The 57,671-nt window shown below is 37.9% G+C and carries 45 protein-coding genes and 1 tRNA gene (2 of these 46 cut by a window edge); 16 read left to right on the top strand and 30 right to left on the bottom strand.

Annotated elements, in window-relative coordinates:
* The 8 genes from ESZ48_RS10425 to ESZ48_RS10390 form a co-directional block, all read right to left on the bottom strand.
* Positions 1-481, bottom strand: the 5' portion of a protein-coding gene (locus tag ESZ48_RS10425; RefSeq protein ID WP_129017391.1) for a purine-nucleoside phosphorylase. 332 nt of this gene lie to the left of the window's left edge; 481 of the gene's 813 nt are visible here — the first part of the coding sequence; the start codon lies at positions 479-481; the stop codon falls past the left edge of the window.
* Positions 478-1,152 carry a TIGR04282 family arsenosugar biosynthesis glycosyltransferase gene (locus ESZ48_RS10420; protein ID WP_129017389.1) on the bottom strand — a complete coding sequence of 225 codons (675 nt, stop codon included), beginning with the start codon at positions 1,150-1,152 and terminating at the stop codon, positions 478-480. Before ESZ48_RS10420 ends, ESZ48_RS10425 begins: the two co-directional genes overlap by 4 nt.
* A gap of 293 nt (positions 1,153-1,445) precedes the next feature.
* On the bottom strand, positions 1,446-2,498 hold the full coding sequence (gene arsS / locus ESZ48_RS10415) for an arsenosugar biosynthesis radical SAM (seleno)protein ArsS (protein WP_129017387.1): 1,053 nt from the start codon (positions 2,496-2,498) through the stop codon (positions 1,446-1,448).
* 142 nt (positions 2,499-2,640) lie between these two features.
* Positions 2,641-2,976, bottom strand: coding sequence for an arsenosugar biosynthesis-associated peroxidase-like protein (locus tag ESZ48_RS10410; RefSeq protein WP_129017385.1), 336 nt, complete (start codon positions 2,974-2,976; stop codon positions 2,641-2,643).
* 116 nt (positions 2,977-3,092) lie between these two features.
* Positions 3,093-3,572 (bottom strand): nucleoside deaminase, encoded by a 480-nt coding sequence (locus tag ESZ48_RS10405; RefSeq protein ID WP_129017383.1) that lies wholly within the window; start codon positions 3,570-3,572, stop codon positions 3,093-3,095.
* Entirely contained in the window at positions 3,573-3,722 is a 150-nt protein-coding gene (locus tag ESZ48_RS19790) for a hypothetical protein (RefSeq protein WP_394345725.1), read from the bottom strand.
* Positions 3,723-3,879: 157 nt separating this feature from the next.
* Positions 3,880-6,162 carry a translocation and assembly module lipoprotein TamL gene (tamL, locus tag ESZ48_RS10395; RefSeq protein ID WP_129017381.1) on the bottom strand — a complete coding sequence of 761 codons (2,283 nt, stop codon included), beginning with the start codon at positions 6,160-6,162 and terminating at the stop codon, positions 3,880-3,882.
* A 59-nt stretch (positions 6,163-6,221) separates the two neighbouring features.
* Positions 6,222-11,222, bottom strand: a complete 5,001-nt coding sequence (locus ESZ48_RS10390; RefSeq protein WP_223266418.1) for a translocation/assembly module TamB domain-containing protein — start codon at positions 11,220-11,222, stop codon at positions 6,222-6,224.
* 295 nt (positions 11,223-11,517) lie between these two features.
* Between ESZ48_RS10390 and ESZ48_RS10385 the strand changes: the two genes are divergently transcribed.
* Positions 11,518-12,168 (top strand): fasciclin domain-containing protein, encoded by a 651-nt coding sequence (locus tag ESZ48_RS10385; RefSeq protein WP_129017377.1) that lies wholly within the window; start codon positions 11,518-11,520, stop codon positions 12,166-12,168.
* Positions 12,169-12,241: 73 nt separating this feature from the next.
* On the opposite strand, the gene ESZ48_RS10380 is transcribed toward ESZ48_RS10385, so the two are convergent.
* The 10 genes from ESZ48_RS10380 to ESZ48_RS10335 all read right to left on the bottom strand — a co-directional run bounded on the left by ESZ48_RS10380 (position 12,242) and on the right by ESZ48_RS10335 (position 24,907).
* A complete protein-coding gene (locus ESZ48_RS10380; protein ID WP_129017375.1) occupies positions 12,242-12,466 on the bottom strand; it encodes a hypothetical protein in 225 nt (74 codons plus the stop codon).
* Between the two features lie 138 nt (positions 12,467-12,604).
* A complete protein-coding gene (locus ESZ48_RS10375) occupies positions 12,605-13,594 on the bottom strand; it encodes a bile acid:sodium symporter family protein (protein ID WP_129017373.1) in 990 nt (329 codons plus the stop codon).
* 124 nt (positions 13,595-13,718) lie between these two features.
* Positions 13,719-14,207 carry a YqiA/YcfP family alpha/beta fold hydrolase gene (locus ESZ48_RS10370; protein ID WP_129017372.1) on the bottom strand — a complete coding sequence of 163 codons (489 nt, stop codon included), beginning with the start codon at positions 14,205-14,207 and terminating at the stop codon, positions 13,719-13,721.
* A 564-nt stretch (positions 14,208-14,771) separates the two neighbouring features.
* On the bottom strand, positions 14,772-15,971 hold the full coding sequence (locus ESZ48_RS10365; RefSeq protein ID WP_129017370.1) for a S28 family serine protease: 1,200 nt from the start codon (positions 15,969-15,971) through the stop codon (positions 14,772-14,774).
* 347 nt (positions 15,972-16,318) lie between these two features.
* Positions 16,319-19,468, bottom strand: a complete 3,150-nt coding sequence (locus ESZ48_RS10360) for an efflux RND transporter permease subunit (RefSeq protein ID WP_129017368.1) — start codon at positions 19,466-19,468, stop codon at positions 16,319-16,321.
* A gap of 60 nt (positions 19,469-19,528) precedes the next feature.
* Entirely contained in the window at positions 19,529-19,828 is a 300-nt protein-coding gene (locus ESZ48_RS10355) for a DUF190 domain-containing protein (protein ID WP_129017367.1), read from the bottom strand.
* A 157-nt stretch (positions 19,829-19,985) separates the two neighbouring features.
* Complete coding sequence (locus tag ESZ48_RS10350; protein ID WP_129017365.1) at positions 19,986-20,990, bottom strand: efflux RND transporter periplasmic adaptor subunit; 1,005 nt, start codon at positions 20,988-20,990, stop codon at positions 19,986-19,988.
* The gene (locus ESZ48_RS10345) at positions 20,990-22,249 is read right to left on the bottom strand and encodes a TolC family protein (protein WP_129017363.1); all 1,260 of its coding nucleotides are present in this window, start codon (positions 22,247-22,249) and stop codon (positions 20,990-20,992) included. The genes ESZ48_RS10350 and ESZ48_RS10345 overlap by 1 nt, the downstream gene beginning before the upstream one ends.
* Positions 22,250-22,639: 390 nt before the next feature.
* Complete coding sequence (locus ESZ48_RS10340; RefSeq protein ID WP_129017362.1) at positions 22,640-24,007, bottom strand: HAMP domain-containing sensor histidine kinase; 1,368 nt, start codon at positions 24,005-24,007, stop codon at positions 22,640-22,642.
* A gap of 213 nt (positions 24,008-24,220) precedes the next feature.
* Positions 24,221-24,907 carry a response regulator transcription factor gene (locus ESZ48_RS10335; RefSeq protein ID WP_129017360.1) on the bottom strand — a complete coding sequence of 229 codons (687 nt, stop codon included), beginning with the start codon at positions 24,905-24,907 and terminating at the stop codon, positions 24,221-24,223.
* 181 nt (positions 24,908-25,088) lie between these two features.
* On the opposite strand from ESZ48_RS10335, the gene ESZ48_RS10330 reads away from it, so the two are divergent.
* Positions 25,089-26,408: an MATE family efflux transporter gene (locus tag ESZ48_RS10330; RefSeq protein ID WP_129017359.1), complete on the top strand. Its 1,320-nt coding sequence runs from the start codon at positions 25,089-25,091 to the stop codon at positions 26,406-26,408.
* A gap of 271 nt (positions 26,409-26,679) precedes the next feature.
* On the opposite strand, the gene ESZ48_RS10325 is transcribed toward ESZ48_RS10330, so the two are convergent.
* A complete protein-coding gene (locus ESZ48_RS10325; RefSeq protein WP_129017357.1) occupies positions 26,680-27,636 on the bottom strand; it encodes a glycosyltransferase family protein in 957 nt (318 codons plus the stop codon).
* Positions 27,637-28,052: 416 nt separating this feature from the next.
* Positions 28,053-28,128 (bottom strand) — tRNA-Phe (locus ESZ48_RS10320).
* Between the two features lie 102 nt (positions 28,129-28,230).
* Between ESZ48_RS10320 and ESZ48_RS10315 the strand changes: the two genes are divergently transcribed.
* From ESZ48_RS10315 to ESZ48_RS10285, 7 genes are all read left to right on the top strand, one after another.
* On the top strand, positions 28,231-28,959 hold the full coding sequence (locus tag ESZ48_RS10315; RefSeq protein WP_129017355.1) for a type III pantothenate kinase: 729 nt from the start codon (positions 28,231-28,233) through the stop codon (positions 28,957-28,959).
* On the top strand, positions 28,959-30,266 hold the full coding sequence (locus ESZ48_RS10310) for a hypothetical protein (RefSeq protein ID WP_129017353.1): 1,308 nt from the start codon (positions 28,959-28,961) through the stop codon (positions 30,264-30,266). The genes ESZ48_RS10315 and ESZ48_RS10310 overlap by 1 nt, the downstream gene beginning before the upstream one ends.
* An 18-nt stretch (positions 30,267-30,284) precedes the next feature.
* Complete coding sequence (locus tag ESZ48_RS10305; protein ID WP_129017351.1) at positions 30,285-31,667, top strand: tetratricopeptide repeat protein; 1,383 nt, start codon at positions 30,285-30,287, stop codon at positions 31,665-31,667.
* A complete protein-coding gene (lptC, locus tag ESZ48_RS10300) occupies positions 31,668-32,234 on the top strand; it encodes an LPS export ABC transporter periplasmic protein LptC (RefSeq protein WP_129017350.1) in 567 nt (188 codons plus the stop codon).
* Positions 32,235-32,378: 144 nt separating this feature from the next.
* A complete protein-coding gene (locus ESZ48_RS10295) occupies positions 32,379-32,567 on the top strand; it encodes a hypothetical protein (protein WP_129017348.1) in 189 nt (62 codons plus the stop codon).
* 3 nt (positions 32,568-32,570) lie between these two features.
* Positions 32,571-33,860, top strand: a complete 1,290-nt coding sequence (locus ESZ48_RS10290) for a hemolysin family protein (RefSeq protein ID WP_129017346.1) — start codon at positions 32,571-32,573, stop codon at positions 33,858-33,860.
* Positions 33,861-34,447: 587 nt separating this feature from the next.
* Positions 34,448-36,595: a peptidylprolyl isomerase gene (locus ESZ48_RS10285; RefSeq protein ID WP_129017344.1), complete on the top strand. Its 2,148-nt coding sequence runs from the start codon at positions 34,448-34,450 to the stop codon at positions 36,593-36,595.
* Positions 36,596-37,303: 708 nt separating this feature from the next.
* Here the strand turns inward: ESZ48_RS10285 and ESZ48_RS10280 are convergent.
* Together ESZ48_RS10280 and ESZ48_RS10275 are read right to left on the bottom strand one after the other, a co-directional pair.
* Complete coding sequence (locus tag ESZ48_RS10280; protein ID WP_129017342.1) at positions 37,304-38,218, bottom strand: GYDIA family GHMP kinase; 915 nt, start codon at positions 38,216-38,218, stop codon at positions 37,304-37,306.
* 42 nt (positions 38,219-38,260) lie between these two features.
* Complete coding sequence (locus ESZ48_RS10275) at positions 38,261-39,589, bottom strand: hydroxymethylglutaryl-CoA reductase, degradative (protein ID WP_129017340.1); 1,329 nt, start codon at positions 39,587-39,589, stop codon at positions 38,261-38,263.
* Between the two features lie 147 nt (positions 39,590-39,736).
* On the opposite strand from ESZ48_RS10275, the gene ESZ48_RS10270 reads away from it, so the two are divergent.
* The 6 genes from ESZ48_RS10270 (at position 39,737) to ESZ48_RS10245 (ending at position 47,935) form a co-directional block, all read left to right on the top strand.
* Positions 39,737-41,905 carry a S9 family peptidase gene (locus tag ESZ48_RS10270; RefSeq protein WP_129017338.1) on the top strand — a complete coding sequence of 723 codons (2,169 nt, stop codon included), beginning with the start codon at positions 39,737-39,739 and terminating at the stop codon, positions 41,903-41,905.
* Positions 41,906-41,917: 12 nt separating this feature from the next.
* Positions 41,918-43,498, top strand: a complete 1,581-nt coding sequence (locus tag ESZ48_RS10265; protein WP_129017336.1) for a peptide MFS transporter — start codon at positions 41,918-41,920, stop codon at positions 43,496-43,498.
* Between the two features lie 44 nt (positions 43,499-43,542).
* Positions 43,543-45,072 (top strand): peptide MFS transporter, encoded by a 1,530-nt coding sequence (locus tag ESZ48_RS10260; RefSeq protein WP_129017334.1) that lies wholly within the window; start codon positions 43,543-43,545, stop codon positions 45,070-45,072.
* Positions 45,073-45,125: 53 nt separating this feature from the next.
* Complete coding sequence (locus ESZ48_RS10255; RefSeq protein WP_129017332.1) at positions 45,126-46,931, top strand: peptide MFS transporter; 1,806 nt, start codon at positions 45,126-45,128, stop codon at positions 46,929-46,931.
* Positions 46,932-47,019: 88 nt separating this feature from the next.
* Positions 47,020-47,568 carry a thioredoxin family protein gene (locus tag ESZ48_RS10250; RefSeq protein ID WP_190246235.1) on the top strand — a complete coding sequence of 183 codons (549 nt, stop codon included), beginning with the start codon at positions 47,020-47,022 and terminating at the stop codon, positions 47,566-47,568.
* 31 nt (positions 47,569-47,599) lie between these two features.
* A complete protein-coding gene (locus tag ESZ48_RS10245; protein WP_129017329.1) occupies positions 47,600-47,935 on the top strand; it encodes a hypothetical protein in 336 nt (111 codons plus the stop codon).
* Positions 47,936-48,085: 150 nt separating this feature from the next.
* On the opposite strand, the gene ESZ48_RS10240 is transcribed toward ESZ48_RS10245, so the two are convergent.
* From ESZ48_RS10240 to surE, 6 genes are all read right to left on the bottom strand, one after another.
* A complete protein-coding gene (locus tag ESZ48_RS10240) occupies positions 48,086-50,128 on the bottom strand; it encodes a ComEC/Rec2 family competence protein (protein WP_129017327.1) in 2,043 nt (680 codons plus the stop codon).
* 25 nt (positions 50,129-50,153) lie between these two features.
* A complete protein-coding gene (locus ESZ48_RS10235) occupies positions 50,154-50,666 on the bottom strand; it encodes a C40 family peptidase (protein WP_129017325.1) in 513 nt (170 codons plus the stop codon).
* Between the two features lie 81 nt (positions 50,667-50,747).
* The gene (locus ESZ48_RS10230; protein WP_129017323.1) at positions 50,748-51,359 is read right to left on the bottom strand and encodes a C40 family peptidase; all 612 of its coding nucleotides are present in this window, start codon (positions 51,357-51,359) and stop codon (positions 50,748-50,750) included.
* Positions 51,360-51,472: 113 nt separating this feature from the next.
* The gene (gene lpxB / locus ESZ48_RS10225) at positions 51,473-52,600 is read right to left on the bottom strand and encodes a lipid-A-disaccharide synthase (protein ID WP_129017322.1); all 1,128 of its coding nucleotides are present in this window, start codon (positions 52,598-52,600) and stop codon (positions 51,473-51,475) included.
* Positions 52,601-52,655: 55 nt separating this feature from the next.
* Positions 52,656-52,940 (bottom strand): hypothetical protein, encoded by a 285-nt coding sequence (locus ESZ48_RS10220; protein ID WP_129017321.1) that lies wholly within the window; start codon positions 52,938-52,940, stop codon positions 52,656-52,658.
* On the bottom strand, positions 52,933-53,709 hold the full coding sequence (gene surE, locus ESZ48_RS10215) for a 5'/3'-nucleotidase SurE (protein ID WP_129017320.1): 777 nt from the start codon (positions 53,707-53,709) through the stop codon (positions 52,933-52,935). The genes ESZ48_RS10220 and surE overlap by 8 nt, the downstream gene beginning before the upstream one ends.
* 189 nt (positions 53,710-53,898) lie before the next feature.
* Between surE and ESZ48_RS10210 the strand changes: the two genes are divergently transcribed.
* The gene (locus ESZ48_RS10210; protein WP_129017550.1) at positions 53,899-56,118 is read left to right on the top strand and encodes a carboxy terminal-processing peptidase; all 2,220 of its coding nucleotides are present in this window, start codon (positions 53,899-53,901) and stop codon (positions 56,116-56,118) included.
* Positions 56,119-56,202: 84 nt separating this feature from the next.
* Here ESZ48_RS10210 and yihA read toward each other — a convergent pair whose 3' ends face one another.
* Together yihA and ESZ48_RS10200 are read right to left on the bottom strand one after the other, a co-directional pair.
* Positions 56,203-56,814 (bottom strand): ribosome biogenesis GTP-binding protein YihA/YsxC, encoded by a 612-nt coding sequence (gene yihA / locus ESZ48_RS10205; protein WP_129017549.1) that lies wholly within the window; start codon positions 56,812-56,814, stop codon positions 56,203-56,205.
* 225 nt (positions 56,815-57,039) lie between these two features.
* A protein-coding gene (locus tag ESZ48_RS10200) for an alpha/beta fold hydrolase (RefSeq protein ID WP_129017319.1) crosses the window boundary here: on the bottom strand, positions 57,040-57,671 show its 3' portion. 133 nt of this gene lie beyond the right edge of the window; 632 of the gene's 765 nt are visible here — the last part of the coding sequence; its start codon lies beyond the right edge, outside the window; it ends in the stop codon at positions 57,040-57,042.

The following is a 57,671-nucleotide window of genomic DNA, read 5'->3' as shown; positions in this document are numbered from 1 at the left end:
CCGCATCGTAAGGTGCGCTCATATCCGTAAAACGCTCGCCCAAATGTTCCACACCTTTAAATGCCAACGGTGAACTGCCTTGAAGATTGATATGATCTTCAATGAGCATCAATTCTCCTTTCTTGAAATTGAGATTGATCGCTCCTGATGCATTGGAAACCAAAAGCGTATGAATGCCCAGTTTTTCCATAATCCGAACAGGGTAGGTTACATCTTGTAGCGAGTAGCCTTCGTATATATGAAAACGTCCTTGCATGATAATGGCTTTTTTACCTTCTATAATTCCGTAAATCAATTTTCCCTTATGAAATTCGACCGTTGCCGTCGGGAAATTGGGAATGTGGTTGTAGCTGACTTCATGAAGGATTTCTACGGCATCGATCAATTGACCCAATCCCGTACCGAGGATAATGCCGATTTCCGGATTTTCAAAGCCCTTCTTTTGTAAGTACTCTATAGTTTCGTTGATATATTTCATCATCTTATATTGTGAAATTTTTTAAGTGGTTCATAATGTCTCATGTCTTCAAAGGTATCGATATCATTCAATTCTTTCAACAAATAGACCGTGCTATTTTGGAGGTCCTTCAAACTGGATTGCAATACCGATGCACTGCCCCACACTTTATTTTTGAATACATTGGGATATAGATTTTTCATTCCCAATAAATAATATCCGCCGTCTAAAGCTGGTCCAATCACTACATCATTAAAATCGAGTTGTGCAAATGCAGTATTGACAATTTCGGCATCCAAATCCAAAAGATCACTACCGATAATAGAGACTTTTTCATAACCCATTTCCAATAATTCTACAAATGCATTTTGCATCCGTTGGCCTAAGTCGTCACCTTTTTGCAGTTTTTTTCGAAAAGTTCCAATGTCCCAAAGATCGTCTTTTAGTATGTTTTCAGAATAGAAGACATAGCGATCAGCTTTAACCTCTTTTGCAATTGAAGCGGTGTGATTTAAAAGGAATTTATAGACTTCCAATGCATTTTCATCTCCAATCGTTTTTGCCAATCGCGTTTTACATTTACCCAATTCTGGATTGCGAGTGAAAATGATCAGTGCTTTTTTGGAGGTTGGAAAATGGAAATCGGTGGCCATTTCATTATCGCCATCCGTTTGTTTTTTGGAAAGTATACCCATTCGTGGAGATTCAAAGTTTAATATTCAAAGTTCGGGAAAAATGATTGGAATGTGAAGAGATTCAAGTGGATACTTCGACAAGCTCAGTGACCTAGTTGAAATTGCTTGTCCGACCAAACCATTTGCGAAGGCGGAAAACTGGAAACTTAATGAGAAAGGTGATTATTTCAACGGAATGGTCGCAAAGTTTACCGCCAGGAGCGGTAGGAACACAGAGAAATCCAACTTAAAAATGAAATTCAGGTCGAATAATTGAAGTTACAGCATTTTTCAAACTTCAACTTCAACTTCATCTAAGCCACACTCCCTTGACAACTACTTCCTGCGCCAGCTGTGCAACCATAACAATGTTGCGAAATCATAATCGTTCGTCCTTCCAAAAGCTCTTCGTTATAGTCTGATATATGTTTGACTTTACTGTTTACTGGCAAATTCAGCATTTGATTAAAATCGCAATCATACAAATAGCCATCCCAGGAAACTGAGAGGGTATTGGTACACATCACATTTTTTACGGTTTGCGGATTGTAGGCTTCCACCAAGGCGTACATATAATCTTCGTAATTTTCAGAAGCAATCAAATAATCCAAAAATCGGCTGATTGGTAAATTGGTAATGGTGAATAAATTATGAAAATTAATGCCGAAATCGTCCATCAAGGCTTTTTTGAAGTCTTTTTCCATACTGGCTTGATTTCCTGGTAAAAATGCCCCCGACGGATTGTAAACTAAATCCAGTCTCAGGTTACTGTCCGGCATTCCATAACCAACCGCATTGAGTTCCTGTAAGGCTTTTATGGATTTGTCAAAAACGCCATTGCCGCGTTGTTTATCTGTCTTTCCTTTAGTCCAGTGTGGCATGGAAGACATGATATGGACGTTATGTTTTTTGAAAAACTCTGGTAAATCGTAGTATTTTTTATTGGCCCTGATGATGGTCAAATTAGAACGGACAATAAAATCCTTAACGCCAATTTTTAAAGCTTCTTCCACAAACCATCTAAAATCGGGATTCATTTCAGGAGCGCCTCCGGTCAAATCTAAGGTATGGGCTCCCGTGTTTTTGATGACTTCGAGACATTGTTGCATGGTTTCTCTGGTCATGATTTCCTTACGGTCTGGACCGGCATCGACGTGGCAATGCTCACAAACTTGGTTACACATATAACCAACGTTGATTTGTAGAATTTCAAGTTTTTTTGCTTTTAAAGGAAATTGTCCGGTCTCAGCGATTTTATCCTTAAATTTTGGCAACTCTCCACTTTGAAAAATGCCATTCGATAAGATTTCGAGCTGTCTTTGACTGTTTGCTAATTCGCTATTTCTTTTATGTAGGGATTTGATCATTTGTAAGTTCTAGATTCTAAGTTTAAAGTTCAAGATTCAGAGTTTGTCCAAAGTTAATAATTCAAGATGCATTTTTCAAGGTGTTAAAATTTGAAGTTAAACGGCTGTCTTCTGTCAACTGTCATCCGTCTTGGTTCTCTGCTCACATCTCTAATTTATTGACTTTATTCATCATCTGTACACCATGAACCAAGGTTGCACCACCTTTAATAGCGGCACCAACGTGTAAGGCCTCCATCATTTCTTCTTTTGTAATGCCACGTTGCAAACCATCTTGGGTATAGGCATCAATACAATAAGGACATTGTTCGGTGTGGGCAACTGCTAGAGCAATCAATGATTTTTCACGAGCAGAAAGTTTTCCTTCTTCGAAAACCTTAGCATAATAATCGAAAAACTTGTTGCCAAGTTCTTCACTCCATTCTGTAATTTTTCCAAATTTCTTTAAATCAGCTGGGTCGTAATAGGTTTTTTGCATGTGTTTAGTTGTTAGTTGAACTTACAAAATTGAATAAGTTACCGTTTTTAAGTCGAAGAAAATCACTGAAGATTACACCTTCAAGGTATACTATTTAAAATTGGAATTTTTTTGAATTAATAGACGGTCTTATCGTCTTTGTTGCTCCATTTTTGAAAAGGTTCCAAGGCAATATCTCTTGCAATTTGCTCAAAAGGAATGCTTCGTTTGTCATAAGGTAATTCAATTTCTTTATAGATAAAGGCGTCATCAAAATCAATATCTGCTGCATCTTGATGACTACACCCGTAATAAACTTTGTCTGGTCTTGCCCAGTAAATAGCGCCAAAACACATGGGACAAGGTTCGCAAGAGGTGTAAATTTCACAACCTTCCAATTGAAAAGAATTGAGGTTTTTGCAGGCATCACGGATGGCTATAATCTCGGCATGTGCGGTGGGATCGTTATGGGAAGTAACTTTATTGTTGCCGCGCCCTACAATTTTTCCATCTTTTACAATGACACATCCAAAAGGACCGCCTTCATTATTGTCCATGCCTTTAAGTGCTGCAGTAACAGCTTCAAGCATGAATTTATTTTTGTTTTCTTTGTTCATTTATATGGTTTTAAAAAGTTCATCCTTAAAAACAGAATCCATCAATAATTTGTCGTCGCCTTGTGCATTCATCTTTTTAAATGCTTTCTCCCATCCCTTTCGCGGTTCATCAATAGGAATTAGAATGATTTGATCGTCTTCAAAAATCAATTGTATTTTATCTTAAATCTTATATTTTTCTAAAATGATTTGACTCAGAAGAAGACCCTTGGAGTTTCCGATTTTTATCATTGCTGCTTCCATGGATATAACCTGTATCTACAAGGTTATTACATTTTGATTCAGAAAACAACACATTCAGAAGATTTTAAAACGGATACCCAATCGCAAAGTTCAAGATAGGATTGCTGACGTCAAAGTTATAGCGTTTACCCTTTTTCTGTGAAGGATCGTGGAATGGGGCTGCCAAATCAAAACGGATGACAAAGCTTTGAATGTCCACACGAAGCCCAACACCAGCTCCCATACCGAGTTCACTTATAAAATCTTTAGAGAATTTATCTTTACCATCAAAAACAGGATTTTCTTTCGAGTTCCAGATATTACCTGCATCGGCAAAAACGGCACCTTTTAAGAAGGACACAATCGGGAATCTGTATTCTAGGTTGGCTTCCATCCGGATATTACCTGTTTTGTCAAAATAACTATCGCTGGTATTATTGGTGTCTTCCTCTACATTATAGGTGCCTGGACCCAAAGAGCGGATTCTAAAAGCCCGAACGCTATAAGGACCACCGGCATAGTATTGTTTTACAAAAGGGACCACATCAGAGTTGCCATAAGCCAATCCATAACCCGCAAAAATACGGGCTGCGATGGTTTGTTCTTTGCCAAAATTATAGTGGTAACTTAAATCTACATCGGCCTTGGCGTATTGCGCATATTCCATGCCCAGGAATGTTTTTGGAACATCAGGACCTTGATTCTTTCCAAATAAACTGATCGAGTTTCCGGCCACATCTAAGGTGAAATTGAGATATTTTTGATGTGTTTTTTGTTTATCGACCATTTCATTATAGGTGAAAGAATAAGTTAGGCCAGAAATAAACTGCTGTTCAAAACTTCGTTTCAAAAAAGGATTTTCATCTAAGATGTCATCAAATTCTGGCGTCGTTTTCATCAGATCCGTATAACTAACGGAGATTGGGTTGATTTGATGCGTTACATACCTGTTGGCATCCCAGACGTAACCAAATAATGCCGTTCCTGAAATCAAAGTGTATAATTTTCTTCGATCTTGGAAATCAAGGCTCACCGAGGTTTTTGTTTTTGGGATGGAATATTTGAAAAAATCATCATTGATCTTGACTGGGAAAATGACTCTCGGAAAAATTAATTCATTCTTCAAACCTAGTTCCATACTGCTGTCTCCTGATTGTTGCCCTCCACCCAACTGCGCTTCATATCCAATTTTTAAGGTCGTATTATAAGTCTCGCCACCTCCAAAGACATTCCTGTTGCTATAGGTCAATGCCAATGCTGGACCTGTAAAACTGTTGGATTTGGTCACTACTTGTAACTCTGCAGAAAAGGCACGTTTGTTTAATGGCGATAAATAAATATTGGCTTCCAAAAGTCCTAAATCGTCCGTTGCCAAGGTGTCAACTTCTTTGTATTGGATATTGACGTACTTGTAGGCACCAATGGTTGAAAGGCGTCTGGCGGTATTACGCGAGGTTTCGGGATTGTAAAGCTGACCCTCTTCCAATTTTATGAAAGGATCTAAATGTTTTGGTTTGAAAAACACTTCTTTCTGAATGAAATTTTTGTCGTTATAACGAATGATTTCGGTTTGGATGGAATCGGAAGTTTCGTAATTTGGGTACACATTGACCTTAGAAATTCTATAAGGAACGATGGATTTTTGAGGTACTGCCTTTTTCAATTTGAGGAATAAATCGAAACTTTTATTGTTATAGCGATTTGTGTCGGCTTCGAAAATTAAAAAACTTTCGTTGAAATTGTAATACCCAATTTTCTTAAGATTTGCATCGATGCGAAGGCGTTCCAATTTCATCTTATTTAAATCAAAGCGCATCCCTTTTCTGAGGGGTGACTCCTTGACCAAAGAATCAATTTCTTTGTGGATTGGAGCAGGTAGAGAGTCTAATTGATACGTTTCCATCCGATAAGGTTTAGGCACTTTAACCGTGTAAACAACAGCTGCTCTTTTCTCAGATTCCTCAAATTCCGAAGAAGCAGCACTGTAAAAGAATCCTCTATTTTCAAGTCGATTGAGCAATAGATCTTGAACTTCAAATGTTTCTACATCCGATTGATACACCGGTTTTTCTCCCAATTTCTTATATAACCATCGGTTAATGAATCCCGGATTCTCTTTTTGGTTTTTGTAATAATAATAGAGTCCAGGATACATGCCCAAAAATTTTGAGTTGGGCTCAGGAAGCATCACCGATTCCAGTTCCGTTCTTAAACCAGATTCGTTGTTTATAACAGAGTCAGAGACAATGGTCAGTTCTGCACCGGTGTATAAGCGTTCGTTTTCAGGAATGTATTTGGCAATACTGCAGGAATAAAAACTTCCGAATATGAAGAGGAAAAAAAGCAGGTATTTTAAATAGAATTTCAAGGTGTTCTTTGTTTATAGTTTTTCAGTTCTAGATTATTATCATATCAGAACTGGTATTTTTAATTTTTCTTCTTTTCGATACTTTCATCAACAGTTTCTTCTTTGGCATCTTGAGCTTCCTTAGCGGCCTTTAATTTGGCTTTTTCTTCTTTTTCTGCTTTTGTGGATGACTTTACCAAAGCATCCCAAAGCTCCGTAAATCTATTGAATTCTTGGGTGAATATTATTGCTATGCCGCTTACAATAACTTGTCCATCAATGACATTTTCAAACTCATTTCTATGGAAGCCTTTCAATCTATAACGGCCATTTTCCGTTAAGATATATTCAATGGTGACATTGCCAATAATTGGCGTTTCTTCACCAGTAGGGCTACCGCCTTCCACGTCCACTTCGCTACCAACGCTCACGATCAATCGGTCGTTGAACATTTTTTTCTGGGCTGCAATGTCCAGTTGTGTACGATCGGTAGGTGTACTGCCCTGATAATCTGTAAAACTATCGATACCAAAATTAAGTTCAAAACCAGAATTGCCCAATAACTTATCAGAGAACATATTGAGTTGATCAGAAACAGCATCATTTAAATTATCTCGTGCAATGGACGCCATACCACCAGTACTACCATCACTGCCCGGATCAGGATAGAAGCGGTTCAATACCAATAATGAAAACACCTGTCTGTTCAACTCATCTTCCTGTTGGTTGAGTTGCTGCACGCGTCCATATACCTGTCCGCCAATAGCGCCCTGCTCATCTTTAGGCATGTCGAGGTTGAAGTCTATTTTAGGTTCCATCAATTGGCCGTCAATATTAAGGTACACATAAAAAGGAAGTACCTGACGGAATTTACCTTTAGCAGAAGCATCCAAGTTAGACGTTGTTGGTGCCATCAAGGCCGCTGCTGAGGTTTTGACCTCATAGAGCGCGCTCACGTCCAGTTTGGCATCAAACGGGTCGCCAGACCAAGTGACACGACTTCCTGGAACAATATTAAATTTGCGGTTAACAAGATTATATAGATTCAATTCATAATGACCGCTCTGAACTTCATAAAGACCAGAAAGCGTGATGTTTCCGTTTGGTTTCATGGTAAAGTTTAAATCTCCCTCTCCGGACACTTTAAAATTATCTCCAGTGGACTCATCAATAACGATAGTGACCGCGGCATCTTTTCCAATTTTCAACAAAGCGTTCAGGTCGAGTCCAGTAATGGTGGCTGTTTTTTCTTCCGTTCTGGTCAGGATGGCATCCGGGTTCTCACGATTTACAAAAACTACCACACCATCACGTTGCTCAACATTTACAGTTGCGGATGGCAATACATAAGTCATATCGGTATCTGAGCCGACCGTGGCTTTTAGATCGATTATCGGAATCTGTAAATCGCCTGTGATTTTTGCATCGGCATCAAAAGTGACTTTTCCGTAAATAAAATTGTTGTCTTCTTTGGTGGCGTTGAGTACTTGAAAATTATCTGCGATGATCTGTAAATCAAAGGTAGGATTGATAAAAGATTCTGTTCCAATTTTACCGGAAGCCACCAAAGTGTTTTCATTTTCATCCCTAATAGTGAAATTGTCTAAAGAAAGTGCGTCGTTATTGATCTTTAATGTTTCCTTGGCAAGTGTGAATGCTGAATTGAAAGCCTTAATCTTGAAATCGGCGTCATTGAAAGTCAAACTGCCTTCATATTTGGGTTTGACCGAGGTGCCGCTCAATTTGAATTTTCCAGAGAAACTTCCATCGGTTTCTGTGATTGCGCCTTGGGACAATCCGGTCAACCCTTTCATGTTAAATTGATTGATATTCAAATCCAAATCGATGTTGGCGCCACCTGGAAATGCAACATAATCACCTTTTAGATCCAAGTCAATCTCACCGCCGTTCATCACCACATTAAAGTCATAACTGTCGCTTCCAAGAGATTTGGCATCAAGACTTAGATTGCCCATATCTACTTGCATAAAACTCAATTCCGAAATGTCCAAATTGGCAATAATGCCAGTGTTTGAAAAGGGTTCCACCAATACAAAATCGCCGTTTAGGTTACCCGTTGCCAATTCCTCATCAGGATTTAGATAGTTTAGGAATTCACTCAATTTAAAATTCTTGAAATCAACGGCGATATGGGTCTTGGAAACCGACGGAAGGTCGTCAGTAATCTCAAATGATTGGTTCTCATGACTGAAAACAAACTCATTAAATTCCATTTTTTTGTTGCTGATCAGAATTTCGTTATTCTCAGGAGTATTCCAAGGGGTCTTGTTTAAAATCAGATCTTCCGGATTGACATGAAAACGCAAGAGTTTTCTATCACCTGTGATCTTACTGGTAATCTGGGTTAATATATCCTCTTTATGATAAGCAGTGAACGCCAAAGCCATTTCCCTATTGGTTTGATCGCCACTAATTCTTGTTTTCTGGATGTTGAGTGGACCAGCTTTAATCCTGTTGAATCCTAGGTCAAAAATAAATTTGTCTCGATCCGTATCCATTGAAAACACGAGACTGTCCAACTCATTCCCACTATAATTGATATCTGGCGCTGTAATCCTAGCGGTTAATTGCCGCTCTTTTTCTACATAGTCAACGTCAAATTTGACGGTATCCAGCTTTTTTACATTCACTAAAAAGACGTCGTTTAAAATAGGCGCCTCAATAATCTTTCCTCGCAATTTCAAATTGACGGGATTGGTAATGCTGTCAGGAACTTCTTCATCATGGTAGAAATAACTTAACACATGACGTCTTATGGATTTGCTGAAGGTTTCGGGATCTGTGTTGGATTGCAGTAAAACATCCACCAATTTATTTTTAATAGACACTGAAGTTGTGTCTTTTCTCACGTGGGCAAGGGCATTCAGGTCGCCCAGCAAATAGGTTTTGTTGTCGTACACTACAACGCCTTGGTCTACAATGGCTGCAACATCATAATTGATGGCATTACCTTTGAAATCGGCATAAATTTTCATGCCCGTTTTGATCTCACGTTGCATGATGCCTAAAGCTTTTAGGTCAGCACCAATAATATTCAATTCTACGTTGGCTTCAGGCGACACAGAATCCAATACCACAGTGGCGTATAAGTCCATGTCAAGGTTATAGTCCTTATATTTTGAAGTTACTTTTCCGCGACCATTTTTGATATCTCCAATAAGTTTTAAGTCGTTGATATCATAATTATTGTATTTAAAACTGGATACGATTGCTTCCACATGGGCGTCGAGATCATTGATGTTTTTTCCTTTTCCATTGGCTTTTACTAAAAGACTTAAGCTGCCCAATTGTTCGTTTTGGAGCAATTCGTTCAGTTTATAGTCTTCGATGGAAAGGTCTGCATCAAATTCTAAAGTGGTTCCGTTTTTAAAGTGGCCATCTAAAGATGCGATACCTTGTGTGGTGGTCAACGTTGCATTTGCGTAAATATCTTTAGGATTTCCTTTAATATTTCCTACTAATTTGACCTCATCAGGCAAACTTACACCCAACTCTTTTTCATCCACAAATTGTACAATATCGGAACGGGTTGAAATGGCTGAAAAGTTTGGAATGTTAAATTGAATGTTGTTAGGATCTGTGATGTTTTTAATTTTTCCGTTTGCCGAAATGTGCGTATGTGCCCAATTGGCATTCAAACGGCTGATGTTGATATCAGACATAAAGCCATTTGCTTTGGTGTTTCCGGTCAATAAATGTTGACTTAGAGTATTCAGATATGGGTTCTTTTTCAGTTCCGGTTGAATGAGGAAAACATCCTTTAACGAAATTCGAAATGTAGGAATATCGATAGCAATCTTAGATTTTTCAGGAGATTCAATCAGTGCCGATAATTTAGGATAATCGAGACGCAAATTGGCTTGTAAGCTGTTATTATTGAGTGCAGTCCTTAAATTGGAAACCTCTAAATTATTGTCATCAGCGCTAAATTTCAGGCTCAATTCTTTTAAATTGAATCCTGAAATCTCATTGAACGTGGAGTTCTCAAGATGAAGTTCGGCTTTCTTATCTTTTAAATTAATGGTATTGGCTTGAAGATTCAACGCTTCCAGAACAATGGCATTCGGATTGAAACTACCTGTTTTGGCTTCGGCGGAAGCGACAAAATAACTGAATTTATTATTTTCTAAATCAATAGAACCTACGGCTAGTCTTAATTCTGGCCATTCAAAAGCCTGAATATCCTTTTTGATGTCTTGAGTAACTTCGACCACTTTTTGGGTAACGACGTTGGTTTCGGTCTCAGTACGTAGTACGATGGCGGAGTTTTTTAGACGAAAGGTATCTACTTCAAAATCGCTGTTGGCCAAATCCACCTTTGGGATTTTAGCGAACAATTCTTCGATGTCAACTTCTGCTGCAATACGATCGCCATAAGATTGGTAATCGGCATATACATTTGACAATGTTAAGTTCTCTACCGATAAGGAAGGCAAGGGTGCGGGATCCTCTTCAGGAATAATCGGCACCGGCGTCTGGATGAATTTGATGCGAGCGTCAGCTAATTTAAGTTCCGAGGCTTCAAATATCATATGCTCCAAATCGGTGGTTTTCATAGTGGCATTGAGCCTCCCGATTTTGAATCGGCTGTCAATTCCAGCAACGGCATCGTCAAAAACAATATCAAAATCCCTGAAATTGAGTTTTCCTATAACAATATTCAGAGCTGTGGCGGTGGTATCTGTAGCTACCGGTGCTGTATTTTCGGTAGCAAATGCATCAATCAGAAATTGAAAATTATAACCTTCAATAGAATCTTTACGGATGATATTCGCGCGAAGACCTTTCCAATCTAATGCATCTACGCCAATGCCTTCGCCACGAATCATGGCCCAAAGAGGCACGTTGGCTTCCAAGGATTTTGAATAGACCAAAGTATCGCCTTTAGTATCTTCCAAAAACAAACCGTCAATTTGAAGGTTGCCATCAAAGGTGAGGAACAGGCGTTCAATTTCAACTTTGGTGTTTGTTTTATTGGAGACGTAAGATGTGGCTTTGTCAACGATAATGCCTTGTCCCCAAGGACTTCTAATAAATAATACTAAGAGAATTAAAAACACGAGAACGCCTAGAATTATTCTTCCGAATATTCTGAGGATCCTATATTTTTTCTTTGTAGGCTTTTTTTTATCGCTGTTGCTCTCTTCCAATGAGTCTGCTCTAGGGTTACAAATTTATCATATTAGACCTTGTAATACGTCGCTTAAAGCGATTATTAATAACTCAAAACTTAATATTGGGTAAAATTAACAAGTTTTGCTCATTTGGAAGGTTTTATGTTAAAGTTGTATTAAATATACTACATAAGCTCATTTCGAACGTATATATAAACATAAACCAATAAATAATTGAATTATGATTATTAAAAAATCGAGTATATTGTTTGCCGCTGCCTTGACAGCATTCGTTTTTATGTCGTCTTGTGAAGATGGCAAAAAGAAAGAAGAACAATTGAAAATTGAAACCGAACGCGTGGAAATGGAGGCTGCAGAGAACGCTAAAATGGAAATGGAAGCCAAAGAAGCGAAAGAAGCTAAAATTAAAGAAGAAGCGCGAGCCAACAGTATTGCTGGACAAGCCATGATGAACAAAGATTTGTCAACTTTGGCGGGTGCCTTGCAAGCTGCAGATTTATCAGCCATGTTGTCTGAGCCGGGTGAATACACTGTTTTTGCACCATCAAATCAGGCCTTTGAGAAACTGCCACAAAAAAAGCGTGACGAATTAATGCTACCAGAGAATAAAGAGATGTTGGCCAATGTGTTGACTTATCATGTTGTTCCAGGAGTAATTACTTCAGATAAATTTGCAGCAGCTATTAAAGGTGCCAACGGATCTTATACATTTAAAACTGTAAAAGGTGAGGATTTGACGGCCTCGATGAGTGGAGATCAATTTGTTATCAAAGATGGTTCTGGTAAGAAAGCACAGGTTATTTTAGGTAATGTACCAGCTTCAAACGGGATTATTTATATTATTGATACGGTATTGATGGCTAAGAAATAATAAGAGTTTCTAGGAAAAAATAAAAAAGAGGTCGTCAAGTCAAGACGACCTTTTTTCTATTTTAAGCGATAGGTTATTTTTTACCTTTATTGAGACTGTAAATACCTCCCGCAAAAAGAGCAACAGCCAATCCTAAATAGATAAAGCCTTGTTGTCTTCCAGATTCGTTTGAAGCGTCAATCTTTATTCCTAAAAATTTTACTTCAGCGGTATTATCTGCAACTTTATTAAAACCAATATATCCAAAACCTATACTGATAAGGATTAAGATGGCACCAACAATTTTTGTCAAATTCATAAGATGATTTTTTAAGTGTTCTCTAAGGTAATTAATATATCCGTCTTTTAGGAATCTTAAAATATAAAGGAAATTTATATATTCTGAATCTTGAATATTGAAACGTGCACTGTGTATTCTGCTTCTTTCACACTGAACTCACAACTTAGCCTCACGTTCCATTTGTTCCCTCCCCTTATTCGTCGCAATCACACTAATAATCAAAATCTGAAGGGCATGATAAAACATCAACGGCAATAACATAATGCCCACAATACTCGTTTGTCCAAATAAAGCTTCTGAAAAAACTGTACCATGGACCAGCGATTTTTTGGTGCCACAAAACTGATTGGTGATTTGGTCGGCATGATTGAATTTTAATAGCTTCCCAATCCAGCCCGTTAGAGAATAGACCAAGAAAAATAAAATCAGGACCAGAACTACCATTGCTGCCATTTCAAGAAGGCTGACACTGCTGAAAATCTCATCTTCAAAAGACTTCACGAAACTTTTATAAATGATGAGTAAAATAATGAACTTGTCAAACTTGTTAAGCGTCTTTTTGTTTTTTAATGCCCATGCACCGAGAAATCGTCTGAGTAATAATCCTAGTATTAATGGAATGACAATCTCGGTGATCAGTTGGAAATAAATTGCAGAAAAGTCGAAAGCAACATCCGATTGTTTCACAAAGGGCAACATCCAAAGAGGCGTCAGGATAATACCTATAATCCCAGAGATACTGGCATTAAAGATGGCACCAGGTAAGTTTCCTTTGGCCATAGAGACCATCACCACCGAGGAAGATACGGTAGAGGGTAAGGCCGCCATAAATAAGAAGGCCAACCAAAGCAATTCATAAGAGGTGTCTTTCACCAAAGGGAAAAATGGCAAAATTAGCAATGGAAATAACACAAAAGTTGAGGCCTGCACGGAGACATGGAGTTTCCAGTTTTTAAGTCCGTTTCTAATCGCTTCTGAGCTTAGGCTCAAACCGTAGAAAAAGAAGATAAAAGAGATGCCCAGGCTGCTGATAAAATTCATCGGCACGGGACTATCCGAAGCCCCAAGTTGAGGGAAGAAATAAGCAATGACGATGCTAATGACGATAGCGATGACAAATGTGTCTATTGGTGATTTTTTGAGCATTTAAGACATTGAGTTTTGTGCAAATATAAAGAGCATAGGCGTTATAGTCGGAAAAACTGAAGATTCAGAAGGTTTGTGAACGTTATTTTAGCAATAGGATAACTTGTTAAAGTTAAAAACTTTTTTACAAGCCTCCCATAAACCTCACCACCTCTTCCTCAAAAACATCCAAAGGAATGCGATGTTCCAAATCATGTCTGATCCTGATATTATAATCCTGTTCTTGCAATAATAAATCGCCCAAAAAGTGTAGTGTATCTATAGGATTGACCACTGGATCCTTCGAGCCTAAAACGATATGGATGTGGCTGTTATTGGTTTCCGGGGTGTCAGGGAGATTTTGAACGACGCTTCTCTCAGCCAACGCAGGATTGAATACCAGCGCTGGTAATTGAAGTAGCTTAGATAGATGATATCCCGCGAATCCGCCCATGCTGCTGCCCATGACTACATCTATTTTGGCGTCTTTATATTGGTCGTTCAGCCATAAAATGCTGTCTGGATTGTTTTCATAATCTATGGATGGCGCTTCAACTGAGCCATAGCGTTCTAAAACTTCTCGTTTTTCGGGGACCAAACTACCGTTGAGGCCGTGAATGTACAGGATCTTCATTTTATTTGATATTTGAATTCAAACTAAGGAAATATTATGGTTTTTTTGTAAATTCTTACAAGTTTTTACGTTTTCGGACTATTTAATAAGTAATGCGTGTTTCCCATTTAGCTATCTTTGAAGTAAAGCCATCTATCATGACAAATCCTCACAGATTTAGGTTTCCGAAAACAGTGGTGTTTGTAATCACCGCACTCTATGTAATTATAATGTTAGCGACTTATTTTTTGTACTTCAAAGAACCTTATATTGGTTGTGCCCAGCGGTTGTTGGCTGCCCAATTTATCGCCCTGATTTTTCAATTAGTGCTCAATTATGTGAATTTCCGTTCACAAAGAAAAATCGTGATTCTTGCTACGCTTTTTGTGAGTGCCACACTTTTTTCAGGAGTGCTTTCAACCTTTTTTAATTTAGAGTTCATGTGCCGCTATTATAGGTTTTGACATTTCATGTTTTTTTGCTGAATCTTTATAGCTCCCGTTTTCTTGCATTTATTACCACTGCTGCCTAAATAAACTTTATTGGCACGAAATAAACACCAAATTCACTTTTAGATAAAGAATTTTAACTTCCTATTTTAATTGAAAGCCAACGTTCTAAAGCTCTTTTTAGCTTTTCTCTCTCACTTGGTGTCATCTCAGTGATATTTGCATTGCCATGGTGCTTTCCTTTCATAAAAAACCATAACGCATCGACTTGATCAGATGGTGGAACAGCAGAGGCAGACCAAGTATCTAAAGTTCCATAAATGTGAATAATTTTATTACCATGCTTTGGAAGCCAAGTATTTATAACTTTCAAAGATTTAGCGTTAAATGGCACTTTCATATGATTAGGTGTAAAAGCGGCATGCGGATTTTTGTCCGTAGGCAACTCGTCCAAAAGACCTTTGAATTTACTGGTATCATAACCGTAATAGCCAAATTCGTTGGCTGATTGATAATAGTGGGATGCATAATCCGTCATTGTCTGATCACTAAAAAACGTGATATCCGACACTTGGGTTAAGTATAAAAATGAATCATAGGAAGAAGCGGTTTCATCAGGAATTGAGTTACAGTCTGAGCCGTATTGCCAAAATGAAAATGGATATTCCATAACTGAAAACTCGAAGGCTTTTTCAATGTTTTGATAGGTAAAGCTCGCTTTAGCACCTACGCTGTATGCTTTCATGAGCGGTAGAATCTCATCTTTGTTTTCTAAAACGTGTCTTTGGAATTTTTCAATTTTCTTGCGACATTCTGCGGTTCCTACAGTATCTAAGAACTTATAAACACGTTGCTCTTCAAACGACGTATTGATCGGTCCCACATAATTTACACTAACATCAACATCTTCAGGATAAAAATAGCGATAAAATAAGGTCGTGGCACCGCCTTTGCTACGCCCTGTTGATACCCATTTGGTGGGATATAAATTTCGGAATAAGGTGTTGATATGATGTAAATCGGCAGCAACTTGCTCTAAGGTCAGATATTGATAATCGATTTCGGCAGGATTGCTTTTTCCAAAATAGCGATGCTCAATTCTAATTTGATTGGCATCAATGTAATGAGTCAACTCGTCAACTCTGTTACTATTAGCAGTGTAACCTTCCGTGATCATCACTGTGGGTAGCTTAAAATCTTTATGGGACAGATAAGCTCTTTGATAAAAATGGCCTTTGGAAGGATTTTTATGGTCTAAAGGTTGTTTGATTTTTAGTTCATAAGCCGCTTCGTAATTATCGGGAGTTTCAATTTTTGTAAAAATAACATCAGGCAATTCTTAAAGGAGTTGCTCAAGTGTTTCCGATTGCGCATTTAAAAAAGGAGTTAATCCGCAGATTAAAAGCAAGGTGCATATTGATATTCTCATAATTGATTTGTAAATGGGTAGTGGACGTGTTTTGGTAAAATTAAGAACTACTCCGAATAAAACAAGGTCAAAAATTGAATTAGGTTTAAAACATCATGCTCTTGTTGGGGTTTTTCACCAACAATACTTCAGAATAACAGCGCTTTCACCTAACGAAATCAACCAAAACCATTTTAAAAATTGGAATCTCGAATCCGTAGAATTCGCGAGTAAGACCTTTCAGGTTTCTAAAATCTGAAAGGTCTTTAAAATTATTACGCTTCAATTTCATTTTCAAGTTCAACTTCATCGTCATTTTCCTTCGGCTTATTCACCCACCAATACAATGGCGGAATTAAAAGTGGCGCAAACAGTAACGTACTCGTCAATCCGCCGATAATAACAGTTGCCAAAGGTCTTTGAACATCCGAACCGATCCCGCTTGAAGTGGCTGCAGGCACCAATCCGAAGATAGCCAAAACAAGAATGGTTAATACCGCTCGCAATTGCTCTTTTGAGGTTGCCGTAATCATGGTTTTGCTCAGCGGTTTATTTGCGGAAGCTCTGTTCAATGCGGAGACCAATAATACGGCTGCCATCACAGAAATCCCCAAAATAGAAACAAAGCCAACCCCCGCAGAGACGTTAAAATAATAGCCTCTAAGCAACAAAGCGATCACACCTCCACCCAAGGCAAAAAGAATACTACTGGCGGTAATTAAAGTATGTTTGAAGTTTCTGTACAACATAAATAGGAAGGCAATCACCAGAACTAAGGTCACCGGAATTGTCAACGCCAACTGCTTTCCTGCACGTTCCAAGTTTTCATATTGTCCGCCATAAACAATTTCATAACCTTTCGGGATTTCTATTTGTGCATCAATTTTATCCTGTAATTCCCGCACATAACCGCCTTGATCCCTGCCTTGGATATTGGCACGTACCGTCACCATACGCTTGTTGTTAAGTCGGTAAATATTCGTTTGTCCTTCCACGTAACCAATATCTGCCAATTGATCCATAGGCACCAGTGCACCGGTAGCCGAAGGAATCAGCAGGGTTTTTAGGTCATTGATATTTTCTCTAAATTCCGGGAGGTAGCGCACCACAATATCATAGCGTTTGGCACCGTCATACAAAACTGAGATTTCTTTACCACCAATTGCGGCTTCAATCATATCTTGAATATCCGCAACATTAATCCCATAACGTGCTGCCTGCTCTCGATTGATGTTGATGGTTAATTGGTCTTGAACATTCTCTTGTTCAATATCGACACCTTCACTGCCCTCCATTTCCTGCATGATGCCCGAAATAAGTTCGGCTTTTTCACGCATCATAATCAAATCATCACCAACTATGGAGACGGCTAAATCGGCGGCACTGCCCGTTACAATTTCCATCACTTGGTCAATAATAGGTTGACCGGAAGCAAAGGCAACTCCTGGGAATTCATGCTCCAGATCGCTGCGCATTTTGTGCACCAATTGTTTTTTTGAAAGGGTATCACTCCACGTAGAATAATCCTTTAATCCGACTAAAATCTCGTTTCTATTGGCAGGAAACGGATCCGTGCCATCATCGTTACGTCCGGTTTGAGTAATGACATAAGACACTTGCGGGAATTTGGAAATCACCTCTCTTATTTTAGGCGCGTATTTCGCATTTTCAGTAATGGTGATTCCTGCTGGGAAGTTGGCTTGTAAGAAAATCGACCCTTCATCTAATTCCGGTAAAAATTCCGAACCTAATTTCGTTCCAAAAGAAATTAAAATAAGTACGATGGCGAATCCAATCACCACGGTTTTTTTGTAATGGGTTGTAAAGACGTTCAAAACCTTGACATACTGTTTCTCTAAAAACGTCAAAATAAAGTTTTTAGGTTCTTTGAATTTCTTGTCGGGTTGCGACATGGTTTTGCTATACACATACGAAATGACTACTGGAATAAAAGTCAGTGCCGCCAACATGGATCCCAAAACGGCAAACGATAGCGTTAATGCCATTGGTGAAAACAGTTTACCTTCTACACGTGTCATCAACAAAATAGGTAGATAAGCCAAAATGATAATCGTTACTGAGAAAAAGATTTCACGACCAACTTCTTGGGCAGACAATAGGGTAATTCTAACAATGCCACTTTTGCGTTCTTCTGGGGTTGAGGTGCGATATTTCCGAATGAGATGTTCCGTCATGACCACGGCGCCATCCACAATAATTCCGAAATCAATGGCGCCCAACGAGAGGAGGTTGGCTGGAATGCCTGTAAATCGCATGATAATAAACGCGAATAACATCGAAAACGGAATGGTCAAAGCTACTACCAAAGCACTTCGGACACTCCCTAAAAAGAAAATTAGGATGATGACCACAATACTCACGCCTTCAAACAAGGTCCATCCCACAGTATTTAAAGAATGGTCAATTAAAAACCCGCGATCATAAAGCGTTCGGATGGTCACATCTTGCGGAAGTTCGTTGGCTTGTAAGTCGGCAATGCGCTGTTTAAGTTCTACCAGAACTTCACTCGGGTTTTCAAATTTCCGAAGTAAAATAATACCTTCTACACCGTTATTGACCTCGATATTTTCATCAGGTACCGAATATCCTAAAACGCCACTCGGTGGTGGCGGTGCAATTTCTACACTCGCCACATCACGGATAAATATCGGAACGCCTATAACCGCTTTTAAGACGATATTTTCAATGTCTTTTTCGTTTTTGATGGCACCCAAACCGCGCACGGCAAAACCCTGACCGCCACGTTCCATGATGTTTCCTCCGGTGTTGAGATTGTTGGCAACCACGGCATCTTCAATGTCAGAAAACGACAGATCGTATTTGCGAAGTTTATCAGGATCAATAAGAATATGGAACTGTTTTAGCGGACCTCCAAAAGTGGTAATGTCGGCAACGCCATTGGTTTGAAGTAAATAAGGTTCAATGACCCAATCTTGTAAATCCCTTAACTCCGTAGGCGAATAGCTTGGCGGTGCTTCTACCACATATCTAAAAATCTCACCCACGGCGGTGGATAGCGGCGCCAATTCAGAGATCACGCCTTCAGGTAATTCGGCGCTTGCCAAACGTTCCATTACTTGCTGACGGGCAAAATAATCGTCCGTATCGTCCTTAAACGTCAGTTGTATCACTGAAAGTCCAAAAATAGTTCGGCTTCTTCGGTCAATAACATTAGGTACGTCTTGCAAAACCCTTTCTAAAGGAATGGTGACTTGCTGCTCCACTTCTTCGGCAGCACGACCTTGGTATTGCGCCACCACAATCACGTTGGTGTCGGCAATATCCGGATAGGCTTCAATTTTGAGCTCTGTGAAACTATAATACCCGATAGCCATGATGAGCAAGCTGAGACCTACTACCAAGGGGCGGTTTTTATGTGAAAATATGAGGAGATTTTTAATCACAATAAAGATGATTTATAAATTATAGATATTTTATTTGGAACACATAAAGCTGATTGGCATTTACCAGAGATCAACCCGATGTGTGATGATGAATCCGCCGCGATACTGTTCTCTGAGAACACTTAATGTTGTTTTTACCTTTTCTTCAGAATCAACAAATGTGATGAGCATGGACGCTTCATCAAATGAAAATAGTCGGGAAGGTTGTTTCAGTCGATGATGTCTGCCGAAACCAGAATATCCCATCACGGAAGTAGCGCCTGCAATCCCATTGTCTATGAGTAAATTCATAATAAACTCGTGTAAAGGTTTGACGCCTTTGAGTTCGTCTTTATCGATGAAAATTTGTGCTTGTAACATGATTTAATCTTAATTTGATTATTAGTTGTTCAAGTTGTCGTGTTATTGCTTTTAAAGGGTTTCGACTGCGCTCAACCTGACATTCGCCTTACTGCATAAGGCAACTTCATTCAAAATGTATTTCGAATTCGTCTGTGCTCTACCTGACATAAAAATTTTAGTACCCGAACGATAGACCTTTGAGTTGTAGAACGCCTTCAATAGCAACTTCATCATCGGCAGAAATTCCATCAAAAATGATAATCCGATCGCCAATATGTTGACCGATTTTGACTTCTTTACGCTCAAATTCATTTTCGGAAGTTTTTATAAATACATAATGCTTGCCTTGAACGGTCACTAAGGCATTCTTGTTGACACTAACATCATGGTCGTCGCTCATGTCAAAACTCACATTGGCGAACATGCCCGATTTTAATTTTTTCGAGGAATTGTCAACGATAATTCGCGCTTTCACCATGCGTGTGCTATGATCGACCACATCGGCAATGGCATCCACTTTTCCGGTGAATTCAGTATTCGGGAATGCATTGAATTTGATATCGCAACTGCTACCTTCTTCAATATTGCCAATTTGATTTTCCGGAATATCACAGATGAGGAATGCCGTTCCCGCTTTTGCTTTTCGCAAGACATCAGCCGAGAATCCTTCGGAAATTAATTTGGATTCGTGTTCGGTCAAGGCTGCGTTCTCATTGGAAAGTAAACTTTGCTCCATCGTCAAAGCGCTTTCAGCATCCATTAGATCCTGACCTGTTGCGACACCGTGGGCACTCAAATCCTTGGTGCGTTCCAATTCCAACTGACGTTGCTTGAGGTTCACGTTAGCAATTTGGTTGATGCTGATCTGTAATTGATTCAGCTGTGTGTAATGGCTCGATAGTTCAGGATTTTCGAACAAAATCAGATTTTGTCTCGCACCTTCGCGTGATGGTAATACGGTGGCAGCGACGTTTGCCGGTGCGGTAAATTTTGCCGAAAGCGTATCGTTATTGAGATGCTCAGTCTTGAAAAATTCCAGGTGTGCGGCTTCTGGAAACTGAATGGTTGTCCCGCCATTAGTGATAATTGGTGAGGCTCTATGGGTCTGTTCTGTTTTGGTTTCGCTGCCACAGGATGACAACAGGAGTAAAACAAAAGCTGTGAAAATTGCGTGTTTCATTATTGGGCTAATTGATTGATTAAACCTGCTACATAAAGCAGTTGTATATGACTTTGACGGTATTTCTCTAAAACGGCGTTGTATTGTTCCTGGGTTTCCAGCCAATTACTTTGGGCTTCCAAGAAATCGATGATGCTGGTACCTCCTCGGAGGTAGGCGTACTTAATGTTATCTAAAATGGTTTGGGATTGTCCCAAAACCGATTGATAGCTTTCTATATTTTGTAACTGAACTTGATGACTCTCATAAGCCGTGGTAATTTCAGTTTGAAGTTGGGTCTGCAAGGTGTAAAGTTGCTGTTCAGCCTGATCTCTTTGGATGAGGGATTTCTTGATTTCACCTTGATTCCGATCAAAAAACGGCAAATCTATCGACGCAGCGAATCCAACATGTGGAATTTTGTGTTGTACGTTATAAATTACCCCGATTTCAGGTTGCGGATATGCCATGCTTTTTTGCAGATGGATATTGCTTTCAGAAACTTCAATCATAGATTTTGCGGATTGAATAGTACTTCGAAATGCTAAAGATTTCTCTTGCAATTCATTTAAAGAAGTCAGTCCGTACCTTCCAAGATCTTCTGAAGTATCAATGTGAATGGTATCTTGAATACCCATTAGAAACTGAAGTTCCTTTTTCCGATTGGCTAATTCTTGACGCTCTGTAGTATATTGTAAAGCGTATTGTTTGGCTAATAATTCCGTTCGGAAAACATCAGTTTGCGTAATCACTTGATTTCTGTACCGATGCTGATTCGTGATTACCAAACTATCAATATTGTCTTTTGCCGATTTAATAAGTTCCAATTGCTTTTGTGCAGTCCAGACTTCGTTCCATTTTTCGGCGACTTCAAAAAGAATATCACTTTCTATTTCGGTGTATTCTTTTTGAGATAAATGGGCGCTTTTCTGAGCGACATCAATTTTGTTTTTGCGTTGACCCATAATTTGGAAGGTTTTGGACAATTGCCAAAGGACTTCACGGTTTTCAGGATTTCCCCAATTCGTACTATTCTCAAAATCTGATGAATTGGCGATCTGAATGGTTTCGTTACTCAACACCAGATTCGGACGTAACTCAGCACTCAGGATATCGCTTTCGGCAATAGCCACGTTATAATGCTCAGATTTCAAAATCGGATTGTTGAGCTTTGCCGTTTTCAAGACCTTTTCTAAAGTGAATGGTGTTTGCGCATGTAGAGGCTGTAATCCTGCGACAACGATAGCTAAATAGAGAAATGTTTTAAAAATGAAGGTCATGTCAGCTTTTTAGTGAATTCTTCTGCGGTTTGCATAGAACTACAAAGATTGACCTCATTTCTCTATTTGTCAGTTAGAGGAGTTATAGAAAATTATTAGAATTTCATTAGAAAAAGGATTGCTGTCGGATTATAAGCGTCATTGCGAGGAGGGACGACGAAGCAATCTGTAAGTTGAAATGCCGAAATATTGAATAGGCAATATACATTACTTGCTTAGTTTGATTTATGAGATTGCTTCGTCGCACACTAATTTTGCCTTGATTTGGATGTTTTTTCTTTGCTCCTCGCAATGACGGAAACTATGAAAGCGTCTTGCGAGGAGGAACGACTTCTTCACAGTCGTCATTGCGAGGAGGCACGACGAAGCAATCTGTAAGTGACGATAGGACTACTCACTTGAAAAACTAACATAAAAATCCGTCCCTTCACCCAGTTTAGAATTAACAGAAATCGCTCCTTTATGCAGCCAAATTATTTTCTGCGTCAATGGTAACCCAATCCCGTTTCCGTCGGCAAATTTCTGATTGTCGCCGCGATAAAAAGGTTTGAAGATGTTTTTTAGATCAATTTCCGAAATCCCGATTCCGTGATCTGAAAATTTCAATTGGATGCTATCGTTTTTAAAGAGAATGGATGCTTTTGAATGCTGATCTTCCGAAAACTTACAGCCATTTTCAAAGAGATTTGCAAAAGCGACTTTCAATAGATATTCATTCCCGTTGATGGAGATTTGCGCATCGTTTTCAAAATCGTTTTCAAAGTGAATGTCGATTTTATAATTTGGATTTGCTTGTTGCACTTGCTGTCTGGCGTCCAATAAAACCTCGTCAATCCGCACCGATTTAAAAGAAATTTCAGAAGGGTCGTAACTCGCTTTCGCCATATCCAAAAGACTGTTGGAAAGCCGAACAATCTTTTTGGCATCTTTTAAACTGTTTTGAATAGCGAGTTTGTAATCTTCACTTTGCCGCTCTTTTCCGAGAGATAATTCCAACTCCGTAATGATTGCCGCTAAAGGCGTTCGGAGTTCATGTGAAATGTTCGACACAAAATGTTTCTGGGCATCAAAAGATTGTTCCAGCCGGTCCAACATCGCATTAAAAGTTTGTGCGAGTTCGGACAATTCATCTTTATTGTCTTTGGAAGGCAGACGTAAATCTAAATTTGTCGCGGTGATGTCCTGTGCTTTTTCGGTCATCTTACTGATCGGCTCAAGCGCTTTCTTTGAAAAGAAAACCCCAGCGATATAAATAAAAACAATAGAAATAACGAAAACAAAAATGCTTGTTTTAAGCAGGCTGTTCAATTTATTATAGCCGTATTGATCATAAGAAGTAGCCGTAATGATATAGGTTTGATCTTCAAACTCAAATCGCATTCCCACCACTTGCCAGCCTTCTTGATAGAATTTGATGTCGCCTTTTTTGTAGATGTCGTCAATCATTGGTTTAGTTTCCTTAACAAAATCGATGTCGATTGCATCATGGTACAACAAATTGAAATACTGATCGTAAATAGCAACTTCAACTTCGTTTAAAATTTGGCGATTACTGCGGTAAATATCCTGTAGGGTCTGTGGATTTACTTTTGCATTAAAAAACAAATTGGCTTTCGTGACTGCTTCTTTTTTGAGCAATGCATAAAATTCACGTTCGCGACTTTCTTGGGTTGAATAGTAGATAATTGCCGCAAACGCAAATAGAATGGTGGCAGTGATTACTGTAAATAATAAGGCGAGTCGTGTTCTGGTTTTCAAAATACTGATTAAAAATTAAAAGTGTTTATTAGTCTCATTTTGAATTCAACTCATTTGCTTAGTGTATACCGCTCAATCCTGGAAAAGTTTTAAACACGTCCCGATAGCAATCGGGATCACGGATTTTCATGGATTCCTTTCTAAAAAGTTTCGAGAAAATATGTCGCTATCTATTTCACGAATTAAACAGACTTTTAGTCTGTTTAAAAAAAATCAATTGTCTTCCCGTTTCAATACGAAACCCATTCCAGATTTGGTATGGATGAGTTTATGTTCAAATTCTCGGTCTATTTTCCTGCGTAAATAATTGATATAGACATCGATGAAATTCGTTCCGGTATCAAAATGCGTATCCCAGACTTTTTTGGCAATTTCAGTTCGTGATAGCACACGCTCCGGATTTTGGAGCATATATTCCAAAAGCTTAAATTCTTTCGGCGTTAAACTGATATCCTGGTCGTTACGCTTGACCATTTTTGTATGCAGATTCATTTCAAGACCTTCATAATTGAGAATGGTGATGGAGTTGTTATTGCTGTTAGCACGTCTGTTGAGCAAGGCTCGGATTCGTGCTACGAGTTCGCGCATTTCAAAAGGCTTGACCAGATAATCATCGGCACCAGCATCAAAGCCATCTACTTTATCATCGGTGGTGCCTAAAGCGGTCAACATGATGATGGGCATATTCGGTTTGGATTGTCTGATAAATTTACACAAATCGATGCCATCCATTTTTGGCAGGATAATATCGGTGATGATGAGGTCGTAATCATTTTGCAATGCCAATTTTTTGCCTGAAACTCCATCATAAGCAATGGTTGTTGTAAAACCGTGTTCTTCCAAGCCTCTTTGCAAAAGCTCGGCAACACGTAAATCGTCTTCTATAATTAAAATCCTCATCAATACAAATTTACAAATTCATTAGCGCTTTAACATGGTAACAAAATAATACTTATTTGATTGTAGTCATAGCATTTTATCGACTCAAAAAATCAAAATTCTTTAAAGTGTTTCCTAAAAAGTTAAGTAGGTTTGCTGAGGTTTAAATCGGATGCGATTTTTATCCACTATCACTTCTTTAATGAAACAAAACAATTACCTCTATATCATCAAATTGGCAATCCCAATCATCATTGCTAATGCCTCCGTGCCCTTATTGGGATTGGCAGATACCGCTGCGATAGGCCAAACCGCCTCAGCTTCCGATTTAGGTGCCATTGCCCTTGCCGCGCTGATTTTTAGTTTTGTGTATTGGGGATTTGGTTTTTTAAGAATGGGAACTACGGGATTTATTGCTCAAGCCTCAGGTGCAGAAGATAATAATGAGCTGCACGCGTTGGTGTTCCGATCTGTTTTTCTTGGTGCTGCCATTGGTTTGGTGCTTGTCATATTACAGAAATTAATTGGAGAGCTATCGGTTTATTTGTTGAGTGCGAGTGATGAAATCAAGGATTTGGTCAAGGATTATTTCTACATCCGTATCTGGGGTGCGCCGGCAACCTTGATTACATTTTCATTATTGGGAACGCTCATCGGTATGGGATGGACCAAGCGACTACTTTGGGTGCAGCTGTTTTTAAATGGGTTAAACATTGCGTTTAACGTCACTTTTGTGGTTGGTTTTGGAATGGGTGTAAAGGGTATTGCCCTCGGAACGGTTTTGGCAGAATGGTTGACCTTGTTTTTTGCAGGATATATCTTGTTTAAAAGGCTTGAAATTAACCGACCTTGGGAACGTGTTCGGGAATTGAAAACTCAGATTTTTGACATGCCTAAGTTAATCGCTTTATTTAAAGTCAATTCAGACATTATGATTAGAACCTTGGCATTACTGAGCGGCTTTGCTTGGTTTGCTAATCAAGGTGCTAAATTTGGAGATCATACGCTTGCTGCCAATCATGTGTTACTACAATTTGTAACGCTGTCCGCATTCTTTTTGGATGGCTACGCACATGTGGTAGAAATGCTGGCTGGGAAAGCTTTTGGAGCTAAAAATAAATCGCTTTTCATGCTTCAAGTAAAGCAATCGACGGTGTTGGCTGGTGGCACTGCAGTGTTGCTTGCGCTCATCGTATTTTTAAGTAGTAATACAATTATTCCCTTATTGACCAAAGATCTTCAAGTGCAAGCCATAGCTTCGGATTATAAAAATTATGCGGTGTTTTATATCTTATTTTCCTTTATAGCCTTCCAATTGGATGGCGTATTTATTGGGGTGACCCGAAGTAAGGAAATGCGTAATGCAACCTTATTGTCTATGATTGCTTTTATTGGACTGGGAATAATTTTGGTGCACCATTATGGCAATACCGGTTTATGGTTATCGTTTATCTTTTATGTGGTGGTAAGAGGTTTTGCGTTGGGGCTTTATTATCCGAAAGTGTTACGAATGTTAGAGTGAGAAATTAATAATTTAGACACTATTTTTAAGGAAATAATCACTCTCACTTTATAGGGTTCTGTCTAAAATCTTTTAGGAATTTATGTTTTTCTGTAAAAGAGCAAAAAACATCTCCCTAAAATCATCAAAAGTTTTAATTCGTAGAGAAGGAAATGGCATGAGCCACATGACAATGTCAGTAGTTGCAGAAAGATAATTATTTAGCCACCCATATGTTCAGGGTTTTGGCGTCTTAAATCTGTGTTAGATCTGCGCACGCATAAGCATGTTTTTATTTCAGATTAAAAACAATTTTCACCCAATTGTCCAGAGTGTATTCATTATAAATTTCTGGTTTTAATTCCTGATAATCTGTTTCAAAAAAAGATTTATTTAAATTCGATAAGTCTTCATTTATAATTAAAATATTTTCGGGTTTGTAAAAAGCATAATCTTTTATGGTATCATTATTCGTAATGATTTTCTTTTTCAAAGCCATCGCTTCAAAAATCCTGAAACTTAGGCCATCTTGATTTTTTCTAACTAAATCTAAAACAACTTTTCCTTCCGAGTAAAATTTTGGTATGTTTTCATGATTTAATCTTTTACTGGTAAAAGACCAATTTGGATTTTTGGAACCGAAATATTTCTTTTTCCAGGAGCTGTTTCCAACTATCAAATAATGATACGTTTTATTGAATTCACTTATTTTCTCTGCAATGTCTTTTGCAATTGAGATGCGATCATCAAAAGAGGCGAGATAAACCAAATCATATTTAGAGTTTTTAGAAATACGTATTTCTGGAAGATAATTGTAATTGGTAATCAATTGAAAACCATGAGTATTAACGTCAGTTTTGTCAAAAGAAAATACTTTATCGAAAAAATGGAGGAGATGTTCTGCCGGACAGCGCGCTAAACTATCGTACAGATAGGCAATGTATCTTGGCGTGTACTTCCTGATTTCTTCGTGATATTCTGCAGCAATCGATTCGGGATTGATAACTAAGATTTGATCCTGTTTTCCTAGTTTTTTTAATTCGGTTAAGATTAAATTTTGCCTCCCGATATTTTTTAAGTTTTTATTCAAAAAAGTTTTTGAAAGCGCGTTTTGAACTTTAGCGGCGGTGTTTTTATGTTTATGGGCGCCAATATTGATATGATGTGCATCTATGCCAGATTTCCGCAGTACGTCCACAATATGTGCGTCGTATTGCCAAAAATCAAAACTGATTACTGTGATTTTCATGATGTGAAATTACTTATTTATTTGGGATTTTCTCAATGTAATACACGTTTTATCTACATATGCAACCTGAAGTTTGCAAAATTGAAATTCTGATTTAAGATTCAATATTTACAATCGAAAGATATGGCTTTTCAAAATTATCACAATAGTTATCTGCTAAATATGAGGCGATTTATAGTGGCTTATGTTCTCAGAAAATTGCTCCCCTGTAAGTTTTTCTAGTCCTGTGTTTTTATTCCTTTGGCTCTTATCTTAGGTATAAAATAGTTTCGTTTGAGAAAACTGAAAAACTTAAGACAATGTTTTATGTGTGTATATTGTTGATTATCAAAGTTTAGTGTATTTATGGGTGCGCTTTCAAAAAAAGACTAAATTTTAAAAAACCAAAAAACCCGAACATATGTTCGGGTTTTTGATGGTGGTGCCTCCAGGAATCGAACCAGGGACACAAGGATTTTCAGTCCTTTGCTCTACCAACTGAGCTAAGGCACCAGTCTCGTTTAATGAGGTTGCAAATATAGAAGCATTTTTATTATTCGCAAAACTAAAAGATATAAAAATTGCTTTTGTAAATTTGCAGCTTAGAATTAAACTATGAATTTAATTGTTGATGTGGGCAACACGTTTGTCAAATTTGCTGTTTTTCAAGAAGATGAACTTGTAGAGAAGCTTATTGTAGAACTTTCTGAGTTTGAAAAAACACAGAAAAAAATTTCAAAAATTTACCCAAAAATAAAGAAATGTATCCTTGCTTCGGTGGGGAGATTGCCAAAAGAGGTGACCATCAACCTCGAAAATAAATACAAAGTGCTCATTTTAGATTCCAATTTAAAATTTCCATTTCAAAACCGCTATAAAACACCCACCACTATGGGCGTAGATCGCATGGCACTTGTTGCAGCATCGGTAAAGCAGTATCCAAATCAGAATGTTTTGATCATTGATGCAGGTAGTTGCATTACTTACGATTTTATAACACAACAAAACGATTATTTGGGAGGTGCTATTTCTCCTGGAATCCGATTGCGCTACAAGAGTTTACATAATTTTACGGCAAATCTCCCGTTATTAAATACTGAAATGCCGGAAACCCTCATTGGAGATAGTACTACAGGCGCAATTCATTCTGGTGTAGTGAACGGGATAATCAAGGAAATTGATGGCGTTATTGATGAATATCAAGAGGAGTATTCAGATTTAACAGTTATTTTAACAGGAGGTGACGCCAATTTCTTGTCAAAGCAATTAAAAAATAGCATATTTGCCAACTCGAATTTTCTTTTAGAGGGTTTGAACTTTATTTTAGAATATAATACACACTAATGATAAAAAAACTTGTAATAGTTTTCATCGTCGTTTTCGCATTTCAGGCGCAAGCGCAAGACGGCTCAGCATCTCCTTATTCTTTTTACGGTATTGGAAGTTTGAAATTTAAAGGGACTGTGGAAAACAGAAGTATGGGTGGCTTAAGTATTTTTACGGACAGCATCCACGTCAATTTCCGTAATCCATCCGGTTATGCTGGTAATAACCTTAAGGTATGGAACAATGAAAACAGACCTGTGAAATTTACGGTAGGTGGAAGTTCAAGCCATTTGAACCTAAAAACAGAAGATGATAGTCAAACCGCAAACTCAACAACTTTTGATTATATGGCGCTTGCTGTGCCAATGGGTAAATTCGGATTAGGATTTGGGTTGGTACCATATACTTCAGTAGGCTATAAGTTGGAGTCGTCCAATGCAGATGGGAGTTTAGATCAGCGCTTTAGAGGTCAAGGTGGATTAAATAAAGCATTTCTAGGATTGGGTTATCAAATCACACCTAAATTAGGAGTTGGTGTTGATGCAAGCTATAATTTTGGGAATATTCAAAATAGTGCGCTCCAGTTTAGATATGAAGATGGACAGCCTCTGCAATACCATTCCAGAGAGAATAATCGTTCAAATTTGAGCGGTATCAATCTTAATTTTGGAATGAACTATAAAACAATGCTTACTAAGAAGCTTCAGTTAACCACAGCGTTAACTTATATGCCAAAAAGTAATATTAATTCTGATAATGAACGCTACTTCTCTTCGGTAGTTGTGGACCCTTTTTCAAATCAAGAAGCAACCATAAGTACCATTGAAGCTGACTTGGAATCACAGAATTTAAGAACGACAGATTTGACCTTACCTTCACAGATCTCTTTTGGTGCAGGTGTTGGTGTGCCACAAAAATGGTTTGCAGGTGGTGAATATACGTTTCAAAAAACGAGTGAATTTGACAACCCTATTTTTACCATAGGCAATGCTGAGTTTGTAGACGCTTCTACAATTGCAGTTGGTGGATTTTATATTCCAGACTACAAATCCTTTTCAAGCTATTGGAAACGAATTGTTTATAGGGCTGGTGTGCGATTTGAAAATACAGGGCTAGAGATAAATAATCAAACCATTAATGAGTTTGGCATGTCTTTTGGGATTGGGTTACCAGTTGGAGCAGACTTCTTCTCAAATGCGAACATTGGTTTTGAGTTTGGGAAAAGGGGAACTACGAAAGCAAATTTAATTCAAGAAAATTTTATGAATTTGCAAATTAGTTTATCTTTAAACGATCGATGGTTCAATAAACGGAAATATAACTAACAGAATAAATTTAATAAGATGAAAACACGATTTACTTTATTACTTCTTGCTTTGTTCATGGGGTTTAATGTGGGTTTTGCTCAGCAGGACGAGGAATGCATGCTTAATCTGACCATGATGAGCGATTATGCGAAAAACAAAAAGTTTGACGAAGCTTATGAACCATTTATGAAGCTCCGTAACAAATGCCCTAAATTCAACTATGCTATTTATTTTTATGGCGATAGAATTTTAAAGGACAAAATTGAAAAGGCTACGGGAACTGAAAAAGTGAATTTCATCAATGATTTGATGAAGCTTTGGGATGAAGGTCTTGTCAACTTTCCTGATAAGTTCACCGCTGGAGGTAATCTTCAGGATAAAGCCATGTTGAAATTGGATTACAAGGATGCTTTGGGTTATAGCAACAAACAAGTTTATGATGCGTTTGACGAGCTTTATAAAAAATCACCTGAAAGTTTTACCAATCCAAAAGGGTTATATGCATATTTTTCTACTATTGTAGATATGCACGATGCCAAAGAGGTAGAGGTTTTGGACGTGTTTAATAAATATGATGATGTCACCGATAAAATCAGTCAAGAGGTTGATAACTATACTGAAAAGTTGATTCCACTTGTTGAAAAAGAAGAAGATGGGAAAGAATTGGACAAGAAAGAAGCTCAGTTTAAAAAACAATATGAAAACTACTTAGAGAACTATGAGAAGATCTCAGGTAGTATTGACGGTAAGCTTGGTATTTTGGCCAATTGTGAAGTATTGATTCCATTATATAAAAGAGATTTTGACAAGTTTAAAACTGACGCTGTATGGTTAAAACGTGCTGTAAGCAGAATGTATAACAAAGAATGTACAGACGATCCTTTATATACGGACTTGGTAAAAGCTTATGATGAGTCTTCACCATCTGCAGATACAAAATTCTTTGTCTATAATCTCTTGATGAAACAAGGAAAGGAAAGAGAAGCAAAACCATATTTAGATCAATCTTATGATCTTGAAAAAGATCCATTGAAAAAATCAAGATTGGCAATGCGTTTTGGCAATAGTTTAAAATCTCAAGGAAATTATGGTGCAGCTAGAAATTATTACCAAAAATCAGTGGAACTGAATCCATCAAATGGAAGAGCACATGTTGAAATTGCACACATGTATGCCGCAAGTGCAAACAATTGTGGAGATACCACCTTTAACAAAAGAGCAGTTTTCTGGTTGGCAGCTAGCGAAGCAAGAAAAGCAGGAAGAGTAGATGCTAACTTGAGATCATATGCTGAAGGTTTGGCCGCTAGTTATGATGGGAAAGCCCCTCAAAGAGCTGATATTTTTACTGCTGGAAATGGTGGGGAAACGATAAGAATTGGATGCTGGATTGGGTTAAGTGTTACCGTTCCAAAAATATAAATGAACTTTAAATCATCATATAATTTATTCTACATAGTCACAGCGTTTGCTGTGACTATGTTTTTTTCATGTAAAAACAACTTTAAGGAAGTACAGCAAATAGGTATTCGACAAAATGAACCTATCGGGGTTGCAGAACATATGAATCTCAAATACACCGATTCTGGACGTTTAAAAGCCAATTTGATCAGTCCTAAAATGCTGGATTTTTCCAACAGGGAATTTTCTTATAATGAGTTTCCTGATGGCGTTACTCTCCATATTTTTGATGAGCGTGATAAAAAAAGCATCATCATTGCTGATTATGCTATAGTGTATAACAATACAGACTTGATTGATTTAAGAGGAAATGTCCTTATTACTACCGAAACAAAGGACAGTATTTTTGCAGAACAGTTGTTTTATGACCAAAAACGTGATTGGGTGTTTTCAAACAAACCCGTAAGATACGTGTCGCCTACTAAAATAGTTACCGGAAACGCTTTTGATTCTAACCGCGATTTTACCAGCTTTGGTATTAGTGAAGTGACAAGTACGGTGTATTTGGATGACGAAACATCTCTCTAAATGATATGGCTTCCTATTGCCGATATCACTCTCAAATTTCCTGATTTCATTCAAAGCTATCGTAAATGGTTGGTTTCAAAAAAACCATTAATATCATGTTCAGATAAATAATTGATTATCTTTGTCGCTAAATTAAAATCACCCATGAAAACGATTCATAAAGTTATTCAATACGCTTACTTATTCATCGCTGTATTTTTTATATACGAGTCGGTAAGATGGTGGAATGAAGATAATGGCAAAGCAATTATGCTGTTAGTATTCGCACTTATGGCTGTTGGAATGTATTTCTTCAAAAAGCATTTCAGAAAGAAAATGAACAATAACCAATAATATATGGACGGTAATGCGCTTATCATTATTCTGTCACTTATTTTATCAGCTTTTTTCTCGGGTATGGAAATTGCCTATGTGTCTTCGAATAAAATTCACATAGAGATTGCCAAAAAGCAAAATGATTTTTTAGCCAAAACCCTCACAAAACTTACCGCTAAACCCTCCAAATTTATTGCCACAATGCTAATTGGTAATAATATAGCTTTGGTGATCTATGGGTTTTTGATGGGTGATAAATTGGTGAAATGGTTCAAGGACATTTTACCTACAGATTACGCTTTTTTGAATTATATGTTAAGTGATCTGAGCTTGCTCACTCAAACTGTCATTTCAACATTATTGATATTGATTACTGCCGAATTTCTTCCCAAGGTATTCTTTCAGATTTACGCCAACTCCCTTCTTAAAATATTAGCAGTACCTGCGTACTTTTTTTATGGATTATTCTCTTGGGTTTCTGATTTTGTCATTTGGATTTCTAATATGATTCTAAAACGCTTTTTTAAAACAGGCAAAGAGGATGTGCAATTGGTCATGACCAAAGTGGAATTGGGGAACTATATTAGTGAACAAATGGAATCTGTAGAAGAACATGATGAGGTGGATAGTGAGATTCAGATTTTCCAGAATGCTCTCGATTTTTCTGAAGTAAAAGCTCGGGAAGTCATGCTGCCACGTACAGAAATCATTGCGGTAGACATTAATGAACCCATTAAGAATATAAGAGCCCTCTTCACCTCTTCTGGGTTGTCCAAGATTTTGGTGTACAAAGACTCAGTGGATGATATTGTAGGATATGTCCATTCCTTTGAGCTGTTCAAAAAGCCAAAAGACATCAAATCTGTAGTTAGGGGTGTCGAATTTGTGCCTGAAACTATGTTGGTCAAGGATGTGTTGAACGTGCTTACCAAAAAACGAAAAAGTATTTCTGTGGTCATTGACGAGTATGGTGGTACCTCGGGAATTATAACCGTGGAAGACATTATTGAGGAGTTGTTTGGAGAGATTGAAGATGAGCACGATACCATGGAATTGATTGAGGAGAAAATAGATGAGAACAATTATAAGTTTTCAGCACGTTTGGAAGTTGATTATATCAATGAAGCCTATAAATTAGACCTTCCAGAAGGTGAAAATTATGAAACTTTAGGTGGGTTGATCGTTGACGAAACCGAAGAGATTCCCCATGTGAACGACCAGATCCAAATAGAAAACTATCTTTTTACGATTTTGGAAGTCTCCACTACAAAGATTGATTTAGTAGCGCTTAAGGTGTTGGATGAGGATTAGGGTTCAGTGGGCAGTTTTCAGTAAGCAGTGTACAGTGTTCAGTAGTCAGTTCTTGGCAGCTGGCCTTTGTGTAACTTTTGTGCCTTCTTTGTGTGCCTCTGCGTAATAGCAGTCTTCAGTAAGCAGTATGCAGTCTATAGTAATCAGTGTACAGTGTTTAGTAGTCAGTTCTTGGCAGCAGGCCTTTGTGAATCTCTGTGTCTTCTTTGTGGATCTCTGCGTGATAGCTTTTAGTTTTGAAGATTCTCAGTTTTCAATCTCTAGTAACCTAACATAACCCACTCAGAACGTCCGCTTGAGCTTTATCGAGTTAGAAAAGGAGACGATCGATAGGAACGATAATCTTCAATCTTTGGATATCCATCATCGGTAACCAGAATCTTATTCTTTTCCAACAGAACTCCGTAAAACAGCTTTTTCAGTAATCACTCATCTAAAAACATCACTTTTCTTCAGGATAAACTGACTTCCGCCTGCGATCAATCACAAACAATTCAAGATTAATTTAATAAAATGGTCTTCTACTTTTATTATTTGATAGAAATTGGTATTTTCGCGCACTTATATTTTCTAACTTATACAATAAAATGGCAGTTTTAAATAAAATTAGACAACGTTCTATTTTCCTGATTGTAATAATCGCATTGGCGTTGTTCGCTTTTGTGCTTTCTGATTTGTTTCAGAACAGTAGTGCTTTTGGAGACTCACAAGATACCATCGCCACTATTAATGGCAATGACATCAATCGTGAGGACTTTATGAGCCGTGTTGAGAACATGCAACGTCAAATGGGTCCAGGCAGTACCACAACGCAAACCATGAATAGAGTTTGGGAGCAGGAGGTAAGACGTGCTGTAATGGAGAATCAGTTTGAAGGATTGGGACTTTCTGTTGAAAAGGATCAAATGAGAAACCTTTTAAGAAATAACTTTGCAGAGTTTCCAGAATTCACAAATGAAGCTGGAATTTTTGACGAAAACAGATTAAATGAGTTTATAGCTAATTTAAAGGCTATCTCACCAGAGAGAGCTCAGTTAGGAAATTTCCAAATCAATTATAACGAGTGGGTTAGTAATGAGGGTTCTATTGCCATCAGTGCAAAGGAGCAAACTTATTTTAATTTGGTGAAAGCAGGTGTTGGTGCAACACTTTCTGAAGCGGAAGTTGAATATGACATGGAAAGTGCCAGTGTTGATGTGAAATTTGTAAATGTACCTTACACTTCAATTTCTGACAGCTTGGTTAAAGTTTCGAAATCGGAGATTTCAGATTATATCAGTAAACACAAAAAGAAATTTGAAGTTGAGGCTTCAAGAGATATTTATTTTGTGCAATTTCAGGAAGCTGCGTCTTTAGAAGATGAAAAATCGGTTAGAGATAATGTTGCTGCCTTGTTAAATACGAGAGTGGAATACAATGAGGTTTCTAAATTGACTGATACCGTAGTCGGCTTGAAAGCTACTAAGGATATAGAAGGCTTTATTAATGCAAACTCCGATATAAAGTACACAAATACTTATGTGACAAAATCAAGTTTGCCAGATGTTGCCCAAGACAGTATTTTTAACCTAAGTGTAGGTCAGTATTATGGCCCTTACAAAGACAATGGGATGTTTAAAATCACCAAGGTGGTTGAGGAGAAGTTTATGCCAGATTCGGTTAAGTCAAGACATATATTGATTCCATTTATAGGATCTCGTGCTGCAGATATGGAAACCACCCAAACAGAGGAAGCCGCAAAAGCTACTGCCGATAGTTTGTTGAATATCATTAAAAAGGATCGGTCTAAATTTGTCGATTTATTAGATTTCTCTATCGATAAAGTCAGTAATGAGCAAGACGGTGTTTTAGATTGGTACGAATATAATTCTATGGTGCCAGAGTTTAGAGATTATACTTTTGAAAACAATAAAGGCGATATGGGCGTTGTGAAAACTGATTTCGGTTTCCACGTGATTGAAATCTTAGATCAAAAAGCTAAGAAGCGTATGGTTAAAGTAGCCACGCTTGCGCAAAGAATTGAGCCGTCTGAAACTACGATTGATGATGTTTTCAACAGAACTTCTAAGTTTGAAATTGCACTTCAGAAAAATGATTTTCAAGATGTCGCAAAAGAAAATGGTGTAGAGATGAAGCCTGTAAACAATATCAAGGAACTTGATGAAAATATTCCTGGATTGGGAAGCCAAAGAACAATTGTACGTTGGGCTTTTGAAAAGGGAACGAAAGTTGGAGATTACAAGCGTTTTTCAATTCCTGGAGTTGGTTATGCCGTTGTTCAGGTCACTAGTGTCAACAAAAAAGGACTGATGACTCCTGAGGCTGCCTCAGCGATTGTTATTCCTGAGATCAGAAAAGAGAAAAAGGCGAAATTGATCCGTGAGAAAATCTCTGGTGCCACTGTAGATGCCGTAGCGCAAAGTCAAAATTTGTCGGTATCCACTGCAAACGGTATCAATATGAAAAACCCAACCTTATCAGGTGCTGGTTTGGAGCCTAAAGTAGTAGGTACAGCTTTCGGTTTAAAAGAAGGTGAAACTTCTAAATTGATCGATGGTAATAAAGGCGTATTTATGGTTGAAGTGACCAAAAAGACACCCGCTCCAAAATTGGATAATTACCAAGCCATTGCTAATCGTTTGAACGGTTCACGATTGAATTCTGCACAAATTAATTCTTATGAAGCCCTAAAACAAGCTGCGGATATTGTTGACAATAGAGCTACGTTTTATTAGTAGTTTTTAAAGATATATAATAACAGGAGGTCTTAAATTTTAAGGCCTCTTTTTTTTTGACACCTCCCGATAATGGGGTTAGATATTGCACAGATTTTTAGAAGTTGATAATTTCACGGATTTCGTCTTAATTCTTGCTTTTTTTAGACACGAATTTCACGGATTACACGGATTCTTAAAAGTCGATAATTTCACTGATTTTAAATCGTAAATCAAAAATCATCAATCAAAACTCGTTAATCCATTTAGAATTTCCTTTGTGTAACTTCGTATCTACTTTGTGAACCTTTGTGTAATAGCTCCATTTTATTTCAAGATTTACAATGAAGTTTGAGTCCTTAATATTTCACGGATTTCATCTTAATTCTTACTTCTTTTTTTCAGACACGAATTTCACGGATTACACGGATTTTTAGAAGTCGATAATTTCACTAATTTTAAATTGAGATTTACAATATAACTAGAGCTTTCAATAGTTAGTAGAAGGGAATGTACTTTTAAAATGGATAGGACTCTTTGTGCAATCGAATTTCTTTTTTTTCGTAAATCAAAAATCATCAATCAAAACTCGTTAATCCATTTAGAGTTTCCTTTGTGTAACTTCGTGTCTTCTTTGTGAACCTTTGTGTAATAGCTCCATTTTATATCAAGATTTGCAATGAAGTTCGAGTCTTCAATATTTCACGGATTTCGTATTTATTCTATGTGTCACAATACCATATCACCATAAGGAATGATCGTATCAAATCCTCTCTCCTTAAAATAGGCTTCTGGACGATCTTCAGAGGCTACCAGCACAAAATCACCACCCCAAGCCCCAAGGCTTTTAACGCTCCCCTCAAAGTCTTTAAATAGCGTTTCTTTGACAGGTTTTTGTTTAATTATTTTCGAGACAATGGATTCATGGCTTTGCATCAAAAACTGGAAGTTTTCTAAATTAGTGCAACTGATCATGTCATTGGTAATGGCATTGATTTCAGAAAGTGCTAGAGCGGTGTTGCTTTTGTTCCTTTGGTAGGTAGCAATTCCGTCTCTACTGTTCTGTTTTTTATTGAGAAATACAAAAAACAAGTGTTCTTTAAACTCTGGATTAAAATTCCTTTCAATAATAGTCCTGCCGTTTTGTTCGAGCTGATAAGTTATCGGCACATTGTGCATGGCACAGGCAATATCGTAGCCGCTGCCACCAAACGTATCTTCCAGCAATTTGTAAGGATCAATACTTGCCCATTGGGCAATATTATTGATAAGTGTAGAGGACGTCCCAAGACCCCAATTTCTTGGGAAATTCAGTTGGGTCTTTACTTTAAATCCCCTTTCCCCATTTAGGAAAGTTGGATTGTATTTTTTTGTAGCTTTAAGAATTTGTAATAACCGATCGACAATAGGATCGTCTTTCGTAGTTGAAATTTGAAATCCATCGCGCATTGAAAGATGAGTTTCAAACCATAATTGGCCATCATGGCCAAAACTTTCCCATTCCAACTGGGACGCTTCCGATGGCTCAACCGTCAGCGATTGACCGTGTTTGGTTGGTATGGCCAAAGCAAGCGCGCCATCAAGAACAAGATATTCTCCCGTAAGGAGTAACTTTCCGTTGCTATAGAATTTTTGAGCTTTCAATATCTGTCAATTGGAATTTGGATTTTGATTATTGGAATTTTATTATTCGTTGGCTAGCATCCTCAAGTTGTTCAAGGCTGCTTCCACCGCACTATGTGTTACCGTGTTCTTCTTAAAATGTGCCACTATTTGCTCCTTCTCGTGATTGGTGGCATTGAGTTGATTAAGCATGTTCATCAAGTGCATTTTCATATGGCCTTCTTGAATTCCTGTGGTGGTCAAAGAACGTAAAGCTGCGAAATTCTGGGCCAAACCAGCCGCGGCCACAATTTGCATGAGTTCTTTGGCCGATGGATTTCCAAGCATTTCTAAAGCTATTTTCACCAAAGGATGTAAATTGGTCAATCCGCCAACAGTACCAAGCGCCAAAGGGATTTCCATCCAAAATTTAAAGATCCCATCTTTTACTTCCGCATGAGACAAGCTGCTATACTTCCCATCTCTTGCAGCGTAAGCATGTACACCAGCTTCTACAGCCCTAAAGTCGTTGCCTGTGGCAAGAACAACCGCATCAATACCATTCATGATGCCTTTGTTGTGTGTGACGGCTCTATAAGGTTCTATTTCGGCAATCTTGATCGCTTGAATAAATTTATGTGCAAATTCTTCGGAGGCTACCAATGATTTGTGATTTAAATCTTCAACAGGACAAGAGACCTCAACTCTTACCAGGCAATCGGGTACATAGTTGGACAAAATACTCATGACTATTTGGATATGATTTTCCGGCTCTGAAAAGGACTCAAAATGAAGGGCTTCAGTTTTAAAGGTTTTTGCAAATTGTTCCAAGCATGAGTTGATGAAGTTGGCGCCCATCGCATCCAATGTTTCAAATGTGGCATGTAGCTGGTAGTAATCCTTTAACTCTTCAGTCTTGTCCATTAACTTGATATCCAAAATACCGCCACCACGTTTTTTCATGCTTTGGGTAATGTGCCGGGTCTCTTCAATGAGTTTTGGTTTTACGGCAGCAAAGAATTTTTGCAGTTTGTCAAAACCTCCGCTGTACATAAAATGGACTTGCCCAATTTTTGTGGTTGAAATCACTTCGGTTTTAAATCCGCCACGATGTAACCAAAACTTGGCAGCATTACTTGCTGCGGCCACAACAGAGCTTTCTTCAATAGCCATAGGAATGGTATATAATTTACCATTGATTAAAAAGTTGGGTGCGACACCAAAGGGCAAATAATAATTGGTTATGGTGTTTTCAATAAATTCATCATGAAGTTGTTGCAACTTTTTATCGGAATTCCAATATTGTTTAATGGCTTGTTTTGCAGCGTTGGCATCTTGAAAATAAGTTTCCGTAATCCATTCAATTTTATCTAATTTTGATAGTTTTGAAAAGCCGTTTATTGGTTTGCGCATAAGGAATGTTTATAAATACAAAGATACTATTCTTGACATGAATATAAAGTCACAAATTAGAGCTTTGCGCTTTTAACTATTAAAGGTTAGTGTTTTTGCATTATTTTTAGTAAACTTGACAGCATTTTATCAAAAAGAAATCCCTTAATGAAATATTTGAAAAGCTCCTTGTTTATCTGTCTTTTGGTAACTGTTTTAACCTCAGCCCAAAACAAGGAAATCACTCTCGATGCCATCTGGAATGGTACGTTTAGAACCGAAGGAATGCAGTCTTTGCATTCCATGAATAACGGAAAACAGTACGCCGTATTAAATTTTGAACAAGGTTCAACAGCAATAGATGTTTACGATTATAAAACATTATCTAAAGTTGAAACTTTGGTGAAATCATCCGATTTGGAGGCCATAAAGTACTTTTCAGACTATACGTTTAGTAAAGACGAAAGTAAAATTATTTTGGCCACTGAGGTAGAGCCTATCTTCCGCCGATCGACATTAGGTGTATTCTACGTTTATGATATCAAAACGAAGGCGTTGGCTAAAATTTCCGATGAAAAAATACAGGAACCAACCTTGTCTCCTGATGGGAAGAAAGTGGCTTATGGTTTTAATAACAATCTGTACATCAAAGATTTCGAAAGCAATCAAACCACCCAAATTACCTTTGACGGTGAGAAAAATAAAATCATCAACGGTATTACAGATTGGGTATACGAAGAAGAGTTCGCTTTTGTTCGTGCTTTTGAATGGAATGCCGATGGGAGCTATCTTGCGTTCATCCGTTTTGATGAAACCGAAGTGCCAGAGTTTTCAATGGATGTGTACGGACAGGGTTTATATCCTGAGCAAGACGTTTTTAAATATCCAAAAGCAGGAGAAGCCAATGCGCTTGTCTCACTTCACATTTATGATTTGAAATCCAAAAAAATCAATGATGTAAAACTTTCAAAACCTTATTCTGATTTTTATATTCCACGCATTGAATGGACTAATGATGCCAATGTGCTTAGCGCCCAATACACCAACAGACATCAAAATGAACTCGATTTATGGATGATTAGCGCCAACAACATGAGTTCTAAATTGGTGCTTGCTGAAAAAGATAAAGCCTATATTGATGTGACGGATAATCTCACCTTTTTGAAGGATAATAGCTTTATTTGGACTTCAGAAACCGATGGTTACAATCATATCTATCACTATTCAAAAGATGGGAAATTGATCAATCAGGTCACCAAAGGCCCATGGGAAGTGACCAACTATTATGGGTTTGACGAGAAAAACAACACGGTGTTTTATCAGTCGGTTGAAAACGGCTCCATTAATAGAGATGTCTATTCCATCAGAATTGACGGAAATAATAAAAAGAGACTCACTCAAAATGAAGGAACAAACTCAGCCGATTTCAGCGCCGATTTCACCTACTTTATCAATACGTTTTCAAGTTCTACAAAGGCTCCTGAATATACCTTGCATACCGCAAAAGACGGTAAGTTGGTTAAAGTGATCAAAGAGAATTCTTCTTTAGAGAAAAATTTAGAAGCCTATAATCTTCCCAAAAAAGAATTTAGCACCATTGCCGTTAATGGAAATGATTTGAACATGTGGATGATCAAGCCAAACGACTTTGATGCCTCAAAAACCTACCCATTATTCATGTTTCAATATTCTGGTCCAGGTTCACAATCTGTTAAGAATACATGGCATGCTGCCAATGATTATTGGTACTACTTTTTAGCTCAAAAAGGCTATATCGTTGCATGTGTAGATGGTAGAGGAACCGGATTTAAAGGCGCCGACTTTAAAAAAGTGACGCAAAATGAATTGGGTAAATACGAAGTGGAAGACCAAATCCAAGCAGCAAAACAATTAGGAGCTCTGAATTATATCGATCAAAACAGAATGGGAATATGGGGATGGAGTTACGGCGGATTCATGAGCAGTAACGCACTATTTAAAGGTAATGATGTCTTTAAAATGGCCATTGCGGTGGCACCGGTAACCAGTTGGAGATATTATGACACAATTTATACAGAACGTTATATGACCACGCCTCAAGAAAACCCTTCAGGTTACGACGACAACTCACCTATATTTCATGTTGATAAATTGAAAGGTAATTTCTTATTGATCCATGGATCAGCAGATGATAATGTACATGTTCAAAATACCATGCAGATGGTAGAAGCATTAATACAAGCCAATAAACAGTTTGAATGGATGATTTATCCTGATAAGAATCACGGTATTTACGGTGGAAATACCAGACTGCATTTATACACCAAAATGACTAACTATATTAAAGAAAATTTATAAAAAAGAGAACTTATGAGTGAAGGAAAAGATCTAGGATTAATCACGCATCTTGCCAAACAAGGGATAGATGACAAAATGGTAATGGGACATCCAGCAGGACTATTCGTGTTGTTTTTCACAGAAATGTGGGAGCGTTTTAGTTATTATGGAATGCGTGCGTTGCTCGTAATATTTTTGGTTAGTCAAGTGGCTGATGGCGGATGGGAATGGACCCGATCAGAAGCCATGAATCTCTTTGGACTTTATACCATGTTGGTCTATTTTACGCCGTTGTTAGGTGGAATTATAGCCGATAAAATAACTGGTTTTAGAAAAGCTATTGTATTGGGTGCAGTTATTATGACCTTGGGACATGCTTCCATGGCTTTAGAAGTGATTAGTCCAAACTTCTTTTATATTGGACTTGGATTAATGATTTTAGGAAATGGGATGTTTAAGCCTAATATTTCCTCCATGGTAGGTCAATTATATCCTGACAATAGTACTAAAAAGGATGCTGGATATACTATTTTCTATATGGGTATTAATGCTGGAGCCTTCTTAGGAATGTTGTTATGTGGCTATATTGGAGAAAAAGTAGGATGGCACTATGGTTTCGGTTTGGCTGGAGTATTCATGATGTTTGGTGGACTGCAATTTTATTTTGCCACCAAGTTATTTGGAGTCGTAGGAGAATCTCCAAAAGAGCATAAGGAATCAGTTAAAACGGGTGTTGAAGAAGAAGTAGAAGAACTCCCTAAAAACGTGGTTAGAGATCGTTTGATTGTTGTGGGTGTCTTCATGTTTTTTAGTATATTTTTCTTTCTTTCCTTCGAACAGGCTGGAGGATCGATGAGTATTTTTGCTTTGGATTATACCCAACGTGTACTGCCAGGAAATGCTGGAACTATCTTTATGTGGGTTGATGCTCTGTTGACATTGTTCCCCTTGGTTATTGTGACTTACGTTTTGTGGTCATTAGGGAAACGGATTTATGCTAAATATCCTACCACTATAATTTTCACTGCCATATCGTTTTTAATTGTTTGGGGACTTGGTCTTTGGAAAATTGGACGTGAATTCAATGCTATTGAAACGGAAGTTACGGCGTCTTGGTTCCAAATTCTGAACTCCTTCTTCATTATTACTTTAGCTTCGTTTTTTAGTAAAATGTGGGAAAAAGTATGGAATCCTGCAGGGCCTATCAAATTTGCACTGGGATTGATCTTGGTTGGCGTTGGATTCGCTGTTTTGGCCTATGGTGCCAAGGATATTCCACAAGGTGCGCAAACCGCCTCAGTAAGCATGATTTGGTTAATCGCGGCTTATTTTTTCCATACTACTGGAGAGTTGTGTCTGTCGCCCGTTGGTCTGTCTTATGTTAGTAAGCTTTCACCTAAAAAATTCGTAGGATTGATTTTTGGACTTTGGTTTTTAGCATCTGGAATAGCAAATGGATTGGCCGGATTTGGTGGCGGATTGATTGATAGGATTGCTGAAGAACATTCCTTGTCATATTTCTTTGGAATATTTGCGGTAATGCCGGCTGCGGCAGGTCTTGTGCTGATATTGATTACTCCAATTCTGAAGAAAATGATGCATGGGATTCATTAAGGCTGACCTCGTAGTAGCTTAAGCAAATTTTAAATTTAATACATATGGATAACGCTGCCGTTAAACACAAAGAATTGTTTGGACATCCTGTTGGATTGTACATTCTCTTTTTTACTGAAATGTGGGAGCGTTTTTCCTTTTATGGGATGAAGGCATTATTGCTCTTTTATCTCACACGTTACCATTTGTTTTCAGATAGTGACGGCTATCTTCTTCTTGGGAGTTATGCAGCACTGGTGTATGCGATGCCGGTTTTGGGCGGACATATTGCTGATAAATACATCGGATTTCGCAAGGCGATTATTTTTGGTGCTATTTTATTGGTGTTGGGACACGTGGGGATGGCTTATGAAGGCAATCAGGCATCCTTGGTAGATGGCGTCGTACGGCGCGATACCTTCGCTTTGCAAGTCTTTTATTTTTCACTGGCCTTGATTGTTATGGGCGTCGGATTTTTAAAATCCAACATCTCTTCAATAGTCGGGGAACTCTACACCGAAAATGACCCTAGACGCGATTCTGGATTTACCATATTCTACATGGGAATCAATATGGGCGCACTCTTGGCCACTATTATATGTGTCTACTTAGGTGAAGAATACGGTTGGGGCTATGGTTTTGGAGCCGCCGGGATTGGGATGTTTTTTGGATTGCTCGTCTTTGTATTTGGAAAGCCTTATTTGGAGGGTAAAGGCGAACCGCTCAATCCGGAGATTATTAATAAAAAGAAGTTCGGCCTAAAAATTGAATATTGGATCTATATTTCTGCTGTTCTAGGAACTTTCGTAGTATGGCAAATGGTCCAAAGCCATTCTATCGTTCAAGTCATATTGATGGTTGCGGGCGCAGCGTCATTGGCCTATATTATTTACTATGCCGTAAAGTTTCTGGACAAAGTAGCGAGAGAAAGATTGATTGCCCTAACGATCCTTATTTTATTCACCATTGTTTTTTGGGCGCTTTATGAACAAGCGTATATGTCTCTCAATCTGTTTGCAGAACGTATTATAGATCTCAATGTCTTCGGGTTTGAGTTAAAACCAGGTTGGTTTTTGGGCTTAAATGCATTTTTTATCATTACACTGGCCATTCCTTTTGCACGACTGTGGGTGTGGTTGGATAAGAAAAAGCTAAATCCCAGTACTTCTTACAAATTTGCCTATGCCTTGATACTTGTAGGTCTCGGATTTGGAGCGCTGGTTATTGGCGGAAAATTATCTGGAGATGCGGGTAAAGTGGCTTCCTACTGGTTGGTGTTGGCTTACCTGTTGCATACCTGTGGAGAATTATCTTTATCTCCAATTGGATTGTCCGTGGTGACAAAGATGTCTCCTACAAAAATAGTTGGATTTATGATGGGCGTTTGGTTTTTGGCCACGGCAAGTTCTGAGTTTATAGCCGCAAAAATTTCGGATATGGCCAGTGTGGGCATTGAAGATAGAGGAAATTTTATTGCCTCCAAAGCTGGGTATATTAACCTTTACGAATACTTGTTTTATGCAGGAATCGCCAGTGGTTTGGTTCTTATTGTTTTGACTCCATTCATTAAAAAACTGATGCACGGCATTAAATAATCCATTTCACTTTTAAATCTATAGTTAAAAACGCATAATTTTAAATAATTCCTATGAATACTGATATTGAAAATCTTTTTAAAGACACCGTTCTCGGACATCCAATAGGCCTGTTTATTCTCTTTTTCACGGAGATGTGGGAACGCTTCTCTTTCTACGGAATGCGTATCCTTTTGATTTTATTTTTAACGGCACCTTTAGTGAGCGATAATCCCGGTTGGGATTGGCCACGTGAGCATGCTCTCGCACTTATTGGTACCTATGCATCACTTTTATACTTAACTCCTATTATTGGAGGTTGGATTGCTGATAAGTGGACAGGCTATCGTATTGCTGTGGTTATAGGCTGTATCATTATGACGCTTGGTCACGCAGCTATGGCATTGGAAACAACCTGGTCATTTTATTTAGGTTTGGCCTTATTGGTTCTCGGAACTGGGTTTTTTAAGCCAAACATTACCTCTATTATTTCAGAGATGTACAAAACAAGAGAGTCTAAAAAAGATGGCGCTTATACCATTTTCTATATGGGTGTCAATGCTGGAGCTTTCTTTGGGATGATGCTTTGTGGATATTTAGCTGAAAATTACGGATGGGCATACGGATTTGGTCTTGCTGGAATCTTTATGTTATTGGGTATGCTTCAATTTTTATTGGCACACAAAATCTTTGGAAAAATTGGTGCAGCACCATCAAAGAAGATCGATGTGGTATTTCATGATGGTGAAGATATTACGGATCCGGAAGTAATTAACGAGGAAGTGGAAGTCGCTTCAAAGTTGAACCCATTTACAACCTTTGATAAAGTTCTTATTGCACTTTCTTCTATTGGTGGACTCCTTTATTTGTTTAATGATCCTTTAGAAAAAATTGGTGGTAAAAGTTTAGCTCCTTTTACCGTTTCTTTACCTTTTGAATGGGGAGTAATTAGCGGATCAAACGTTATTGTTATCTCTGCATTAGTGCTCTTCTTGATTTTGCTAATCATGCGAATCTCACGTTATATCCCTATTGTTCGCGATCGATTGGTTGCCGTTTCAATTTTTGCACTTTTCACCGTCTTCTTTTTTGCATTCTTTGAACAATCCCTCGGGTCGATGACATTGTTTGCAAGTGATTATACCAATCGCGACTTAGTGGGGAATACTGCGACAATATTCAAAATTGTTGACGGATTATTGACCACCATTCCGCTAATCATCATTACCTATGTCATTTTCTTGATTTTCAAAAAGACCTTCAAGACAATTGGGGCGTCAAATATTATGTTGGCTATTGCTTTCCTTGGCTTATGGATCCTGGTAGTGTATCGTATTTATGACAAATCCTTCTCTGAAGAATTGAAAGTGGATGCCACTTGGTTCGGGATTCTGAACTCCTTCTTTATAATTACATTGGCCCCTATTTTCTCTAAATGGTGGGAAAGTAAATACAATCCGAGTGCAGCTATGAAATATGCTATTGGATTGGTATTGTTGGGCGTAGGATTTGCAGTTTTAGCTTATGGTGCTTCAGATATTCCTTCCGGTGCTCAAACAGCCTCCGTGAGCATGATATTCCTGATTTTAGCTTACCTATTCCATACCATGGGTGAACTTTGTTTATCGCCATTGGGATTATCCTATTTGAGTAAATTAGTACCTGCACGTATGATTGGTTTTATGTTCGGGGTTTGGTACTTGGCAATTGCTGTGGGACAAAAACTAGCAAACACTATGGGAGGGATGATTGATAAGATCTCAGCAGAGTATTCTTTAGGTACCTTCTTTTTGATTTTCGCTGTAGTTCCTATTGCTGTTGGTTTTATTTCTATGGTGCTAAATCCGGTGCTGAAGAAGCTGATGCACGGTGTCCGATAATCGAAAAATTTGTTAAATAAACGTCAAATGCTCCAAGTTTGGAGCATTTTTTGTAGTTTCCACTTAGATTTGCAAAAAAATGATTGAAATGAAGAAGTTAGCATTTGTAATGGTTGTGACGTTATTAATGTCCTTTAATAGTATTGCGCAACAAATAAATTGGGTCACTTTTGAAGAAGCATTAGAGCTTCAAAAAAAGACACCTAAAAAAATCATGATGGACGTTTATACCAATTGGTGTGGTCCATGTAAGATGTTGGATAAGAATACCTTCCAAAATAGCGATGTTGCCAAATACGTCAATGATAATTATTACGCCGTGAAATTTGATGGTGAAGGCAATGATGTCATCAAGTATAAAGGCAATACTTACGCCAATAAAAACTATAAACCAGAAATGGCTAGCCGTAGAAATAGTGTCCATGATTTAACGCTCGCACTTCAGGTAAACGCCTATCCAACGATCATGTTTTTTGATGAAAAAGGTGATGTTATAACGCCTTTGAGAGGGTATCAAAATCCGCAGCAACTGGAATTGTATCTTAAAATGTTTCGTACCGACAAGCATAAAGAAATAAAAACCCAAGAAGATTTCAATGTGTTTTTCACCGCTTTTAAACCCGAGTTTAAGGGCTAGATGGCTGTTTCACTCCAATAAAGAGCTCACAATGAAATATGCTGAATTTAATGTAGACACTAATAAAATAGAATTTTTAAATTCAGTTTTCGGGATTGAAAGTGTTTTACTGAATGGGAAAAATATTTCTAATAAATTTTCGTTTTTTGGAACTAACCATAATATTACCCTGAATTCGGTTGATTTAACCTTGGAATCAGAATACAAGCAATTTGATAAAGGTGAAATTTTACTAGAACTAAAAGAAAACGGAAAATCACTAGAAAAGCAAACCTTGTTGATCGACAAAAAACAGAGAGTTTACTGGCTGGTTATCGGGTTGGCTTCGGGATTTGGACTATTTAAACTTCTGGATGTTATCATTTAACAGTTGGGTTAAAAACGATGGAGCAGGTTGAAATTCCCAATCCTCAATTCATTCTTAATTGTTCTCTTGTCCTTGTTTAGGATTTTATTGTAAAAAAATACAGATAGCTCTACGTAAATCTGCGAAATCTGCGAGAAAAAAACACCCGAACTATTCATTTTTCAACACAAAAGCGCCTTCTCTTCCCGTTAAATGAAATGGTGTGTTTTGTTGCAAACAACTAAGTTCCCAGCGCTTAAGATAACTTTTATAATTGCTGCCATCTGCAATGATTAATTGAGGTTTTATCGAATCCAATAAGCGGTTCAGATTTATTTTTGGTGAATTCCTCAAAACCACATAGTCCGGATTGAACTCTGGAATCCTGTAAATGCCCAAACTATCCACCACTAAGATTCTTTTATTGCCGAAAAGGTAAACATGCTCTAGAGTCTCATTTGCAATTTCTTTTATCGCATTGCCAATTTTATAGTTTTTGATGATATTGTCCCTACTAGAAGTGAGGCTGTCAAAATTATGTGAAACCGCTAAAGTTGCATTTTTTTTAATCCCAATAAGACTGTATCTGCTTTTATGAAAGACAACAAATTCTTCAGTTTGATTCTTTTTCTCTTCAAAAATTAATACCGATTGAAACATCAATACTGCCAACATCGCGAGCGCCAAGCGTTTAAAGTTTTGTTTTTTGGATACCATAACTAAAGTCATTATCAGAAGATAGGCTGCGAGAACCTGAAGCAAGCTGAAGGAAAGATCTGTAAAGATAAACCGCTCTTGAAGTGAAACCCATCGTACAAAACTGTTCATTGTACTGATGATTCCACCATAGATATCAGCGATCCAAACAGGAAGTAAATTTATCGCGGCCAATAAAATAACGATAATCCCCATCCCCAGAATAATTCCTAAAACGGGAATAATGACCAGATTGGATAGAAAGAACAACCCCGGAAATTGATGGAAATAAAATAAACTGATGGGGACGACGCCAAATTGTGCCGCCAATGTCACCGTAAATATTTGCCATAATGTTTTAGCCGGTTTAAATGAGGGCTGCCACAATTTTTCCAGGAAAGGTTGAAAACTTACAATGGCGATAACAGCCAAATAACTCATTTGAAACCCCACATCAAATAAAAACAGCGGTTTGAACAACAAGAGGAAAAACATGGAAATTGCAAGCGTATTGTAAATGTTTGTCGGCCGTTTTAAATTCATTCCAATGGCGACTATGCTGAACATCATGACGGCTCGCGTAACCGATGCCGAAAGTCCTGCGACGATGGCAAACCCCCACAAAATGAGTAAAATCAACAGCGTTTTTAGCGTTTTTCCGTGCTTGAGATACTCCAAGGGTCTGAACAATGAGTTGAGTAGCAATAGGACAATGCCCACATGCAATCCGGAAACAGCTAAAATATGAATAGCGCCTGCCTTGGAATAGCTATTGAATATTTCTGGGCTGATATCCTGCCGTTGACCTAGTAATAGGGCATTTATAAGAGCTAGTTCGTCAGGTCTAAAATTATAAAACTTTAATTTTGAATTGATATGGGTTCGCAATTGTGCTGCGTAACCAAAAATCGTATGTGTTTCAGAATAAACAGGTAAAAGTTCATGATGGTCTGTAAATATCTGGTGATAGATATATTGTTTTTCGAGATATTTTTTATAATCGAATTGGTTGGGATTAATCGGAGGATTCAGGTGTGTTAAAGGTGATGTGGTTACAAAAACAGCATCCACTTTATAAGCTTGGAGAAGACTGTCTCTTTGAACGTTCAAGAGTGTTTTCCCAACAAGCTGCCGATCATTGATAGTTAGAATATCAACACTGTATTTGTCGTGAAACACACCTGGTTTGAGCACTTCCCTGATCTGAAAGCTGATGGTTTCTATAGTGTCTTTGGCGGGATCAATATGTTGGGTATAGTGCTGTTTAAATGACTTTTGGTCGTGAAGTTGGTAGCTTAAAATACCGATTCCCAAAAAGGTGAAAATCGTAAGAACACCAAATGCGACGGACTTCACTAAGCGTGCTCTCTCAACTATAAGCAGTACGGAGAGACCTAAGATGAGAATTAAAGTGAGTGCTAAAGTATAGGTATATGAGAAGTTAAAATAATGCGCAAAAAGAATGCCTACTATGAGGCATATGGTAATTTTGATGAGTGCAAAATTCAGTAACTTCATGAATCTAAGTTACTAAAAATAAGGACTATAAAACACGTCTTGCCTGTACGAAGGCAAAGTACCAATATTTTTCTGCGAGATTGGAAACTATGACGCCACTGCTGGTGCTTGCATGTATAAATGCAACGTTTCCATTAAATGCTTCCGTTACAATACCAACATGGTTGACGCGTCGGCTATTCTTTGATGTGGCAAAAAAGAGGAGATCTCCTTTAGTGACTTCTTTTAAATCAATCCAGTCTCCAGAAAGCGCCATCTCTGAAGTAGATCTTGGCAATGGAATGTCTTCGCTATTAAAGGAAGTGACGACCAAACCGGAACAGTCCATTCCTTTTTTGGTAGTGCCGCCATACTTATATCTAACGCCGTCAAATTTAAATGCGTAATCCACAACGTTGTCCGCTTTAGGATTATCCACCGATTTTTTGGATCTAGAATCTATTTTTGCGGTCTTTGATTTGGTGGTGACAACCCGTTTAGAGGATTTACAGCTGCTAAAAGTGATCAATAAAAGAAGGAGTAGGACAATCTTTTTCATCTGTTGAAAGGTGATTTTTTATAAAAATATTAATTTATTATAACTTTGAGCAAGAAGCTAGCTATTTAATTGGTTTTAGAGTTAGATGACCCGTCTTGCTTGTACGAAGGCAAAATACCAATATTTTTCTGCCATGTTAGAAACGATCACACCATTGCTAGTGCTTGCGTGAATAAATTCTACAAAACCGTCTCTAGCGGTCGTTACAATTCCTACATGACTAATGGTCTTACTGTTCTTACGTGTGGCAAAAAATAACAGATCGCCTGTGCTGACCTGTTTTAGATCAATGGAATTACCAGTGAGTGCCATGTCTCTTGAAGACCTTGGCAAAGAAATATTTTCCTTGTCAAAAGTCGTGACTACCAGTCCGGAGCAATCCATGCCGTCTTTTGTTGTGCCACCACGTTTGTATCGAACCCCATCAAATGCAAAAGCATAATCTATTATTCTATGAGCTCTGTTTTCGCTAGGTTTTGGAATTTCACTTTTCATTGTCAAACTAATGGGAGTTAAATCCACTGGCAATTGTTCAATACTGTTGACCTGAGTAGGGAGAATAAGGTTTGAGACCTGTTTTATTGGATGGGATTCAGATTTGATTGTGCTGGATTTGGTCGTCACCATAGTTTTAGAAGAATTACAACTGCTAAAAGTGATCACTAAAAGAAGGGCTAGGGCAATCTTTTTCATAAGGTAAAATACGATTTTTTAAATATAAATAAAATTATTGCCATATTTTGGATATAGCAACGTGTCTATGAAACGCTGATGGAATTCCGAAAGTATAAAATTTGTAGAAAAAGTTATTGTGTTTTATTCTTTTTAACGTCTTCATAAATCAGTTTTGCTGTTTTTTCACTCGCACCTTTTCCACCCAGTTTCTTTTCCAAGTGAAAATACTCCATAAAAAGCTGTTCTCTTTTTTCGGGTTGTAAAATTGCCTGTAATTCCTTTTTGAGGCGTTTGGTGTTAAAATCATCTTGAATCAATTCGGTCACGACTGGTTTATCCATGATCAAATTCACCAGAGAAATGTACTTCAAATTAATAACGCGTTTTGCAATTTGATAAGAGAACCAACTTCCTTTGTAACAAACTACTTCCGGCACTTTAAACAGAGCGGTTTCTAAGGTTGCTGTGCCTGATGTCACTAAAGCAGCGGTGGCCAAACTCAAAAGATCGTAAGTTTTATTATTGACGAAGGAAATGTTTTCTTTTTTAATGAATGTTTGATAAAAATCATAGTCTTGGCTTGGAGCGCCCGCAATGACAAATTGATAGTCTTCAAAATCTTTGACAACGCTGAGCATGATGGTAAGCATTTTTCGAATTTCCTGTTTCCTACTTCCCGGCAATAAAGCGATGATGGGTTTGTCAGAAAGGCCGCGCTTGGCTCTAAAGTCGTACTCACTAACTTGGTGACGGTCCGCAATGGCGTCAATTAATGGATGGCCAACAAACTCTACAGGATAGTTGTGCTTATCTTCATAAAACTCTTTTTCAAAAGGCAAAATGACATACATTTTATCGACATCACGTTTTATAGCGTGAATCCTGTTTTCTTTCCAGGCCCAGATTTGAGGTGAAATATAATAATGGGTCATATATCCTTTTTGCTTCGCCCATTTGGCAATGCGTAAGTTAAATCCTGGGTAATCAATAAAGATGATGACATCTGGAGTGTAACTTTCAATATCTGTTTTGCAAAAGCTAAGATTTTGGGTGATGGTTTTTAAATTCATGACCACTTCCAAAAAGCCCATAAAGGCCAAATCACGATAATGTTTTACTAGCGTAGGGCTAACTTTTTCCATTAAATCACCGCCCCAAAACCTAAACTGCGCATTGACGTCTTGTTTTTGTAGGGCTTTCATGAGGTTCGCGCCATGTAAATCTCCGGAGGCCTCGCCAGCAATGATATAGTATTTCATTTTTTATGAATCGTAATTTATAGAATCAAAACAAGTAGAAAACCTGTGGTATTAATTAGTTGTAATTTAATAAAAAGGTCGTAATTGTTACAACTATTGTAGCCATAATGACACCTCTGGCGCGATAGTCACGTCTTTGTTTGATGAACATGAAGAATACTACAAGATTTAGTAACGCTCCCATACTTACCAATTTGCTAAAAAATCCCTGGGCTAAGGACTGTCTATACGCAGTAGCGATATCTTCGCCGTTTCCAAAAATTAGAATTGCTATGATAAAACCAATGGCATTGGCAATCAGTCCTACTATAAAGCCGATAAATACTTCCTTTTTAATCATTTAAATTCCAAGTGTTTAAATTTTGAATGCAGTGGTGTGCGGTCAAGTCAAACTGAACAGGTACTAAAGAAACATAGCCGTTTTCCAAAGCCCATTCGTCGGTGTCTTCACCTTCATCTAAGTTAATAAATTTTCCGGCCAACCAATAGTAGTCGCGCCCACTTGGGTTTTGGCGTTTTGTAAACTCTTCTTCCCAATTTGCTTTAGCTTGACGGCATACCTTAATGCCCTTAATTTCTTCTTTTGGTAAATCAGGGATATTCACGTTGAGTACGACACCTTCAGGAAGGCCGTGTTCCAAAACATTTTCAGTAATAGTCTTGACAAAACTCTTAGAAGCCTCAAAATTGGCGCTCCAATTGTAGTTGCACAAGGAAAACCCAATTGCCGGAATGCCTTCAATGCCCGCTTCCAATGCGGCACTCATGGTTCCAGAGTAAATAACGTTGATGGAAGAGTTGGAGCCGTGGTTGATACCTGAAACGCAAATATCTGGGCGTCTTCCCAAGATTTGCTTCACCGCCAATTTCACACAATCTACTGGTGTACCAGAGCAACTGTACTCTGTTTGGGCATTATTATCTATTTTAACTTTCTCTACATAAAGCGTCGAATTGACAGTTATGGCGTGTCCCATGGCACTTTGTGGACTATCAGGAGCGACCACGACCACTTCGCCAATGGTATTCATGACTTCAATCAAAGCTCTTAGACCTGGTGCTGTTATCCCATCATCATTAGTCACTAAAATCAGTGGTTTCTTATTCATTCTGCAGTGCGTATTTAGAGTGCTAAAATACATAAATTAGACGTTATAATCCCATTCAGGGTGGTTTAACAAAAAATTAGTAGGCAATGGTTTTATTGGCATGGTTTTTTCTTTTACTTTAGTAAAAAATAATTAGGGGTCTATCGCGTTTAGACTTTATCAATGCCACTAAAAAATATGAAAGATATCATGAAAAGGAATTATAAGATTTTATTGTTGGCGCTTATGTTGGCGTTTGCGTCATGTAGTTTCACAACTAAAACTTTTGAAGATCCAGATAAGGATAAATTACTGATGCAATTAATAACTTATGTGCTGGAAGAAGGTCATTATAGTCCTAAAGAAATAAATGACGAATTTTCAGAGAGTGTTTTTGGAGCTTATTTGGATCAGTTAGATCCTTTTAAGAGATACTTCTATGCCTCAGATATTAAGGAATTCGAAGCTTATAAAGACAAAATTGACGATCAGTTAAAGAATCAGGATTTGACGTTTTTTAATCTTACCCATGGTCGTTTGTTACAAAGATTGGAAGAGTCTCAAGAGATGTACAGAGAAGTTCTGGCCAATCCATTTGATTATGGTGTGGATGAGACGATCAACACGGAGTACAAAAAACTGGCTTATGTCAAATCAAAAAAGGAAATGAAAGAGCGTTGGAGAACGCAACTCAAGTTTTCGGCCATTGCAAATTATGATGACTTGATCTCCCAACAGGAAAATACGTTTTCTGATAAGATAAACGTGAAGAAAATGAGTCATGTAGACGAAATAGATTCTGAGGGGATTAATGAAAATGCGTTCGTGGAAACTGAAGGCACATCTGAGAAAAAGGATAAAAAATCACTTACGGAATTGGAGGCCGAAGCACGAAAAACAACGCTGAATTCTTTAAATGAGCTCTATGATTATATCGATGAGCGCAAACGTGAAGATTGGTTTGGAGTTTATTTAAATGCCATTGTTGCTGAGTTTGATCCACATACATTCTATTACGCCCCTGAAGATAAGGAGCGTTTTGATGTGGCGATGTCAGGGAAATTTGAGGGTATCGGTGCCAGACTTCAAAAGAAAATGGATGTGGTGACCATCATCGAAGTTATTAGCGGTGGTCCAGCATGGAAAAACAACGAATTGGAAGCAGGTGATCAAATTCTTAAAGTGCAACAAGATGATGGTGAACCTTCAGTGAATATAGTTGGAATGCGTTTGGAAGATGCCGTAAAATTAATTAAGGGTCCTAAAGGAACCGATGTCATCTTAACTGTGAAAAAAGTAGATGGTACTATTGAAGACCTGACCATCACCAGAGATGTTGTGGAGTTGGAAGAGGTTTATGCAAAATCGACAACCGTTGTTAAGGACGATAAAAAGTTTGGAGTAATCAATCTACCTGGCTTTTATGTCAATATGGAGGATTATAAGAAAAGAAATGCCGCTACAGATGTTAAGCTTGAAATAGAACGTTTGAAAGAAGAAGGTATTGAAGGCTTGGTTTTGGATCTTAGAAATAATGGTGGCGGATCTTTGCAAACCGTTATTGATATGGCCGGTTTGTTTATAAAAGAAGGTCCAATTGTTCAGGTCAAAACAACTGGAGGACAAAAAGAGGTTTTAAGAGATAAAGATAAAACCATAACCTGGGATGGTCCATTAGTGATTTTGGTGAACGAGAATTCTGCTTCAGCTTCTGAGATTTTAGCTGCTGCCATGCAGGATTATAAACGTGCCTTGGTTATTGGTAGCAAGCAAACTTTTGGAAAAGGAACCGTTCAGACCGTTTTGGATCTTAACCGTATGGTGAGAAACAATACTAGTGGTGATATGGGTGCTCTAAAATATACCATACAGAAATACTATAGAATCAATGGTGGATCAACACAATTGGAAGGGGTGAAAAGTGATGTGGTTGTTCCAGATCGTTACAGTTATATTGCTTTAGGTGAAAAGAATCAAGATAACCCGTTGCCTTACGATAAAATTTCTGCAACAGATTATAAGGTTTGGGATCACAATATAGATTATCAAAAAGCCATCGACAAAAGTAATGCGCGAATTTCAACTAACGAACAGTTGAAGCTTATTGATGATAATGCGAGATGGGTAAAGAGAATCAGGGATAAAGAGGAGTACTCTCTTAAATATGATACTTACAAGGCAGCCTTAAAACTGAATGAAGATGAAGCAAAGCAGTTTGAAAAATTAACGGATTATAAAACAAACTTGACGTATAGCTCTTTGCCTTACGAAAATGAATTGATGGCTGCAGACAGTATTCTAAAAGAAAAGCGCGATCGTTGGCACAAGGCATTAAGTCAGGATGTGTATGTTGAAGAAGCGCTCAATGTGTTGAATGATTTGAGAGGAACTTATAGCATTAAGAAAGTCGTAAATAATGTGAAGGAATAAAATCCTTCTGAAATCCATAAAAAAATGCTCCAAGGTAGATGATACTTTGGAGCATTTTTTTGTTTCTATAAGAAGGAGTAAGTATTAATTCTTATTTAAAGCATTCATTTGTTGATTCGTTTTGTCAATTTCATTGAGTACTTCGTCTCGACCAACAGCAGAGGACGATGAGGTGACAAAGTATTTCGGGGTTTCTTCCCAAGTCAAGAGAAGTTCTTGCAAATAAGCTGCAACGTTGCGCTCTATCGCTTTTGGTTTGAGTTTATCTGCTTTTGTGAAGATGATGGAAAACGGAATGCCGTTTTCACCCATGTATTCCATAAATTCAAGATCAATTTTTTGAGCTTCATGCCTAATATCTACAAGAACAAAAGCTAACACCAATTGTTGTCGTTCTTCAAAATAATCGGTAATAAATCTTTGGAACTTCTTTTTGGATGATTTTGAAACCCGCGCATAGCCATATCCTGGTAAATCCACCAAGAACCAATTTTTATTGATTAAAAAATGATTGATAAGTTGTGTTTTACCTGGTCTCCCCGAGGTTTTTGCTAAATTTTTATGATCGGTGAGCATGTTTATCAATGACGACTTGCCAACGTTGCTACGCCCAATAAATGCGTATTCTGGTAACGTATCCTTAGGGCATTTGGCCACTTCGGAGTTACTCATTATAAATTCGGCAGTTTTGATAATCATGTTTTTGGATTTTTTTTAGTCAGCAGATTTCGGTTGACAGTGGGCAGTAGTTTTCGATTTTCGGTCATCAGTCATCGGTCATCGGTCATCGGTCATCTGTCACCAGTCACCAGTCATCAGTCATTTGTCATCTGTCATCGGTCATCAGTCATCAATCATAACTCTTCCCGTCACCTGTCTAAGTATTCAACTTCAACTTCAATTTCGACTTCAATTTCAACTTCAAAGCCCTCTCTTCTTCAGCCACTCGGCAAGTATGGCATTGAACTCGTCCGGATGTTCCATCATGGCAGCATGCCCACATTTATCGATCCAATACAAATCAGAATTTGGTAAAAGTTCATGAAATTCTACCGCAACTTCAGGAGGGGTCACAATATCGTTTTTCCCCCAAATGATGCATACAGGTAGATCCATTTTAGGCAAATCTTTCGCCATATTATGTCGGATGGCACTTTTGGCAATCGCTAAAGTTTTAATCAGTTTATTTCTGTCGTTGACTGTTTCATAAACTTCGTCCACAATTTCTTTCGTCGCCACAGCAGGATCATAAAAAACGTCTTGAGCTTTTTTCTTGATCACTTCATAATCACCACGTTTGGTGTAACCACCGCCCATAGCACTTTCGTACAAACCTGAACTTCCGGTAATAATAAGTGCTTTTACTTTTTCTGGATAGAGTTTTGTGTGGTAAAGTCCGATATGGCCGCCAAGTGAATTGCCCAATAAAATAACATTCTCAAATTCTTTGTATGCTATAAAATCGTGAAGATATTTTGCAAAATTCCGCACGTTGGTTTTTAATAAAGACATCGAATAAATTGGCAATTCAGGAATAATGACTTTATAGCCCT

This window comes from Gelidibacter gilvus, assembly GCF_004115975.1.
In the GTDB taxonomy this organism is placed as follows: domain Bacteria; phylum Bacteroidota; class Bacteroidia; order Flavobacteriales; family Flavobacteriaceae; genus Gelidibacter; species Gelidibacter gilvus.
The sequence above is the reverse complement of the archived record's forward strand: the minus strand, read 5'-3'. Positions and strand labels throughout refer to the sequence as shown.

What these genes read in the sequence shown, in the direction of transcription:
- ESZ48_RS10380 (WP_129017375.1), bottom strand. Translation starts at nt 12,466, where the DNA reads ATGAATTTGACAAAAATTGTTGGTGCCATCTTAATCCTTATCAGTATA.
- ESZ48_RS10350 (WP_129017365.1), bottom strand. Translation starts at nt 20,990, where the DNA reads ATGAAACACGCAATTTTCACAGCTTTTGTTTTACTCCTGTTGTCATCC.
- surE (WP_129017320.1), bottom strand. Translation starts at nt 53,709, where the DNA reads ATGAATAAGAAACCACTGATTTTAGTGACTAATGATGATGGGATAACA.
- ESZ48_RS10310 (WP_129017353.1), top strand. Translation starts at nt 28,959, where the DNA reads ATGATAAAAAAACTTGTAATAGTTTTCATCGTCGTTTTCGCATTTCAG.
- ESZ48_RS10355 (WP_129017367.1), bottom strand. Translation starts at nt 19,828, where the DNA reads ATGTTACAAGCACAAATTTTCATCGATAAAGACGAACTCAAAGGCGTC.
- ESZ48_RS10230 (WP_129017323.1), bottom strand. Translation starts at nt 51,359, where the DNA reads ATGAAAAAGATTGCCCTAGCCCTTCTTTTAGTGATCACTTTTAGCAGT.
- ESZ48_RS10265 (WP_129017336.1), top strand. Translation starts at nt 41,918, where the DNA reads ATGAGTGAAGGAAAAGATCTAGGATTAATCACGCATCTTGCCAAACAA.
- ESZ48_RS10290 (WP_129017346.1), top strand. Translation starts at nt 32,571, where the DNA reads ATGGACGGTAATGCGCTTATCATTATTCTGTCACTTATTTTATCAGCT.
- ESZ48_RS10235 (WP_129017325.1), bottom strand. Translation starts at nt 50,666, where the DNA reads ATGAAAAAGATTGTCCTACTCCTTCTTTTATTGATCACTTTTAGCAGC.
- ESZ48_RS10410 (WP_129017385.1), bottom strand. Translation starts at nt 2,976, where the DNA reads ATGCAAAAAACCTATTACGACCCAGCTGATTTAAAGAAATTTGGAAAA.
- ESZ48_RS10285 (WP_129017344.1), top strand. Translation starts at nt 34,448, where the DNA reads ATGGCAGTTTTAAATAAAATTAGACAACGTTCTATTTTCCTGATTGTA.
- ESZ48_RS10385 (WP_129017377.1), top strand. Translation starts at nt 11,518, where the DNA reads ATGATTATTAAAAAATCGAGTATATTGTTTGCCGCTGCCTTGACAGCA.
- ESZ48_RS10270 (WP_129017338.1), top strand. Translation starts at nt 39,737, where the DNA reads ATGAAATATTTGAAAAGCTCCTTGTTTATCTGTCTTTTGGTAACTGTT.
- ESZ48_RS10420 (WP_129017389.1), bottom strand. Translation starts at nt 1,152, where the DNA reads ATGGGTATACTTTCCAAAAAACAAACGGATGGCGATAATGAAATGGCC.
- ESZ48_RS10295 (WP_129017348.1), top strand. Translation starts at nt 32,379, where the DNA reads ATGAAAACGATTCATAAAGTTATTCAATACGCTTACTTATTCATCGCT.
- ESZ48_RS10375 (WP_129017373.1), bottom strand. Translation starts at nt 13,594, where the DNA reads ATGCTCAAAAAATCACCAATAGACACATTTGTCATCGCTATCGTCATT.
- ESZ48_RS10210 (WP_129017550.1), top strand. Translation starts at nt 53,899, where the DNA reads ATGAAAAGGAATTATAAGATTTTATTGTTGGCGCTTATGTTGGCGTTT.
- ESZ48_RS10370 (WP_129017372.1), bottom strand. Translation starts at nt 14,207, where the DNA reads ATGAAGATCCTGTACATTCACGGCCTCAACGGTAGTTTGGTCCCCGAA.
- ESZ48_RS10260 (WP_129017334.1), top strand. Translation starts at nt 43,543, where the DNA reads ATGGATAACGCTGCCGTTAAACACAAAGAATTGTTTGGACATCCTGTT.
- ESZ48_RS10335 (WP_129017360.1), bottom strand. Translation starts at nt 24,907, where the DNA reads ATGAGGATTTTAATTATAGAAGACGATTTACGTGTTGCCGAGCTTTTG.
- ESZ48_RS10325 (WP_129017357.1), bottom strand. Translation starts at nt 27,636, where the DNA reads ATGAAAATCACAGTAATCAGTTTTGATTTTTGGCAATACGACGCACAT.
- ESZ48_RS10315 (WP_129017355.1), top strand. Translation starts at nt 28,231, where the DNA reads ATGAATTTAATTGTTGATGTGGGCAACACGTTTGTCAAATTTGCTGTT.
- ESZ48_RS10255 (WP_129017332.1), top strand. Translation starts at nt 45,126, where the DNA reads ATGAATACTGATATTGAAAATCTTTTTAAAGACACCGTTCTCGGACAT.
- ESZ48_RS10305 (WP_129017351.1), top strand. Translation starts at nt 30,285, where the DNA reads ATGAAAACACGATTTACTTTATTACTTCTTGCTTTGTTCATGGGGTTT.
- ESZ48_RS10220 (WP_129017321.1), bottom strand. Translation starts at nt 52,940, where the DNA reads ATGATTAAAAAGGAAGTATTTATCGGCTTTATAGTAGGACTGATTGCC.
- ESZ48_RS10405 (WP_129017383.1), bottom strand. Translation starts at nt 3,572, where the DNA reads ATGAACAAAGAAAACAAAAATAAATTCATGCTTGAAGCTGTTACTGCA.
- lptC (WP_129017350.1), top strand. Translation starts at nt 31,668, where the DNA reads ATGAACTTTAAATCATCATATAATTTATTCTACATAGTCACAGCGTTT.
- ESZ48_RS10330 (WP_129017359.1), top strand. Translation starts at nt 25,089, where the DNA reads ATGAAACAAAACAATTACCTCTATATCATCAAATTGGCAATCCCAATC.
- ESZ48_RS10240 (WP_129017327.1), bottom strand. Translation starts at nt 50,128, where the DNA reads ATGAAGTTACTGAATTTTGCACTCATCAAAATTACCATATGCCTCATA.
- ESZ48_RS10345 (WP_129017363.1), bottom strand. Translation starts at nt 22,249, where the DNA reads ATGACCTTCATTTTTAAAACATTTCTCTATTTAGCTATCGTTGTCGCA.
- ESZ48_RS10245 (WP_129017329.1), top strand. Translation starts at nt 47,600, where the DNA reads ATGAAATATGCTGAATTTAATGTAGACACTAATAAAATAGAATTTTTA.
- ESZ48_RS10275 (WP_129017340.1), bottom strand. Translation starts at nt 39,589, where the DNA reads ATGCGCAAACCAATAAACGGCTTTTCAAAACTATCAAAATTAGATAAA.
- ESZ48_RS10250 (WP_190246235.1), top strand. Translation starts at nt 47,020, where the DNA reads ATGAAGAAGTTAGCATTTGTAATGGTTGTGACGTTATTAATGTCCTTT.
- lpxB (WP_129017322.1), bottom strand. Translation starts at nt 52,600, where the DNA reads ATGAAATACTATATCATTGCTGGCGAGGCCTCCGGAGATTTACATGGC.
- arsS (WP_129017387.1), bottom strand. Translation starts at nt 2,498, where the DNA reads ATGATCAAATCCCTACATAAAAGAAATAGCGAATTAGCAAACAGTCAA.